This window comes from uncultured Mailhella sp., assembly GCF_944324615.1.
Lineage (GTDB): Bacteria > Desulfobacterota > Desulfovibrionia > Desulfovibrionales > Desulfovibrionaceae > Mailhella.
Map to the genome: position 1 here is coordinate 1 of NZ_CALUWY010000002.1, position 56,821 is coordinate 56,821.

Sequence of the window (56,821 nt, forward strand, 5' to 3'; positions counted from 1 at the left end):
CACTGGAAGCACGGCGGCATCGTGGGCGTGTTCGGTTACGGCGGCGGCGTTATCGGCCGTTACTGCGACCAGCCCGAAAAGTTCCCCGGCGTGGCCCATTTCCATACCGTCCGCGTGGCTCAGCCTTCCGGTAAGTTCTACAGCACCGAATACCTGCGCGGCATCTGCGACATCTGGGATCTGCGCGGTTCCGGCCTGACCAACCTGCACGGTTCCACCGGCGACATGGTGCTCATCGGCACCCAGACTCCTCAGCTCGAAGAAATCTTCTACGAACTGACCCACAAGATGGACGTCGACCTCGGCGGTTCCGGCTCCAACCTGCGTACCCCCGCGGCCTGCATGGGCATGTCCCGCTGCGAATACGCCTGCTACAACACTCAGCTCGCCTGCTATCAGCTCACCCAGGACTACCAGGACGAACTGCATCGCCCCGCCTTCCCCTACAAGTTCAAGTTCAAGTTCGACGGCTGCCCCAACGGCTGCGTGGCTTCCATGGCCCGTTCCGACTTTGCCGTGATCGGTACCTGGAAGGACGACATCAAGATCGACCAGGAAGCCGTGAAGGCCTATGTGGCCGGTGAAGAAGGCTTCAAGCCCAATGCCGGCGCCCACTCCGGCCGCGACTGGGGCAAGTTCGACATCCAGAAGGAAGTCATCGACCTCTGCCCGACCCACTGCATGAGCTGGGACGGCTCCAAGCTGTCCATTGACACCGCGAACTGCGTCCGCTGCATGCACTGCATCAACACCATGCCCCGCGCTCTGCACGTCGGCGACGACCGTGGCGCCTCCATCCTTGTCGGCGCCAAGGCCCCCATCCTCGACGGCGCTCAGATGGGCTCCCTGCTCGTTCCCTTCATTCCTGCGGAAGAACCCTTCGATGAAATCAAGTCCGTCATCGAAAAGATCTGGGACTGGTGGATGGAAGAAGGCAAGAACCGCGAACGTGTTGGCGAAACCATCAAGCGTCTCTCCTTCCAGAAGCTGCTTGAAGTGACCGAAATCCCGGCCATTCCTCAGCACGTCATCTCGCCCCGCACGAACCCCTACATTCTCTTCAAGGAAGAGGAAGTGCCCGGCGGCTGGACCCGTGACATCGCTGCTTACCGTCAGCGTCACCTGCGCTAATCAGAGAGGAGAGCAAAAATGGCTTTTATTTCTTCCGGTTACAATCCTGCAAAACCCATGGAAGGTCGTATCTCCGATATCGGACCCCGCAAGTACGACTCCTTCTTCCCTGAGGTCATTGCCAAGAACTTCGGCAAGTGGCTCTACCACGAAATTCTGGAACCCGGCGTGCTCATGCACGTTGCCGAAAGCGGTGACAAGGTCTACACCGTCCGTTGCGGCGGCGCCCGTACCATGACCACCGTGCATATCCGTGAGATCTGCGAAATCGCCGACAAGTACTGCGAAGGTCACGTCCGTTTCACCACGCGTAACAACGTGGAATTCATGGTGACCGACCTTGAGACCCTCAAGGCCCTCAAGGAAGACCTCGCCTCCCGTAAGTTCGCCGGCGGCTCCTACAAGTTCCCCATCGGCGGCACCGGTGCCGGCGTGACCAACATCGTGCATACCCAGGGCTGGCTGCACTGCCACACCCCCGCCACCGACGCCTCCGGCCCGGTGAAGGCCCTGATGGACACCGTGTTCTCCGACTTCCAGAACCATCGTCTGCCCGCCCCCGTGCGCATCTCCCTGGCCTGCTGCCTTAACATGTGCGGCGCCGTGCACGTTTCCGACATCGGTGTCGTGGGTATCCACAGAAAGCCCCCGATGATCGACCAGGAATGGGTTGACCAGCTCTGCGAAATTCCTCTGGCCGTCGCCGCCTGCCCTGTGGCCGCCGTGCGTCCCGCCAAGGAAGAACTCGACGGCAAGAAGATCAACACCGTGGCCATCAAGAAAGAACGCTGCATGTACTGCGGTAACTGCTACACCATGTGCCCCGCCCTGCCCATCTCCGATGGCGAAGGCGACGGTGTGCTCGTGATGGTCGGCGGCAAGATCTCCAACCGTATCAGCCGTCCCAAGTTCTCCAAGGTCGTCGTGTCCTACATCGAAAACGAACCGCCCCGCTGGCCCACGCTGTGCGCCACCGTCAAGCGTATCCTTGACGTGTACGCCGCCAACGCCAACAAGTACGAACGCCTGGGCGACTGGGCCGAACGTATCGGCTGGGAAAAGTTCTTCGAACTGACCGATCTGGAATTCACCCCCCAGCTCATCGACGACTTCCGCGAACAGGCCTACTTCAGCTGGCGTCAGTCCACCCAGTTCAAGTTCTCTGAACTGGCCGCTGAAGCCTACAAGGGCGCTGAAGCCCATGCCGAAGCTGCCAATGCCGGCGTGACCGAAGAAGACAAGACTCTGGTGTACAACTGGCTGGTGGACAAGACCAGCAAGCCCGGCGCCAAGACCAAGTTCTACTTCAACCAGTTCCTCGAACTGTTCCCCGGCGCCAGCCCCCGCAAGGTCAAGAACGTCCTCACCGCTCTGGTGGACGACGAAAAGGTGGCTTACTGGTCCTCCGGTTCCACCACCATGTACGGCCTCAAGGGCGCCGGCAAGCAGGGCGCTACTGAAGAAGGCGAATAATATCGCCCGCTGAAGGGCAGGCCGCTTTAAGGCGGCCCGCGCAGATTCAGCAAGCCGAAACATGAAGGGGAAGATCTCTCGGGATCTTCCCCTTTTTGGCAGATGGGCTTTTCCGCCGCCATGCGCTGCAAGACGTGCGGAAGGCTCCTGTGCAGTCGCCCCTGCATGCAAAACCGCGCTCTCTTCTGCGCCGCAGGGCAGAAGCGGCATCCTGCGCTCTTCCGGGAGGAGGCGCTCATGCGGCCCCGAAAGGCTTTTCCCTGCCGCATGCCTTCTCCTCCGCTTTTCCGGGCCTGCTGCGGCCTTCAGGGCAGCGAGCCTTCGGCCGTGCAGCATGCGCCTTGAGTCCGTCTGCCCGGAAGACGCGTTTTTGGAAGCAGGCTTTCCCGGCATATATGCCGCCGTGCCGCGCCGGACGCTTCTTCTGCGGCGCACAACAACCTCTTCCCCCTCCTTTTTTCATGGAACAGGCACGACTTGTCATTTCCGGGCTTTCCGGCGGAAGCGGCAAAACGCTGGTTTCGCTGGGTCTCACGCGACTTCTCGCCAGGCGCGGCCTTGCCGTGCAGCCCTGCAAGAAGGGGCCGGATTACATTGACTACGCATGGCTCGCACTGGCTGCCGGAAGACCCGCCGCCTGCCTTGACCCGTATTTTCTGGAAGATGCTGCCCTGCTGCGGCAGTTTGCCCGCGTGTGCGCAAAGCGCCCCGCCGACATCGCCGTCATGGAAGGCAACCGGGGTCTGTTCGACGGGCGCGACGTGGAAGGCACCTGTTCCACCGCCCATGTGGCGCGCCTTTTAAAGGCTCCCGTGATCCTTACCATGAACTGCGCCAAAATGACGCGCACGGCGGCAGCCATTGTTTCCGGCATCGCCCGCTTCGAGCCGGACCTGAACCTTGCGGGCGTTCTTTTGAACAACGTGGCCGGAGAGCGGCACGGTTCCATGCTGCGCCGCGCCGTGGAGCAGTACACCGACATCCCCGTCATGGGCATTCTGCCCCGTCTGAGAAAAAATCCTCTGCCGGAACGGCACATGGGCCTCTCTCTTGATGAAGCCGACCCTGCCGCCCTTGCGGTTCTGGATTCCCTTGCCGACCTCATGGCCGAAAACAGCGATGCAGAACGCCTGCTTTCCCTTGCCCGCACCGCCCCGGCTCTGGACGTTGTTCCCGCCCCTCACGAGAAAAAGACGCCGCAGCACGGCCCCCTCATCGGCTATGTGCACGACAAGGCGCTGTGGTTCTATTATGACGAAAATCTGGAAGCCCTGCGCGAGACGGGGGCAGAGCTGGTGCGCCTGAGCCTTTTCGACGACAAGCCCTGGCCGGATATCGACGGACTGTATCTCGGCGGCGGCTACCCGGAACTTTTTGCCGACGAGATCAGCGCCTCGCCGCACCTTGCGCACATCCGCGCCCTTTCCCTGGCGGGCCGCCCCGTCTATGCCGAATGCGGCGGCTTCATGGTGCTGTGCGACGCGCTCCTTCTCGACGACGGGCCGCGCCCCATGGCGGGCCTTCTGCCGCCGCGGCCGCGCTTCTTCCGCCGTCCCCAGGGGCTCGGCTATGTGACGGCGCGCGTGACGGCACAAAACCCCTTCCATCCTCTGGGAAGCGTGTGGCGCGGACACGAATTCCACTACTCCCGCTGTGAATGGCCCGAAGGCCCCCTGCCCGCCTGCTGTCTGGAACTTGCGCCGGGTACGGGCATGTATGAAAAAGACGGCATTCACTACGACGGGCTGCTCGTGCGCCGCACCTTCGCCTGCTGGACGCACCTCTTCGCCCCGGCGGTGCCGCACTGGGCGGAAGCTTTTGTCCGCGCCTGCATGGACGCCCGCGCATCCCTTTAGGCATTCCTGCGGCAGGGCCGCCCTGCAACGGCAACGCTTCGTTTCTTCAGGCTCCGCCGAAAAAAGCCTCTGCGGTGATGCTTTTTCAGAGCACACAGCAAAGGCAGCCCCGGATACGGAATCCCGGCAGGATTCAAGCCTTTTCCACCTTGGGATTCGAGACTCAGCGCCCGCCGAAAACACAAAGAAAGGCCCGGAAGCCGAAGCCCCCGGGCCTTTAAACTTCTCCGGCCCCCTGCTTTAGTGCCGCCTCTCCATACGGCGGCCGAGCCATGCCCAGAAACAGGAAACAAGAAGGTACATGGCCGCCGTGACCAGCCACAGTTCAAAGGTCATGCGGGAAACGGCCATGACTTCCAGACTCTGAAAGGTAAGCTCCGGCAGGGAGATGGCCGACGCCAGCGCCGTTTCCTTGAAGACGGAAATGCACTGACCCGTAAGCGGCGGAGCCATGATGCGGAAGGCCTGCGGCGCAATGATCCAGCGCATCTGCTGCCATGAGCTCATGCCGAGAGAGGCCGAGGCGTCCCACTGGGTTCTGTCCACGGCTTCCAGCGCTCCACGCACGATTTCCGCCACATAGGCCCCGGAATACACGCCCAGCGTGAGCACGGCGGCGGCCATGCGGTCCATCTGCCCGGGCGGGGCGAAAAGCGCCGCACTCAGAGACTGCGCCCACGCAGGCAGAGCGGCCACCTTGTCTTCCAGCAGCAGAAACGGCTCGGAAAAAAAGGATCCGGCAAAGAAGTATACGAGAAACAGCAGTACCAGCGGCGGCGTGTTGCGCAGCACGGTGATGTACAGCACGGCGGGCAGGGCCGAAAGCCCCCTCTGCCTTGCGGACAGCGCCCCCACAAGCCCCCCGGTCAGAAGCGCCACAAGAAGCGACCAGAAGCCCAGGCGCAGGGTGCCGAACAGGCCCTTGAGCAGCATGCCGGCCTGCCATGCGCCCGAGGCATCGCGGGAAATGATGTACGGCCCGAGGGCGGCCCAGTCCCAGGCATGGCGCGTCACCGCCATGGAACGCCATACGAATGCGACGACCAGCACCACGGCGGCCGCCGCAAGAAGCGCATCCCAGCTGTTCAGCCGGTTCCAGGCCCGCGGCCTGGAATGACCGGGGATGAAGTTCAGTTGATTCTGCTCTGCCATGCGTCAGACTTGAACCAGTAGTTGCGGCGTTCCTGGAGCCAGCCTTCCTCTTCCACAAGGCGGATCCAGCCGTCGAACACGTTGAGGGTATCGAAATCCCCCTTGGGCACGGCAAAGGCCACAGGCTGCATGGCAAGGCCGGTTTCAAACTTCTGCACCAGCGTATCACCGTGCTTCAGGGTTTCCATGGCGGGGAGAGGCGCGCTGGAAACAAAGGCATGGGCGCGGCCGGAAAGCACTTCCTCCACGGCGGGAGCTTCGTCGTTGAACATCCTCAGATTCGCCTTAGGGAAAAGCTTCGCCGCAGCGGCCGCGGCAGTGGTGCCGGTACGCACGGCAATGGTCACGCCCTCCGCGTTCAGGTCCTCAAGCTTGTTGATGGCGGCGGACTTTTCGCGGTTCAGCGTCAGATCCACATAGGCGTGATCATAGGGGATGGTGAAGTTCACCGACAGCAGGCGCTGCGGCGTGATGCTCATGCTGCCGATGATGACGTCGAACTTGCCGGAAAGCAGCGCAGGAATGATGCCGTCCCAGTTGGTGGGCACCAGCTGGAGCTTCACGCCGAGATCCTGGGCCAGTCTTTCGGCCACGTCGATTTCAAAGCCGATATATCTGCCTTCCTTGTCCTGCATGGCCCAGGGCACGAAGGAGGAAAAGCCCACCCGGAGCGTACCGCGCCGCACCACCTTTTCCACCACGGATTCACGGTCGGCGGAATACCCCTGGGAGGGAAGGGAGAACACAAGCCCGAGAGCCAGAAGAAAAACGGCGAGACAATGTTTCATATATGCTCCTTTCGTTCCAGAAGCCGGGCAGGAATACTGACCAGCGAGGTAAGAACAAGGTACACGGCCGCAGCGAGCAGCCACATTTCAAAGCTGAGAAAGGTATCGGTAATGATGACGCGGGTGCGCATGGTCAGATCGGCCACGGCAATGGCGCTCACAAGCGAGGTATCCTTGACGAGGGAAACCAGCTGCCCGGCCAGCGCGGGCAGTACCTGCCGCATGGCCTGCGGAACGATGACATCCCTTGCGGCAAGGCGCACGGGCATGCCCAGACTCAGGGCAGCCTCCCACTGGCCTCTCGGCACCCCCATGACGCCCGCACGGAAGATTTCCGCCACATAAGCGCCCTCGAAGAGTCCGAGGGATATCACCGCCGCCCAGAACGGCCCCACGCCGATCACCGGCGCAACCACGAAATACACCATGAAAAGCTGCATGAGCAGAGGCGTATTGCGGAGCGCGCCCAGGGTGAAGAAGGAAAGGGTGCGCGCCACCGGAGAGGCGGAAAGCCGCATGCCTGCAAAGAGCGCCCCGGAAAAGAGCGAAAGGGCAAGGCTTGCCAGCGTGAGCTTCAGCGTGACGCCGAGGGCCTCAAGAAGCGGCCCGGGCTGGAACACGCCCTCTTCCCACACCCCCACGAAGCGCCAGACGCGGTACCATTGCCAGCGGTACTGTTCCGATGCGGTATCCATGAACCACAGGACAAGGGCAAGCATGAGCGCAAGCAGAAGCACGGGCCTCCACAGGGCCTTCAGGCGTTCCCTCCGGGCAAAGACGACACAGCGATCGGGCATGAGCTTTCCTCAGCGACTCAGCGAACTCTCTTTCAGCGAAGAGCCCTCTTCCAGTTTCTTTTTCATGGAACGGCTGTCCGGCGCCTGCGTCACCACGGCCTGCCCCTGCATGTATTCCACCGCGCTGCTTTCCACCAGCTCACCGGCGGAGGCGTCGTTCTGCACCGTAACCCTGTTGTAGACATGGTCCAGCACCATAAGCACATAGGGCTGAAGCACCGGAGTCTTCAGGTCGATGATGACGAGGTAATATTCCCGGAAACGGCGCGGCGTGTCGATGTAGCCGGAACGGCACAGCACCAGCCAGTCGTCCACACCGTCGTTGTTCCAGTCGGTCACGGCCACAAGTTCCAGCGTCACGCGGTTCATGCCGTCCTCTATGGTGGCGCGGGAATCCTCCAGGGTCACCTTCGCCTCAGGACTGAGCATGGCGCGGAAGGTGGGCGCCACGGCGACTCTGGCATGAGGGAAGCGGAACGCCGGGGACAGCCTGTCCACCAGTATCTTTCCGGCATCGGCCGGACGGGAGGAAAACATGGGGGAATACCAGTTTCCGTCCTTGTCCACCATGTTCTTTTTCAGCATCACCGGCCGCATGGCGCGGGACATGGCGACAAACTGCCCGCCGTTCAGAGCCTCCACCATACGGCAATCCTGCGGGGCGCAGGAAGTCAGCCCGAGGCCGGCACAGAGCGCAAGGCAGGCACAGAGTCTTTTCATCATCTTTCCTTCTTCCAACAGATATTCACATGATCGCGCGGGGCGTTGTGCCGCCGCATCTTCCACGGAGCGCATCCCGCCATGCCGCAAGAATGCCCCCGCTCCCTTTCCGTCGCAGGCGCCGCGGGAAAAGGCAGTCTCAGTCCCCGCCCTTTTTCACGCCGCAGCGCGGGCACAGGGAAAAAAGTTCACATTCCGTGCATGCGGGCTTCCGCGCGTCGCACACATCGCGCCCGAACCACACCAGACGATGATTCACATCCCCCCATTCCTCCCGGGGAAAAAGAAGCATGAGGTCTTTTTCTATCCGCACCGGATCGGTGTGCTCCGTAAGGCCCAGACGGAAGGAAAGCCGCTTGACGTGCGTGTCCACGGCCAGCCCCTGATTGATGCCGAAGCCTCCCCAGAGCACCACGTTGGCGGTTTTGCGCGCCACGCCGGGAATGGTGATGAGTTCCTCGATGGTACGCGGCACCTCGCCTCCGAAATGCTCCGTCACGCGCCTGGCCGCACCCAGAAGATTCCTTGCCTTGTTGTGGTAGAAACCGGTGGGCCGTATCACGGCCTCCAGCTCCTCCTGCGTGGCCCCGGCAAGTTCCGCAGGTCCGGGCCAGCGGCGGAAAAGTTCGGGCGTGATGGTGTTCACCCTGGCGTCGGTGCACTGGGCGGCAAGCACGGTGGCCACCAGAAGTTCCCACGGATTTTCATGCACGAGCATGGTTTCCGGTACGGGATAACGCTTTTTTAAAAGCTCAAGCACGGCCAGCGCACGGGCCGCCTTTTCCGTTTTCTTCATCAGGCAGTTCCTCTGGAAAGAATCCCCTTCCGGGGCACGCGGCCCCGCGCACCTCTCATGGGGAGCCACATCTTCGCACAAGAGGCAGAGGAACCGATACGTCTTTCTGACACATTATTGCCCGGCGGGCAAGAAAAGCCCCCTTCCCCGGCCGGACCGCACTTGTCAAAGCCCCCCCGCTGCCGTTAAAAAAAGAAGAAAACTGCCATGTCCAGCGGCATGGAAACCAACCTCACGGAGCCTTGCATGATCCATATTTCCGGTTCTCTCGCCTTCGACCGCATCATGACCTTTCCCGGCCATTTTGAAGAGCATATTCTCCCAGAAAAGCTGCATTTTCTGAACGTCTCCTTCCCCATCGACCGCCTTGAGGAAAAGATGGGCGGCACGGCGGGCAACATTGCCTATTCCCTCTCCCTTCTCAAGGAACGCTCCGCCATATACGGCACCGTGGGCAAGGACTTCACCGGTTACGGCAGAAGACTCGCCGCCATGGGCATAGACCTCGACGGCGTGAAGATCGACGATGAGGACTTCACCGCCTGCTGCTACATCATGACCGACAGAAGCAGCAACCAGATCAACGCCTTTTCTCCCTCGGCCATGAAGACCCCGGTCTTCCCGGAAAAGGCGCCCGTTGTTTCCGAAGGCGACTGGGGCCTCGTCGCACCCGGCAATGTGGACGACATGGTGAACTTCCCGGCCTTCTACCGGGAACAGGGCATTCCCTACATTTTCGATCCCGGGCAGCAGATCACCGTTCTCGGCGGCGAACAGCTCACCTCCGGACTCACCGGGGCCCATGTGCTCATCGGCAACGACTATGAAATCCAGCGTGTGGAAAACCTGACGGGCCTTTCCCGTGAAGAGCTGCTCGACCGCGTGGAATTTCTCATCATCACCTTCGGCGGCAAGGGTTCCACCATTCTGCACAAGGGCGTGAAGCCCTACGACATTCCCGCCGTGCCCGCCAGAACCGTTTCCGACCCCACCGGCGCGGGCGACGCCTACCGCGCAGGCCTGCTCAAGGGCCTGCACAGCGGCATGGGTCTGGCCTTTTCCGCCCGCCTCGGCGCGGTGCTCGCCAGCTTCTGCGTGGAACAGTACGGCACGCAGCTGCATCAGTTCTCCATGGAGGAATTCCAGGAACGCTACGAATCGACCTTCGGCCCCATGCCGGTGCTGAAATAACACGCCGCCTCCCGCCGACCGGGCGGGAATGCGGCGAAACGCCCGTCGCTGCGGCATGAGCCTCATGCCTGCCCGGAAAAGACGACGTGCGTGCCTTTTCCTGCAAAAAAACACCTTTCCGGCCCCGGCAGAAAACAGTTCCGGGTTTCAGAAAGGTGTTTTTTTCTTTTCAGGAAAAACAGGGGCGCCGGTCACCGCTGCGGAGCGTCTCCCTCCGCCGCATGCCCACGGACAGGAACATCCTGCGCCCCTTTCCGCCGCCCGCACTCGTGGAACAGTCCACGCGCCGCACCTTCTGCGCGGGGCGGCATGTCGTTTTCCGCCATGCTGCGCTAGAACGTCGACGGATACAGCCCGGTATCCAGCGCCTTGAAGCCCTTCTTCAGCACTTCCCTGGCCTTTTCCACGGAGTCGGGGCTTGCCGCAAGCACCAGAATGGCGCTCACCATCTTGCCGTTGGAGCACATGTAGGTCACACCGCTCATGGCCTGCTTCTGCAGCGTCACCATATAGGCGTTGCCGAGGGGCGAAGGTTCGGAAACCGTGAAGCCGCCGTCCTTCATGTTGGCGGCGGACTGCCCGGCGAAATCCTTTGCGGACATGGCAAGCGGCGTAATCGTAATGGTCATGATGGTATTGGAAGCCTTTTCCTGCATGACCACCATGTCCACTCCCTGCGTCTGCGCCGTCTTGTATTCCCAGCTGTCCGGAACATTGAACACGAAACTTTCCGTCTTGATTTCCTTTGCCAGAGCGGAAGAGGCAAGAAAAACGGAAACAAGTCCGCACACCAGAGCGGATGCGATTCTGTTCATGGCATTCTCCATAACTGAAAGTTGTCACCAAAGCCTGTTCACGGTGCGGAAAAACAGACTCATCCCTGTAACGTTCGGAGTATATTCCTTTTCTGCTGCATGACAAGAAATCGCCCCCCTGCCCGCAGGGCTTCCCGCCAGGCCTTGACAGAGACTCCGGCCCCTTCTATGCTTTTTTTATGAACATCATGAATGCGACGCACAGCTTTTTCTTCTGGTGGCCGACTCGCTGAAGCGGGCCGGGTTTATGGTGTTCCTTTTTCTGCATCACAATCACGGCGGATTCCCGGCGTGATTTTTTTATGGAGAAACGTCCCGCCGGGGCCCCTTCGGAGGCTCACATGCTGCACGCTCCCTTCCCGGCGCACTCCTCGTTTTTTGAGGAGCCTGTCGTTTCCCGATCCCTGCCAGTCTTCCCCCCGTCCCAGCTTCTGCCTGCACGGCAGTCCGCGCGAGCTCTCCTTTTTGCGCGCCATCGCACGGCCTGCTCTTCCGGCCTCCTTCTCCACGGAAGTGCCCTGTGAAGGCCGCCGGTCCCTTTACCGCAGGAAGCGGACGGCACAGGGTGGAGGCTTTCTGCCTCATGGCGGGGGAAGATCTCGTCGTTTCCGTAAGCGGCGGTGAAAAGCCCCATGTGGGAGCCGTTTCCCTTGCCGTTCCCCGGGGAAAGAACAGGGCCGACAATACCGGTCTGCTCTGCGCGCCCGGCCACAGGGACGATATGCCCGCACACGCTCTGGCAAAAAAGCTCTGCGCCCGGCTGGGGCGCACGGTATGCCTTACCGTGGGCCTTCATGTGGATGACGCCGGGGCGGACGACATCGCCCTTCTCATGAAAAACGCGGAAAAAGCCGTCGACGCCCTTGCCTGCGCGCTGCAGAACGGCATTTCCGCCTGAACTACGCCCTTTTCCACTTTTTACCTGTTTTTCGGAGGAACCATGAATCTGCAGGATTGCCTTCATACGCTGGAAAAATCCGGCCGCATCGCCCATATCCGAAGCGAAGTCGACGCCGTGCACGAGCTTTCGGGCATTGCCGCAAAACTTGAGGGCGGCAAGGTGGCCTTTTTCCACAAGGTACGCGGCTACGACTACCCCGTGGTCACCGGGCTGTGGTGGAACAGGGAAAACCTTGCCGAAATCTTCCACACCACGGAAGACGACCTCTCCTTCCTCTTTGCCCGTGCCGTATCCGAAATGCAGAGTGCGCCCGTGGCTCCGGTGCTGGTCGAGAACGCGCCCGCACAGGAAGTGGTGATGGACGAGCCCGATCTTTCGCGCATTCCCGTGCCCACCCATGCCCTTCTGGACGGAGGCCCCTATTTCTCCAACTGCATCATCATCGCCAAGGACCCGGAAACCGGGGTTCGCAACACCTCGGTGCACCGGCTGATGGTTTCAGGCAAAAACAGGCTCGGCCTGCTCATGGATGTGGGCAGGCACCTGCGCGACTACTACGAACGGGCGGAAGCCATGGGCAGAGCGCTGGAAATCACCATCAACAACGGCGCGCATCCGGCCTATTATGTGGCGGCCATCACGCCTTCCGCCGCCGCGCCCATCGACGTGGATGAACTGGCCGTGGCCTCCAGCCTGCTGGGGGAACCTGCGCGCCTTTGCCGGAGCAGAAGCGTGGATGTGGAAGGCATAGCCGACGCACAGCTCATCATGGAAGGGGAAATTCTGCCGTATGTGCGTGAACCGGAAGGCCCCTTCGGAGAAGTGAGCGGCTACTACGCCACCCGGGAAGACCGCTGGGTGGTTTCCATAAAGACCATCACCATGCGGAAGAATCCCGTCATCCACATGCTGCACCCGGGCAAGGAGGTGTGGAACTCCGTAGGGCTCGGGGTGGAGGCCAGCCTGTTCCGCACCATTTCCCGCCAGGTGCCCGGCCTGAAAAAAGTGTACATGACCCACGGGGGGAGCCACTATCACGTTGTGCTGCAGATGGATCCGCCCAGAAACGGCATGGCCAAGAACGCCATACTTGCGGCCTTTGCGGCCTTCCCTCCCCTGCAGATGGTCACGGTCGTGAACAGCGACGTGGACATCCGCAACCCCGAGGAAGTGGAACGCGCCATGGTCACGCGCTGCGACCCCGCCTCCGACATCATCATCGTGCCCGGAGCCTTCGGGCACGAACTCAACCCGGTGCTCAAGGACAACGTGGGGGCGAAAATGGGCTTCGACTGCACCTGTCCCCTGCCCCGTTCGCCGCGCTATGAAAAGGTGGCCTACAAGAACGTGTCCCTGAAGGATTACATCATCGAATAACGAAGGCCCCCTTCCCCTGCCCGGGGACGCCATGCCCCGGGCGCCTTACATCCGAAAAAAAAACGCGCGGATGAAGCACCCCGCGCGTTTTCATCAGCAGGCAGGGCGGCCTTCCCGGCCGCCCGCCTTTCGACCATACTTTTTCCGCGCCCGTCGCGCTACTTTTCCGCGTCCACATCCACAAACGTGAACCTGTCCACGTCGAAAAGCCCCCGGGCCGTGATCTTCAGGCTGGGAATAACGGGAAGCGCCATGAAACTGAGCGTCATGAAGGCATCCGCCCCTTCCCAGATATGATAGTGCGAAGAGGCGACCTCCAGAAGTTCCTTCAGCTTTCCGGCCACTTCCTCGGCGGGGCTTTCGCTCATGAGCCCGCCCACGGGCAGAGGCAGAGAGGCCAGCACCCTGCCCCCGGCAACCATGACGATGCCGCCTTCCATGCGTTCCAGCTCACGCACGGCAAGGAGCATGTCGTTCTCGTCGTCACCGGCCACCACGATATTGTGGGAATCATGGGCAATGGTGGTGGCTATGGCCCCGCCGTGCAGCCCGTAGCGGCCCTCCAGCAGGCCCACGCCGATCTTGCCCGTGGCGTGATGACGTTCCAGCACGGCTATCTTCACAAGGCCGGGATTGAGGGAAAGTTCCACCTCGCCGTCCGGGCCGGTGTTCACGTCCCGCACCTGACACTCCGTAATCAGGGAATGGGGCAGAAGCCCTATGACTCTGGCCCTGCCCGAAGGCACGCGCACGGAAAACGGGCGCTCCGGCAGAGGAGCCAGCACCACGCTCCGGCAGAGTTCTCCGGGGTCCGCCTGCGGCAGGGAACGCAGCATGCGCCCCTCCTGCGCCACGAGCTCGCCGCCCGCCCAGCAGGAAAGTACCCGGAACGATTCCAGATCCTCCACAAGCACAAGGTCGGCGCGAAGGCCGGGCGCAATGCCGCCTCTGTCGCGCAGACCGTAGCATTCCGCCGCGTTCAGCGTGGCCATGCGCACGGCGTTCACCGGGGCGATGCCCGCGGCAACGGCCATGCGCACGTTGTTGATGATATGTCCGCGCCTCAGAATGTCGGCGGGCTGTCTGTCGTCGGTGCAGAAAAGGCAGCGGCGCTGATTTTCCGCCGTCAGGCCGGGCAGAAGCTTCTGAAGATCGCGCGCGGCGGTGCCTTCGCGCAGCAGCACATACATGCCGCGCTCAATGCGGGCCTGCATCTCCTCCACCGTGGTGCATTCATGATCGGTGCGCACGCCGAGCGCGGCATACACGTCAAGCCCGGCGCCCGAAAGCAGCGGCGCATGCCCGTCGATGACCTTGCCCGCAGCAAGGGTATCCTCCAGCTTCTGCAGCACGTCGTCGTCACCGGAAAGCAGCCCCGGCACGTTCATCATTTCCGCAAGTCCCCCCACCTTGTCATCGGCAAGAAGCGGGGCGATGTCGCCTGCGCAGAGCACGGCTCCGGCATCCTCCACCGGCAGGGCGGGCACGCAGGAAGAAAGCATGATGCGCACATCAAGCGGCAGATGACGCGAGGCCTCCAGCATGTAGCGAAGCCCTGCCATGCCCTTGACGTTGGCGATTTCGTGCGGGTCGGCCATCACGGTGGTGGTGCCGAAGGGCAGCACCATCTCGGCAAAACGCGCCGGGCAGAGCATGGAGGATTCGATATGCACATGGCCGTCGATGAGTCCGGGCAGAAGATAGTGCCCTCCTCCGTCCACCACCTCGCGCGCGTCGAGACGGCTGAAACCGAGAATACGGCCCTGCCCGAAGCATACGCTGCTCTCGCGCACCGTTCCGCTGAACACGTCCACCACGCGCACATTGTCCACGCGCACATCCGCAGGCATGCGCCCGGCGGCCATGGCCCAGAAATCCTTGTTCATCAGCCTCACCTTCTTCTCAGAACTTGCCCTGCCTTCACGGCGAAAGGCGTTAATATGCAGGTTGCCAGCATACCGACTCCCCGGCCGCGCGGCAATGCGAAAATCGCCCCCGTCAGGCCGCCGTCCGGGTATTCTTCATGCGTATTTCCCTGTCCACGAGCTGGGCCAGGGCAAGAGACATCACCGTCAGCACCGCGCCGAAGAAGAACACGGACTGATAGCCCAGATGCAGCCACATCCAGCCGCCCAGTGCGGGAATGGTCACGGCGGGAATATGGTTGATGGTCTGGGCTATGGCCATATTGGGCGCGGCATCCTCAGGAAAGGCTATCTTCTGGAAGAAGGTGCGCACGGCGATGGAAAAGTTGAAGGTGAGGCTGTCGAACACATACAGAAGCACGATGAGATATTCGTTTCTGGTCAGGGCATAGCCCATGAAAATGATGAAGGCCGAAATATACTCGATGGTCATGAGGCGGCGTTCGCCCAGCCTGTTGATGATCTTCCCCACCATGGGATTGAACAGCCAGTTCACCGTATAGTTGAACATGAACATGAGCGACACGCTGCGCACGGAAAAACCGAACTGCTCCACCATGAGAAACACGGCGAACACGGAAAACACGATGCGGCGGCCGCCCATGAGCAGGTTCAGCAGATAGAAAAGCCAGTAGCGCTTCTGAGGCAGCATGCGCTTGCGCTGCTTCGGCGCGTTGCTACCCATGAGCGGATGCACCAGGGCGAAGAAGCCGAGCACAAGCCCCACGGCACCGGGCACGAAGAAAAGCCACACGAAGCTCAGTTTTTCGGAGAAAAGGAACACGAAGACGGAAATCATGAGACTTCCGCCCGCCACCAGCCCGCGCAGACGCCCCATGACGATGGGCGTCTGCCTGAGGTCGAAATGCTGGATGGCCAGGGAATTATTCATGGCCTCAAAATAATGAAAGCCGAAGGACATGAGCATGCTGGTGAAGATGATGGGCACGAAGGAGGGGAAAAAGCCGGTGAGCATGGTGCCGAGCCCTGCGGCCATGACCGAAAGCGCGGCCAGCTTGTGTTCCTTCATGAAAAAAAGAAAGACAATGAGCGTGACGCCCAGAAGTCCGGGTATCTCGCGCAGGCCCTGTACCAGCCCGCTTTCGGCGGGAGAAAGCCCCGCACAGTTCACCACGAAGTTGTTGTACAGCATGGTCCAGCCCTGCATGGCCACGGTGGAACCGAAATTGAGCATGGCCATGAACAGCAGAACATGTTTCTTCGATGCGGGAAGCCCGGTAAAAAGCGCCATATCTCCACCTTTGAAGGTATGAAAATCCTGCCGGACGGCTGCCCGGAACAGGGCAGGACATCAGCCCTCCGCACAGGTCTTCTCATCACCCGGAATAAAAAGTTGACCGTTGTTTTCCTTGGAAGATTCAGGTGTATGCCTTATCAGGCGGCGCGTCAAAAGGCGGGAAAAAAACTTGCTCTGCCGAAAATCCGCCCTCTTCCCGCCCGGCGCAGGAAAAAAGCCGCTCCCTGCTCCCGCACCGGGAAAGGCTGCCGAAAAGCCTGTGCCCTGAAAAAAAGAGCGCTCCCCGGCCCGTGCAGCCCCCAGCCTGGTACGCAGGGGGAAAAAACAGCCCCCGGCCACGGCGCAGAAAAGGCCCCCTCCCGGATCCCCTGCGGCGCGTTTCCCGGAAGGGACGTATGCAGGGCAGAAAAAAAAGGGGAGGCCTGACCTCCCCTTTTCCTGTTCTTCCCTGTTTTTGCGGCAAAGGGCCGTGCAGGAAGCACCGCGGCCGCAGTGTGCGTACCATGCGGCATGCGGCGCCCCGGCAGCAAAAACCTGATTTACTGAAAAAGCGTTATCTCTCGCAGTATTCCAGCAATCCTTCCCCGCCTGCCACCATACGCAGAAACGCGTTGTTGTGCCCGTGGCCGGAACAGGACACCGTGAAGGAACCCAGCAGCGGTCTGCCCAGCATGGCCATGTCACCGATGAAGTCCAGAAGCTTGTGGCGCACGAATTCATCGGGGAAGCGCAGGCCTTCCTTGTTCACCACGCCCTCGTCGCCCACCACGACCACGTTGTCCAGCGAGCCGCCGCGCGCAAGGCCCTTGCTGTGCAGGTATTCCACTTCCTTCAGAAAACCGAAGGTGCGGGCAGGCGCGATCTGTTCGGCAAAGGATTCGGGCGTCACATCCAGCGCAAAGCGCTGTTCTCCGATGACGGGATGGGGGAAACGTATGGTGTAATCCACATGAAAGCCGTCGAAGGGGCGCGCAATGATGGATTTTCCGTCCTTTTCCAGGCGGCATTCCCGCGCGATGCGGGCCACGCGGCGCGGCGCATCCTGCCGCACAAAACCGGCGCTGCGCAGGGCCTCCACCACCTCTCTGGCCGAACCGTCGAGAATGGGCACTTCTCCGCCGAAGACATGCACTTCCACATTGTCCACGGCAAGGCCGCCGATGGCCGCAAGCACATGCTCGATGGTGGACACGCTGGCCCTGCCGTCGCTGATGGTGGTGGCAAGCTCCGTCGTACTCACCGCTTCAGGGCGCGGCGAAAGCAGATGCACGCCGTCCTCGGCGTGAATGTGGAACACAATGCCGGAATTCTCCGGCGCGGGCCGGAACTCCATGCCGACCTCACGGCCGGAATGGAGAGAAACACCCTTGCAGCTGACCGCCTTGCCAAGAGTGATCTGAGACATGAGCAACTCCTGTCGCTCCGGCGGAAGGCACTCCGCCGCAGCATCCCCGGATCTGCCGGGGGCTTATACGCCGGAGCGACGCACCGCGGAAAGGAAGCGATCCTTCCCGGCGAGGTCGCGCCCCGTGCGCACATCCGTCCAGTATGCGTCCGGGCACAACGCCCGGCACGCTTCGCCCTGAAGATGGCCGTGCTCCATGAGAAACAGGCCGCCTTCCTTCAGCAGGGCGCGTGCTGCCGCCTCCACCGCGCGGGGATGTTCCAGGCCCTGGGGCCCGGGAACCAGCGCGGAACGCGGTTCGAAATTCCTTACGCCCGCATCAAGCGCGGCGTATTCTTCTTCACTCACATACGGGGGATTGCTGACCACAAGATCAAAGCTCCCCTCTTCCAGAGGCAGAGGAAGAGTGAAGTCGGCATGCAGAAAGGTCAGCCGCTTTGCCGTTCCGTGACGGGCGGCATTGGCTTCCGCCTTCTCCAGCGCATCGGCGGAAACGTCCACGGCCGTGCCCTGCCACGAGGGCCTCTCCGCCGCAAGCGTCACGGCAATGCAGCCGCTGCCCGTGCCGAGATCGAGAAAGCGTACCTGCTCCTTCCCCTGAAAGAAAAAAAGCGCTTCCTCCACCAGATGTTCCGTCTCCGGCCGGGGGATCAGCGTATGGCGGTTCACCAGAAAATCCCGGCCGTAAAATTCCCTTTCCCCGAGAAGATAGGCCACTGGCTCCCCGGCAAGACGGCGGAGAAGCAGCGCTTCAAGCTCCTCTCCGGCCTGAGGGGAAACGGGTTCGTCGTCATGGGCCACAAGTGCCACCTTGTCTATGCCGAGGACATGACAAAGGAGCATCCCCGCCACAAGGGCAGGGGATTCCGTACCGGCAAGACGCGCCGTCGCCCGTATTTTCCACTCTCGTCTGGTCATCACGGCATCCGCCATGCACATTTTGCTCCCGCAGTCTGCTCCGGTGAAGTAAGGCCGGAACAAGGCTTCAAAAGCATGATCTGACACCTGCATCCGCTCCGTGCGCAACGTATGTACGGCAGAAAAACCGCTTCTCAGGCCGTAGTCTCCACCACCGCAGGAAGAAAAACGCCGTATATCCGCAGGCACAAAGCATGCATGCGCCGAATCTAGCACAAAACCACGCCCAGTACAAGAATATCCGTCCCCCGCTCTTCCCGGTCCTTCCGCCCCGCGGGCGCCTTCACGCCCCGAGCACCTTTCCGCAGTACTGCACAGAAGTTCAAAAAAAATCTCCCCCGGCAAAAGCCGGGGGAGAAATGCCGCAGAACGCCACAGGAAAAGCGCACCCGGCACCGGAAAAGCCCGTGCGGGAAGCTACAGCGTGAAGCCCGTATCTTCGGGCAGATTCTTTTTTACCGCCTCGCCCCGGGCAAGTTCGTCGCAGCGTTCGTTTTCCGCATGCCCGGCATGGCCCTTGAGCCAGTGAAAATGCACCTCATGCCTGGCCAGAAGGGCCGGCATGCGCTGCCACAGATCCTGATTCTTCACCGGCTTTCTGGCCGACGTGAGCCAGTTGTTGCGCTGCCAGTTGTCCAGCCAGTGATCCCGTATGGCTTTGGCCACATACTGCGAATCGGTATAAAGCTCCACCGTGCACGGTTCCTTCAGCGCGCCGAGCGCCTCCAGAACAGCCAGAATTTCCATGCGGTTGTTCGTGGTACGGGCAAAGCCGCCGCACATTTCCCGGCGTACTCTGCCCTGCGCGCCTTCGCAGGAAAGCACGGCCGCCCAGCCCCCGGGCCCGGGATTGCCGAGACAGGAGCCGTCGGTATGAATGGTCACCGTCTTCATGCTCACTTCTCCGCCGCGGCCTTTGCGGCAAGGCGTGCGGCCTCAATATGATCCTTGCCGTTGTTGTGCAGCAGGTACTGCGAGGTATAGTAGAAGTCCATGAGCTTCTGCCGCATGGCCGCCGCACGCTCCGGCTCTTCGCTTCTGAGGTCGCGGGGATTGTTGTCCGGCGTGCGCTCATCCAGAAGGTACAGGGCGTCGCCTTTGGGCCGTATGGCGTACACATAGCCCTGTTCCAGAAGATAACGGGTGTGGTCGTTGTCGCTGATGAAGACCACGGCGTCCTTGTCGTTGTCCGGGTCGAGCAGGTTCCGGCCCAGGGTGTTGGTGTAATAGTCCAGCCCGGCCAGAGACGCCATGGTGGGCAGAACGTCCGGCTGAATGTGCGGGGCCGGATTCACACCCGGGGCCACCTGTCCGCCGGGGGCGTAGATGAGCAGCGGAATATGCCAGGCCTGCAGGTTGCAGGCACGCACGGCGGGCGTGATGTTGGTGGAATTGTTGTTCAGCCCGTGATCGCCGAAAATGGCGAAGATGGTGTCGTTGAACCAGGGCTCTTTGGAGGCCTTCTCAAAGAAGCGGCGCAGGGCATGATCGGAAAGATGCAGGGAGCGGAACTCCTCCGCACTTTCGTACCCGTACCAGGCCAGCGCTTCCGGCGAAGGATCGGGAGGGGAAACATAGCCCTCGTTGTCGTCCGGTATGGTGTAGGGCCTGTGGAAGGAGGCGGACTGCATCACGGCGATGAAGGGCTTCGGGCTCTTGTCGAGCACGCCCACGGCCTCGCGGAACATGGCGATGTCGGAAACGCCCCACACGTCGGTATTGGGAGCCTCCCAGGCCGATTCCTCCAGAAGATGCAGATCATCCACATTGTGCTGGAGCATGCCGCGGATGTTGGCCCAGTTGGCGTTGCCGCCGATCATGTAATATTTTTCATAGCCCTGGAACTCGTTGAACACGGTGGACTGGTCCACAAGTCTGGGGTTGCGCGACGTGGTACCGCCGGAGTGGTTCACATCCGGCACGCCGCTTATGGTGGTGAACACGGCGCGGGCCGTGGTGCGCGTGGGCGCGTAGAAGTTGGGGTAATAGAGGCTCTTCGGCGCAAGTTCCCTGAGGAAGGGCGTGGGATCAATGTCCCTGCCCAGCGATGCGGGCATGGAAGGCGCAAGGGAGGTGCGTTCCCAGCAGAGCGACTCCATGATGATGATCACGATGTTGGGGCGCTTTTCCATCTCCCTGCCGGGGAAATGGCGCAGATACGTCAAAGGCGGCTGACCTTCCGGCACGCGCAGGTACGCGGCCATGCGCGGCCAGGCTTCCCGCGTGGCCGCCTCGTTGGGAGGAATGGCCTTGCCGAAATTGCGCGTGTCGAACAGGTTCTGAATGGGGTTCACGGCCAGAAGCGCGATGTTCTTGTCGGAACTGAAGTAGGCGTTGCTCCAGCGCAGGGGGAAGAAGTTCGAGCTTATCTGCCCGTAGCCCACCACAAAGAGCATGACGAGGGAAGAAACCGTGACAAAGGCGCGCCACTTGCGGCTGCAGCCTTCCCCGCCCTTTTTCGGACGGATGGGAAAGGGAACGTGCGTGCGCAGAAAGGCCGAAAAAAGCCATACATACAGCGCAACGCAGGCGGCGAAGGCCGCGGCGATGAGCAGCACGGGATAGCTCTGCCACACCATGCGCACGGATTCCGAAGGATCTTCCAGAAAGACCCTGGCGCCCATGTCGATGTGCTGATGCAGATAGAAGAAGAAGCCGAAATCAAAAATATGGATCAGCATGGCCCCTGCGGCCATGATGCCCGTGACAAGGCACAGCACGCGGCGCGCCGTGGACGCGCCCTCACGCGAGACTGCGCGCTCCAGCCTCGGCCAGAGCAGGCAGAAGGCGAGAGGCAGGGTCATGAACACGGCCATGCGGGCATCGAACTTGAGCCCTATGTACAGCGCGTGCGGGATATGCCCTCTTTCGGTGATGTCGGGCAGAAGAAAATACAAAAGCGCGAGCCTCGCGGCGAAAAACAGCGCCGTGTTCACGAGAATGAACAGGGCGATGTCCACCAGAGGCTGAAACGCCGCGAAAACTTGACGGCGGAAACTCATAATCGCTCCTTCTGGGGGAAAAGCCGCCCCGGAGGGGCGGCCTCCGGCAGGAAATCTACACGCGGTCCGCGTACAGCCGTTCGAGGAATTCTTCCATCACGTCATCCATACGGCTGATGAACTGATTGAGCTTGAAGGTGCGGCGGCAGGAGGAACACTGCATATACGCCTCATGGCAGGTGCGGCGTATATCCAGCGGGGCTCCGCATTCCGGGCACGAAAGGGTGGTTCTCGCCTCGCGGGGCGCAAAGTAAAAGGCCATGATGCCTCCGTGTGTTGTGGTATCAAGAAGCCGGAACCGGAGCCGTCCGATACGGGCCCGGGTGCGGCCGTATCCGCCGGCCTTCCTCCCGCCCTGTACGGCAGAGGGAAGGCAGAGCGCTCCCGGCTACAGGGCCTGACGGTAGCGCAGCGACTGGCGCAGAGTTTCCCTGTCCATGTACTTCACCTCCGCTCCCAGAGGAATGCCCTGGGCGAGACGGGTGACGCGCACTTCGGGAAAACGCGCGTTCACCTGGTCTTTGACGAAGGTGGCCGTCGCCTCGGCTTCCGCCGTGGCCCCCAGTGCGAGGATGAGCTCCTTCACCCTGCCTTCGGCAAGGCGGGAGCGCAGACGGTCCATTTCCAGCATTTCCGCGGGGCTGTGATCCAGCGGGGCGAGCAGACCGCCCAGAATCATGTAGTAGCCCCGGTAGAAGTTGCCTTCTTCCATGGTAAGCATGCTGTCCCACTCCGCCACAAGGCAGAGCTGACTCTCGTCGCGTTCCTTGTCCGCGCAGATGGGGCAGGGGTCGGAATCCGAAAGGCCGCCGCAACGGCTGCACAGATGCAGCGTGTCGCGCAGCTCATACACGCCCTTGCCCAGCCTGCGTACCTCGGCCTCGGGCCACTTGAGCAGCGTCATGGCGGCGCGCATGGCGGACTTGGGGCCGAATCCGGGAAGGCGGGCGAGCTGATCCACAAGATTTTTCAATGGTTCGGGAATACGCTGCACGGATATTTCCTTCTCTCAAAAAACTTCCCCGGAGGGAAAAAGCACCCCGCCACGGCGGCAGTACCGCCATGACGGGAAAAGAATGCGGGCCGGAAACCCGTTACTGAACAAGCTTGCCCAGACGGCTGAGGCGCGGGGTATGGGTATTGGCGTCCCACGACCAGTAGATGCGCCAGGCCTTGCCGTGAATGTAGGAACGCGGCACGCAGCCCCAGTCGCGGGAGTCGTCGGAATTGTCGCGGTTGTCGCCCATGACGAAGTAGCTGTCCTCAGGCACCGTGACGGGCCCCACATTGTCGAGCCTGCCGATGACGTTGGGGTAAAGCTGCTGGATGTAATCCTCCTTCACCGGTTCGCCGTTTCTGTAGAACTGCTTGTTGCGCATTTCCACCACGTCGCCGGGAAGCCCCACCACACGCTTGATGAAGTCGGTGTCGGGGTCCTTGGGATACTTGAACACGATGATGTCCCCGATCTCAGGATCACTTCCCCGGAAAAGATACTTGTCGGTAAAGGGAATCTTCACCCCGTACACGAACTTGTTGACAAGCACATAGTCGCCGATCTGCACGGTCTGGAGCATGGAGCCGGAGGGAATGGTGTAGGCCTGAAGAACGAAGGTGCGGATGATGACGGCCAGAATAACCGCCGTAAGCAGCGCCTGACCGTAGTCGCGGATCATGGAACCGCCTTTTTTGTTGGAATATTCGGACATGTGAGCAGGCAGGGCGCAAAGGCCTCGGTTGAGGGTTCGGAAAAAGACGGACCAGCGCAGAGTAGCACGGCCGGAAAGGACGCGCAAGGCGACATTTTCCGCTGTTTTTTCCAAGGGTAAAGCCCGCCCGCGCGCTCCCGCGCCCTTGCGCGGCACCGGCAACTGTGGCAGATTGAAGACGCATTCCAACCGGAACGGAGAACTTTCCATGATTCAGATACCTCAGGGTTTCCGCCTCGCCGCGGCCAATGCCGACTTCCGGGGCAAACATCTCGACCGCAACGACGTTTCCCTTGTCTTCAGCACCGTGCCCGCCACCGCCGCGGGCGTCTTCACCACCAACCTTTTCCGCGCAGCTCCCGTGCTCGTCTCCGAAGAGCACATTGCCGCTTCCGGTGCATCCGGCGTGCGCGGCGTACTGTTCAATTCCGGCCAGGCCAACGCCTGCACCGGCGAACAGGGCAGGGAAAACTGCCTGCGCACCCTCGACATGGTGAGCCGGGCGCTTTGCGAAGCCGGAGAAGAGGTCTCTGCCGAAAGCCTTCTCCCCGCCTCCACCGGCGTCATCGGCGCGCAGATGCCCATGGACAAGTGGGCCGCCGTCGTGCCCGCTCTGGCGGCCTCTCTGGGCAAGGTGGATCTGGAGGGCCTCGCCCGCGCCATGATGACCACCGACGCCTTCCCCAAGATGGCGGGGCGTGAACTGGCCCTCAAGGGCGGCACCGTGCTTCTTGCGGGCGTGGCCAAGGGCGCGGGCATGATCTGCCCCAACATGGCCACCATGCTTTCCCTCGTCATGTGCGACGCGAAGGTCGAACCCCCGGCCTGGCGCGACATGTTCCGCCGCGCGGCGGACGCCACCTTCAACCGCGTGAGCGTGGACGGCGACACCTCCACCAACGACTCTCTCTACGGCCTTGCCAACGGCGCTTCCGGCGTCACCGTTGCCGCAGAGGAAATTCCTCTTCTGGAAGCGGCGCTCACCGAGGTTCTGGGTGAACTCGCCTACATGCTGGTGAAGGACGGCGAAGGCGCGACCAAGGTCATGCACATCCATGTCACGGGCGCCGCCTGCAATGCCGACGCGGAAAAGGTGGCCCGCACCATCGGTCACTCCCAGCTCGTGAAGACGGCCATGTTCGGCCGCGACCCCAACTGGGGCCGCATCGTGGCCGCCGCAGGCCGCGCGGGTGTGAACTTCGATCCTCTGGCCCTTCGCGTGAGCCTCTGCGGCGTGGAGCTTTTCCGCGACGGACGCCCCACCGACCTCGACTTCGACGCGCTTCTTGAGGAACCGCTCAAGGAAGTGGATCTTCCTCTGGAAGTCTCCCTCGGCGACGGCCCGGGCGAATCGCGCCTGCTCGCTTCCGATCTGTCCCACGGCTACGTTTCCCTCAATTCCGACTATCGCTCCTGACAAGGCGGCCCGGCATGGTCATCGGCGTTCTCACCGTGGAATACGCGCTGCACGGCAACGATTCCCTCAAGGGAAAGCGCCGCGTGGCCAACAGCCTGAAGCAGAAGGTGCGCAACACCTTCAATGTGGCCATCGCCGAAGCCGGCACCGAGGAATCTCTGGTGCGGCTCCGCCTCCAGGTGGTTTCCGTGAGCAACAGCGAAAGGCACATGCAGTCGCGCATGGACAAATGCCTGCTCATGATGGAAGCCGTATGCGAAGAAGAAATGGTCTACAGCGACCTTGAGTTTTTCTATGACGACTGAACCTTCCGTTCCCGAAGAAGTGCTCTCCGCACTCCGACACCATCAGCGCGTGCTCATCGCCGCCCATACGAACCCCGACCCCGACGCCATGGGCTCCTGCCTTGCCCTGGCCTGGGCCCTGCGCTCCATAGGCGTGGATGCGCTGGTGTTCAATGAGGACGGCCTTCCCGAGCGCCTGCGCTTTCTCACGCTGCCCGGGCCCGTGCTTTCCAGCCTGGAAAGCCTGCCCTGCGAACCCGACCTTGTGGCCTGTCTCGACTGCGGAGACAGAGCGCGCCTCGGCGATGCCCTGCAGCCTCTGCTCGACCGCGTGCCCAGCGTGAACATCGACCATCACCTCGCCAATCCGCTCTTCGGCACCGAAGCCAACTGGGTGGATCCGGCCATGGCTGCCACGGGGGAAATGATAGCCATGGTGGCCAAGGCCCTGCGCGCCCCCCTGCACGGCGCCCTGGCCGAAGCCCTGTATGTGGCCATTTCCGCCGACACGGGCAACTTCAGCTACGGCAACACCACCGCAGGCGCCCTGCGCCTTGTGGCGGAAATGGCGGAAGAAGGCCTGAACATCGCCCGCCTTCGCGAGTGCATGGAAAACAACTGGAGCGAAACGCGCCTCCGCCTGTGGGGCCGCCTCATGCAGGAGGCGCTCCTTCTTGAGGAAGGCCGCCTTGCCGCCGCCCTCGTCACCCTCGATACCCTGCGCGAGTGCAACGCCACGCGCGATGACATCGAAGGCTTTGTGGAGCAGCTCCGCCGCCTCAGGGGCGTGCGCGTGGCCCTTGTGCTGCGCGAGGAGGAAAAAGACGGCAAGGTGAGAACCAAGGCCAGCCTGCGTTCCTCCGGCAAAGACAACGTGCGCGACGTGGCCGCCCAGTTCGGAGGCGGAGGACATCGCAACGCCGCCGGAGCCACGCTCCCCCTCGATGCGCAGAAGGCCCTCACCGTCATGCAACCCTATATCCGGTTCGTCTGGAACCGCCTTCAGTAAGAAAGGCCCGGGCGGCAGCCTCCGCCCGGGAACGACCATGAAAGAGATCCATTTTCACAAGATGCACGGCTGCGGCAACGACTTCATCTTCATCGACAACAGGGAAGCGAAGGTGAGCGTTTCCGAAATGGCCTCCTGGGCCCTCGTTCTGTGCCAGCGCAAAACGGGCATCGGGGCCGACGGCCTGCTCTTTCTCGACACCACGCCCGAAGGCCGGGAAGGAGACTTCATCTGGCATTTCTACAATGCCGACGGTTCCCGCGCGGAAATGTGCGGCAACGCCTCGCGCTGCGCCTCATGGCTTGCCGTCGACCTCGGCCTTGCGAGCAGAAAACAGTGTTTCGGCACCGATGCGGGCCTCATCCATGCCGATGTGGATGTGGAACACATGCGCTCCCGCGTGGAACTCACCCGCCCGGAAGGCATGGTGCTGCACACCCCTCTTGAAGCGGACGGAAAAACCTTCGACGTTCACTTCGTGAATACCGGCGTACCCCACGCCGTCATTCTCTGCGAAGACTGCGACAAGGTGGACGTGGAACATCTCGGCCGCCTCTTCCGCTACCATGAGCACTTCGCCCCCAGAGGCACCAACGTGAACTTCGTCACCGTCACCGGAAAAAACGCCCTTCATGTGCGCACCTACGAGCGCGGCGTGGAAGGTGAAACCCTGGCCTGCGGCACCGGTGCGGCGGCTTCCACTTGTATCGCTCATGCACTTGGCTTGACGGATCGCAGCGTCAATGTCACTACTTCAGGTAAGGAAATCTTGGGCATTGAACTTGTGGGCGACTCCGTATTCCTGTCCGGAGCCGTGGCCCGCGTCTTTACAGGCGTCATCGACCCTTCCCTGTTCAGCCTTTTGAAATTCTGACCGTCCGGGGCCCAGTCGTCTGGAAATTCTCTTCATCCATATTATCCCGCTCGGAGAAAAGCATGTTTCACGGAACGATAACTGCTCTGCTTACCCCGTTCAAGAACGGTACCATCGACGAAGAAGCCTACCGCGCCCACATCGAATGGCAGCTTGAACAGGGCGTGAACGGCGTGGTGCCCTGCGGCACCACCGGCGAATCCGCCACCATGACCCATGCGGAACACGAATCCGCCATCCGCATCTGCATCGACCAGGTGAAGGGCCGCGTGCCCGTCATCGCCGGGGCCGGTTCCAATAATACCGTCGAGGCCATCAGCCTCACCCGCTTCGCCAAGAAGGCCGGTGCCGACGCCGCTCTGCTCATCTCCCCCTACTACAACAAGCCCACGCAGGAAGGCATCTTCCAGCACTTCAAGGCCATCAACGACGAAGTGGCCCTGCCCATGTTCGTGTACAACGTGCCCGGCCGCACCGGCTCCAACGTGCTGCCCGCCACCCAGGCCCGCATGGCCCGCGAACTCGAACACGTCATCGGCTGCAAGGAAGCCACCGCCAATCTGGTGCAGGTTTCCAACATCCTTGAACAGTGCCCCGAAGACTACATCCTGCTTTCCGGCGACGACTTCACCGTTCTGCCCACCTATGCCGTGGGCGGCAAGGGCGTCATTTCCGTAACGGCCAACGTGCTGCCGGACATGATGAGCGCCCTCACCGCCGCGTGCGAACGCGGCGACTACGAAGAAGCCCGCCGCCTGCACTTCGCGCTGGAACCCATGAACAGGGCCATGTTTGCGGAAAGCAACCCCATCCCCTGCAAGACCGCCCTTTCCCTCATGGGCCGTATGAGCTCCGAAGTACGCCTGCCTCTCTGCCAGCCCTCCGAAAATACGGTGAAGCTGCTGCGTGAGGTTCTCGCCTCCTACGGCAGAATCTGAGCTTCTCCGGCCTGAGCCGGAAGACATCCGCAAAAAAAGCGCCTCCCTGCACAAGGGGGGCGTTTTTTTGTGCCCGGATTCCCCTTTGCAAAAAAAAAACGACGCGCCCTGCCCGTGCCGTTCCCCCTTCCGGCGCGAGGAAGCGCCCGCCCTCCTGCGAGAGGCCTGAGCACGCCGCTTCGCTTCCCTTTCTGCGTTCCGAGTGCCGCAGGCTTGAAAAAACAGCACGCCTTCTGATGGAGCAGCCTATTGATATCATGTAATTTATTGAAATTTCATGAAATATCATCTATCTGCCGAAAAATTCATTTTCTTATCAGGAATTATTCTTGACAAGCGGAACTTTCATGCCCATATTGGTCTCAACAGAGATGCTTCAGGAACGGCGAACCGCCGCCCTCATCCCGCACAAGGAGACCACCATGCAGTACAATACCTCCGAACAGCTCAAGGCCTTCAGCAGCCTTCCCATAGAATGGAACCTCGATCCCGCCGACGCCGTCACCCTTTACCTTGAATGGGGCAACAACGACTGGCACGCCGAACACGCCCCCGTGCGCTCCAAGGACGATTTCGCCCACTATTTCGTGCTCGACAACTGGACCGAGCAGCCCACCCTGCGCCTTGTGATGCGCAATTCCGAAGCCACGGAAGACCTGTGGGTCTCCCCTCTGCCCGAAGAACTGGAAGGTGACTTCCACAAGGAATTCGGCACGCTGAAGGGCGTGTTCATGCCTTCCGATCCCATGAAGGACTGGCTCAGGGAAAAACTTTACGCCGCGTAAAAAAACTCCTCTCTCCGCCGGGAGGGCCCGTCCGGTGCACGCACGCGCCGGGCGGGCCTTTCCATCGAGATCCGGCCGCAGAACGACGCAGGCAGGGCGCAAAAACACGGTGAACAGCGCCCGGGCGCAGTGCCGGAGGCGCAGTACGGCTCTTGCTTCCGGCGCAAAGCTGTGTTAAATTCTTCGCCTTGCAGTATATATGGCTCTTGCGTGCGAGAGTGGCGAAACTGGCATACGCACTGGATTTAGGATCCAGCGGAGTGATCCTTGAGAGTTCAAGCCTCTCCTCTCGCACCATTTTCTGCGCCATTTCTCTGCCTTCCGGCAAGGCCGGGCAGATCATTCATAAGGAGTTTTACCGATATGGCTCACAGCATCGAAGTCGTTTCCCCTGTCTCCCGCAAAATCAGCGTGACCGTCCCGGCCGAGGAGGTCAATGCCGCTCTCAACGCCGCCGCCCGTGAAGTGGGCGCTTCCGTCACGCTGCCCGGCTTCCGCAAGGGCAAGGCTCCCGTTTCCGTCATCGAAAAGCGCTTTGCCGGCGAAGTGCTTTCCCGCGCTTCCGAAACGCTGGTGGAACGTCGCGTGGCCGACATCCTGAAGGAAGAGGACATCAAGCCCCTCTCCCGTCTGGACTACAACGGCGACCAGATCACCCGCGGCAAGGACTTCAACTTCTCCTTCTCCTTTGAAACCCTGCCCGACGACATCAGGCTTCCCGAAGACCTGTCCGCCCTCAGCGTGGAAATGGATTCCTCCGAAGCCACCGAAGAAGAAGTGGAAGCCTTCACCAGGCGCCTGCTGAAGAGCACCGCCACCCTGGAAGAAGTGAAGGAAGCGCGTCTTCCCGAAAACGGCGACATCGTCACCATCGACGTGGACGGCGATGTGGAGGGCAAGAGCGTGCCCGGCATGAAGGTGGAAAACTACAGCATCCAGCTTTCCGAACCTGCCGAAGGCAAGGAACTCTCCGAACTCGACAACATCATCCGCGGCCTGCATGCGGGTGAGGAAGGCACCGGCACCATGGTCTGCCCCGAAGATCACATCGACGAAAGCCTGCGCGGCAAGACGGTGAACCTTCGCGTGAAGCTCAACAAGATCAGCCGTGAAATCCTGCCCGAACTCGACGAAGACTATGCCAAGAAGCTGGGCTTCCCGGATCTGGCCGCGCTGAAGAAGATGCTCGCCGACCAGGCCAGCCACAACAAGGTTGCTTCCGCCCGCAGCGCCGCCGAACAGAAGCTCATCGCCTCTGCTCTGGAAGGTCAGGATTTCCCCCTGCCCGAAGCCGTGGTCAAGAATCAGCAGGTTGAATACGAAAACGAGATACGCGAATATCTCAGCCAGCAGGGCCTGGACAAGGCCGCCATTGACGAAAGCGTCAAGAACATGGAAGGCGAAATCCGCACCCGCGGCGAAGAACGCGCCCGCGTGCAGGTGTTCCTCACCGCTCTCGCCCGCCGTGAAAAGCTTGAAGTTTCCGCTCAGGAAGTGGACATGCAGATCATGCAGATGGCCCGTGAATACAAGCAGGACTTCCGCAAGCTGCGCGAAGCTCTGTATCAGAACGGCGCCGTCAACGACATTCAGGACCGCATGCTGAACAGCAAGGCCATGAGCCTCATGTTCGACAAGGCCCAGAAGGTCGCTCCCGCCGAAGCCAAGGCCGAATAACGAATCAGGAAAGGATTCCCCGGCTTCACGGCCGGGGATTTCCTTTCTTAAGGAGCCCAGACGTGACTATCCCCTTTGTCATCGAATCCACCGGACGCGGAGAACGTTCCTACGACATCTACTCCCGTCTTCTCAAGGACCGCATCGTTCTTCTGTGCGACGAGGTCAACGACGCCACGGCCTCGCTTATCTGCGCCCAGCTGCTTTTTCTGGAATCGCAGGACCCTGAAAAGGAAATAAGCCTGTACATCAACAGCCCCGGCGGGTCGGTCACGGCGGGCATGGCCATTTATGACACCATGCAGTTCATCGCTCCTCCCGTGGCCACGCTGTGCATCGGTCAGGCCGCCAGCATGGGGGCCTTTCTCCTGGCCGGCGGCGCCAAGGGCATGCGCTACAGCCTGCCCAACAGCCGCATCATGATCCATCAGCCCTCCGCCGGCGTGCAGGGGCAGATCACGGACATGGATATCCATGTGCGCGAAGGTCTGCGCCTTAAAAAGAACCTGAACCGCATCCTTGCGGAAAACACCGGCAACAGCGCAGCGCGCATCGCCGCGGCCACCGAGCGCGACCATTTCATGTCCGCCGAGGAAGCCCTGAAGTTCGGTCTCATCGACCGCATTCTCAGCTCCCGCCGCGACGTGGCGAACAACACGGGAAGTCAGGCATGAACGACGATCAGAAAGAAATCCGCTGCTCCTTCTGCGGAAAGAGCGGCTCTGAAGTGCGCCACTTCGTCACGCAGGGCGAAGTGTGCATCTGCGACGCATGCGTGGCTGCCTGCGCCGACATCATGGCCGAACAGGACCGCAGGGAACATAACGGCGAGGAACCGGGCGAACTGCTCACTCCTCAGGAAATCAAGGCCCGGCTCGACGATTACGTCATCGGTCAGGAACGCGCCAAGAAGATCCTTTCCGTGGCCGTGCACAACCACTACAAGCGCGTGTTCCATGCCGGCGCCATCGAAGGCGTGGAGCTTGAGAAGAGCAACATTCTTCTGCTCGGCCCCTCGGGCAGCGGCAAGACGCTGCTTGCCCGCACTCTGGCCCGCGTGCTCAAGGTGCCTTTCGCCATTGCCGACGCCACCACCCTCACCGAAGCCGGTTATGTGGGCGAAGACGTGGAGAACATCCTCGTCCAGCTGCTTCAGAACGCCGACTACGACCTTGACGCCGCCTGCAAGGGCATTATCTATATCGATGAAATCGACAAGATTTCGCGCAAGGCCGACGGGCCGTCCATCACCCGCGACGTGTCGGGCGAAGGCGTGCAGCAGGCTCTTTTGAAAATCATTGAAGGCACGGTGGCCAACATCCCGCCCAAGGGCGGACGCAAGCACCCGCAGCAGGAGTTCATCCGCATGGATACCTCGAACATCCTGTTCATCATGGGCGGCGCGTTCATCGGGCTGGAAAAGCTGGTGGAATCGCGTTCCCGCGGCACCAGCATGGGCTTCGGCGCGCATATCGAGAAAAAGAGCGAACACCGCCTGGGTGAGCTTCTCGATCAGGTGGTTCCCACCGACCTCGTGCAGTTCGGGCTCATTCCCGAATTCATCGGGCGTATTCCGGTCATCACCCATGTGGAAGAGCTCAGTGTGGACGATCTTCTGCGCGTCATGACCGAACCGAAGAACGCGCTGGTCAAGCAGTATCAGAAGCTCTTCGAGCTCGACGGCGTGACGCTGCGCTTTGAAGATGACGCCCTGCGCGCCGTGGCCGAAAAGGCCCTGGAAAACAAGACGGGCGCCCGTGGCCTTCGCAATGTGCTGGAAAACGTGATGCTCGACATCATGTATGAACTTCCCACCCTCAAGGACGTGACCGAGTGCGTCATCACCCGCGGCGTCATCGAGGGTACGGACAAGCCCATCCTCACGCACGCCGCGTAAAGGGTGGAACCGTTTTTCCCGGGGTTCTTCCCCGGCCCCGGCAGTTGCGTTCCTGCTTCCCGGCCTTCCGGCCGGGCAGGGACGCAATTGCATACCGGGAATATTGAGGATCTCTATGGCTGAACAGACTCCGCTGGAATTGCCCATCATTACCCTGCGTGAAGTAGTGATGTTCCCTCATGCCGTGATGACGTTCCATGTCGGGCGTTCGGCTTCGGTGAGTGCCATCAACAGCGCCGTCACCGAATACGACAAGCAGATATTTCTGGTGGCGCAGACAAGCGCCGCCATCGAACGCCCCGGCCTTTCCGACCTGTTCCAGATGGGCGTGGTCAGCCGCGTGCTCCGCGCCGACCGCCTTCAGGACAATACCATAAAGCTGGTATGCGAAGGGCTGTACCGCGCCACATGGCTCCCCCTGAACGCAAGTTCCGCCTTCGGCGACCGCGCCTTCCCGCGGCTGCGCACCGTGCGTGTGGAAGAAACGCTGGAAGAGGATGCGGAACTGCCCGCCGTGGTGGAGGCCCTGCAGGATGCCCTTTCCGAGGCCTGCCGCCAGAACCGCCGCATCACCCCCGAACAGCTGGCCGCCTTTGCGCTGCTCGATGATCCGGGCACCCTGGCCGATGCCGTGGCTCCCTGCCTCAAGGTGGACTACCTGCACAAGCAGGCCATTCTGGAAACCCTCGATCAGGGCAAGCGTCTGCGCCAGGTATATGAATACCTGGGCGGCGAACTCATCGCCTCGGGCGTGGACAAGACCATCAAGAGCCGCGTCAAGGCTCAGATGGAACAGAACCAGAAGGAATATTACCTCACCGAGCAGCTCAAGGCCATCAACAAGGAACTCGGACACGACGACATACAGGCCGAGATCGTGGAGCTTGAGGAAAAGCTCAAGGCCAAGAACATGCCCGAAGACGCGCGGGAACGCGCTCTCCGCGAAGTGCGCAAGCTCCGCCAGATGCCCCCGGCCTCCTCGGAATATGTGGTGGCCAGAAACTATGTGGACTGGATCATCGACCTGCCCTGGAACAAGCTCAAGCCCGTGGACATCGACCTGGCAAAGGCCCGTTCCGTGCTCGACGGCGGACATTTCGGGCTGGAAAAGGCCAAGACGCGTATTCTGGAATACCTTGCGGTGCAGAAGCTTTCCGGCTCCCTCAAGGGCCCCATACTCTGCCTTGTGGGGCCTCCCGGCGTGGGCAAGACCTCTCTTGCCAAGTCCATAGCCGAGGCCACGGGCCGCGAATTCGTGCGCATTTCCCTGGGCGGCGTGCGCGACGAGGCGGAAATACGCGGTCACAGGCGCACCTATATCGGCGCCCTGCCCGGCAAGATCATCATGGCGCTCAAGCGCGCGAAGTACAACAACCCCCTCTTCTGCCTCGATGAAATCGACAAGATGACGGTGGACTTCCGCGGCGACCCGGCTTCCGCCCTCCTTGAGGTGCTGGACCCGGAACAGAACTGCGCCTTCAACGATCATTATCTCGACATGGACTACGACCTTTCGCAGGTCTTCTTCATCACCACGGCAAATTCCATGCAGAGCATTCCCGCTCCTCTTCTCGACCGCATGGAAGTGCTGGAGCTTTCCAGCTATCTGGAAGGCGAAAAGGTGCATATCGCACGGGATTTCCTGCTGCCGCGTCAGTGGAAGCTGCACGGGCTCAAGGCGGAGAACATGGAGCTTTCCGACGAGGCGCTTCTTGAGATCATCCGCTCCTACACCCGGGAATCGGGCGTGCGCAACCTGGAGCGGCAGATCGCCGCATTGTGCCGCAAGACGGCCATCCGTCTTGTGGACGCCGCGGACACCTCCCTCTGCGTGTCCATCGGGGAAAAGGATCTGGAAGACTTCCTCGGTGTGAAGAAGTACCGGTATGACGAGAAGGAGAATCATCCGCAGCCCGGCGTGGCCGCAGGCCTTGCCTACACCGGCGCCGGGGGCGACATTCTGTACATCGAAACCGTGGTCATGCCCGGCAACGGCAAGATTCAGGTCACGGGCAAGCTCGGCGACGTGATGAAGGAATCCGCCCATGCGGCCTTTTCCTACATCCGTTCCCGTTCCAGCCTGCTCGGCCTGAAGCCCGACTTCTACAAGGACATCGACATCCATGTGCATGTTCCCGAAGGCGCCGTGCCCAAGGACGGCCCCTCCGCAGGCATCACCCTGGCCACGGCCCTTTCCTCCGCCCTGCTCGGCATTCCCGTGCGCGACGACGTGTGCATGACCGGCGAAATCACCCTTCGCGGCCGCGTGCTCGCCATCGGCGGACTCAGGGAAAAACTGCTTGCCGCGAGCCGCTCCGGCATGAAGACCGTGCTCGTGCCCGCCGACAACGAAAAGGACCTCAAGGAAGTGCCCGAGGAAATACTGCACACTCTGGACATCCGCTTTGTGCGCGATGCGGATGAGGTGCTGCCCCTCGCGCTTCTCGCCTCGAAGGAGGAAATCTTCTCCGGCGAGGATACCCACGCCCTCATCCATTCCCTGCGCGCTTCCCGCGCTCTCGGTCAGGATCTCGGCGGAGCCGTGCTGTAACGCGCTCTTTTCTTCTGCAGAACGGACCTGAACACTGCATGCCCCCGAAGTAATATCGCTCCGGGGGCATTTTTTGTCCTCTCCCCGGTGTCTTCACGGGCATGACGATGCCCTGAACCCCATGAAAATTCACGCAAATGCATTCCACAGCTTCGAAGATCAGGCTTGCCTCATCAAAAACGTCGGAGCTTCTCTCCCGTCAGAATTTTTCTGTTTTCGAAAAGGGCCTGTCCTGCATGTCTTTTACTTACGGCTTCATCAGCACCGGCAGCACAGCCCTTCTCCCGGAAGAGATCTCCTCTCTCACAGTCGGGCTGTTTCGGTAATTCTCTCAGCATAAAACCTCTGTCTCTTTCTGTGATGCCAAGGCGGGACATATACTTTGATGATAATTAAAGAAATTTTTCCCAAATTTATTTCATACAAAAATACTTCCTGCTTAGTCCGGCATATTTTCCAGACAAAACGCAAGATGCCAATAATCATCTGTTTTTTTATCAAAAAATATTATTTCCGAGCAAGACTTTTCCATGGTTTTCACTGCCCTGTCCCTCACCGGATTCTCTCACAGCGAAGCACCGACACTTCCGGACCTTCTTTTGAGAAAAACAACACAAAAAATTAGCTGGGACTACAATGCCGTTTTTTACTGAAGGTTACTTTATTCACGAGCCTGAAGAATCAGTCGCCGAAGGCTGAATCCATTTTTATGAGGAGGTCTTATGTTACGTTCCATCGACCAGGAAAAATGCATCGGATGCGGATCCTGCTTTAAAACGTGTTCATTTGATGTATACCGTCTGAATACACATCAAGAAAAAGTATCGCCCTGTGCAGCGGCCTGTCCCGCCGGTGTCGATGTCCGCAGCTATATGCATCTGCTTCAGCAGGGCCGTCATGCCGACGCTGCAAATGAACTGTTGCAGTACAACCCCTTCCCTCTGTTCACCAGCCTGATCTGTCCGCATTTCTGCGAAAAAACCTGCACCCGTAAAAAGATTGATGCTTCCGTCAACATTGCGGCCATGGAAGATTACCTCGGCCACTGGATTCTTGAACATGATCCCATTCTGCCGGACATCAGCCGCGCAGGCACGATAGCAGTCATCGGCTCTGGAGCATCCGGTCTCGCAGCAGCCTATTTCATGCGCAGGCACGGATATTCCGTCGTCGTCTACGAAAAAGAACAGAGTCTGGGCGGACAATTCCGCGAAAACATTCCTGCCGACCTGTTCGAAGCACAGATTGCCTGGTTCAAAAGCTGCGGCATAGAATTCAAGACCGGCACTCCCGTCGGTGATGATGAAGCCATCACCGTACGCGGCCTGCGCAGGGAACACACCAAAGCCGTCATCATAGCCACTGGTAGAAACAGCGCGACGCAGTTCGCTTCCGTCGTAGACGTCATCGACGGCAACATCGTCGCCGATCCCATCACGCGAGCCACAAGAACCAACGGCGTATTCGCAGCCGGCCCCGTGCGGGGAGCCTCCCATGACCCTGCTCATGAAATCGCCGAAGGTCGTGAATCCGCCTATTCCGCCAACTGCTTCGTGGACGGCTGGGACATGCTGGAATCCCGTCCCGGGAAAAAACATGGCATCGCGACGATGCCCACGGAAAAAATGTTCCAGTACTCGCAGGAACTGCCCATCGGCAACCTGCCCGCCACCCCCCGCAATGAAGTCTCTCCCGGCCGGATCTTCGACTATGAGACCATGATTCTTGAGGCCAACCGCTGCGTCACCTGCGGTGCAAAGGCGGAAGCAGCATACAAGAACGACTGCATGACCTGCTACTTCTGCGAAATAGCCTGTCCTGTCGGCGCCATCCTCATCGACCCCTTCAAGGAACGGCTGCCCCGTACCATCGAATTCGAACGTGAAGGAGTGTAGAGATGAAACAGACGAATATCGACCATCATATCAAAGCGGACGTACTCATCATCGGCGGCGGTTTCTCCGGTCTCTGGGCAGCCATCAGCGCACGTGAACATGTGGAAAACGTTGTCCTTGTCGACAAGGGACCCGCCGACTGGGGCGGTCTCGGTACCGCTTCCGGCGGCGACTTCCAGTGCGTGCAGGACACGACAGTGGAAGCCGCACTGGATGACGTCGTTTATTACTATGACGGACTCTGCGACCAGCCGCTGGTCAAGCATATACTCGAACAATCCTATGAGCGCTTCCAGCACTATGAACGTCTGGGAGTACAGTTCGCCCGAGACGAAAATGGCACGCTGCTTGCCATTCCGCAGCGCAACCTCAAGCACATGAAAATGCTGCTCATCCGTCCGTACGGTACCGGCGGCCCCAGCATGCGTGACGCGCTGGTCCGTGAAGCCGACCGTCTCGGAGTACGCCGCATCTGCCGCGTAGCCATCACCGATATTCTCAAGGATGACGCTGGCGAGGCTGCCGGAGCTGCCGGATTCCATACTCAGAGCGGCGAAACCTTCGTTTTCGAGGCTCCCTCTATTGTGCTCGCCACAGGTGGCGGCGGCTGGCGCCCTTCGTACATCACCATGTCCAACTCCACGGGTGAAGGCGGCTACCTGGCCTACAAGGCAGGTGCGGAACTGTCTCATAACGAATTCATGAACATATGGATTCAACCCGTCGTGTTCTCCTGGGAAGGACAGACAGGTCTGCTGCCTCTGGGGGCCCGCCTGGTCAACAAGGACGGCGAGGACTTCATGAAGAAGTACTACTCCGAAAAACTCGGTCCCAACACCGACACCACCTACAATTCCCGGGGCATGGCTTTCGAAGCCAGGGCCGGCAGAGCCCCCATCTTCTTCGACACTACCCCCATGACCAAAGAAAATGCCAAGCTGATGGAGCCAGTCCGTGGCTGGGCCAAGATCAATTATGATCGTCTCGTCAAGGAACACGGCATGAAGTTCTTCGACGGCAAAACGCGCTGGATGCCCCAGATCATGTGGCACAGCGGAGGTCCCGTCACCGGACTCGACTATGAAACCACCATTCCCGGCATGTTCGCCGCCTGCCGATGCAAAGGCTTTGACCCCGGCGTCTATATGGGAGGCTGGGCACTCTGCACCACCGCCGTTACAGGATATATCGCCGGAGCCAATGCGGCCCGCAGAAGCCGGGACAAAAAGAATGCCGTGAATATGACTCAGGCCTGCGAAGCCCTCAGGGAAGCCATGGCCCCCATAGGCAGGAAGGGGATCGACACCAAGGATATCATCCGTGAATCTCAGGAAATCGTCTATCCGGCCGACGTCTGCCTCATCAAGAGTGAAACAAGCCTGAACAACGCCCTCAAACGCGTGGACTATGCCAACGAACTGGCCGCTCGTATGATGGCCAAAGACCCCCGCGATCTTTGCAAGTACTATGAAGCAAAGACCATGCTCATGCGCTCCGAACTATTTGTCCGCTCCTCTCTGCTGCGTAAGGAATCCCGTGCCGGTCACTACCGCGAAGACTACCCTGAGCGCAACAATGACGAATGGCTCGCCTGGCTGCATGTGCGTCGGGGCGAAGACAATCAGCCTGTCTTCTCCAAGGTCCGTGTACCCGTAGAAGAATACCCCGTGCAGCCTTACCGCTACTACATGGACAACTTCACCTTCCCCAAGAAGTAACCTCAGGTACCACGAAGGGCGGAGTACCGCTCCGCCCTTTCATCTTGGAGAACAAAATGCAGAAAAAGCTTGTCAGTTTCATCGGTATCGTTCTGCTCTCCCTTGCCCTGTATCTGCTGCCCACACCTGAAGGCCTGACGCCCAACGGACAGTACTCCATCATCTTCATGCTGGCCGCAGTGCTTTTCTGGGTGACGGAAGCCCTGCCCATCGCTTTCGCTGCCATTCTCTTCACGGTACTTCCGGCCATTTTCCACATTGCCCCCTGCCCAAAATGATGGGTAACTTCGCAACGCCCACGGTGTTCTTCGTTTTTGCCATGTTCATCGTGTCCATTGCCTTCCAAAACTCAGGATTCAGCCGCCGCATCGTGCTCTGGGCCAGTGTAAAGTCCAGGGGAAAGCCCGGCAAGCTTCTGCTTTATCTGATGATGGCAGGTGGCATTCTTTCCTCCATTCTTGCAGACATTCCCGTTATGGCCATGCTGCTGCCCGTAGCTCTGGTCATTCTTCAGAAAAACGACTGTATGCAGGGAGCCAGCTCCTTCGGCCGCGCCATGATGATAGGCCTGCCTTTTGCCTGCCTCATCGGCGGCGTCGGAACGCCGGCAGGTTCCTCCATGAACGCCATGACCATAGGCATGCTCAAGGATACCGCCGGAGTCAACATCTCCTTCCTTGAATGGGCCTGTGTAGGCATGCCCATGGTGCTCATACTCACGCCCCTCGCATGGTTCTTCACCATCAAGATCTATCCCCCTGAAATGGACAATCTCGTCGGCATGGAAACCGTGGAGGAAGAATACCGGCGTCTTGGAAAACTTCAGTCCAAGGAATGGAAATTTCTTATCATCCTGCTCATCAACATGACTCTCTGGATGACCGACAAAATCCACGGCATCCCGCTTCCCATAGCGTGCGTGCTCGGTGCAACCGTATTTCTGCTGCCCGGCGTCGGTCTGATCGACTGGGGGGGAAGACAGCCACAAGATCGGCTGGGAAGTACTCATGGTCGTCGGCTCAGCAAACTCTCTCGGCGTATTGCTGTGGGATCAGGGCGCCGCTTCCTGGATAGCCGCCAACTGTCTCGGCGGCATTGCCGGCCTGCCGTTGTGGCTGATGATTGCCGTCATCTCAGCCTTCACCGTAGCCGTACACCTGATCATCCCCGTAAACACCGCCATTGTGGCCGTCATGCTGCCTGCTCTTGTGGCCCTTGCCGGAACCATAGGCACCAATGCCGCCATTCTGGCCATTCCCATGGGATTCAGCGTATCCGCGGCACTGCTTCTGCCGCTCGATCCTGTGTCTCTGGTCTCCTACAACTCCGGCTACTATAAAATGGGAGACATGTTCAAGCCCGGCATTTTCATTTCCATAGCCTGGGTCATTATCATGCCTCTTATCATGCTTGCCATTGCCAGGCCCATTGGTCTCATGTAAGGTATCTCATCTCCAATTTTACAAATTTCCGACCTTTTCTTCCTTTTTGAAAAGGTCGGATTCCGTTCTTTCCCAACAGGAGCCTCCATGTTCATATCCGAATTACTCTCTAAGCAGACTCAAACGACGCCATACGTCGCAAGAGAGTTTCCCGGGTATGTTTCCGCATGCCCACCTTTACGTTCCGTGCCTGGAGTGATATCCAATACAAGCAATATATGGGAACAGGTACTCGATATTGCATATATGTTCACTCTTAAAAAAGGTGAAATCATATATCCTGACACTGGTGATATTGTACCATTTTTATATCTTAAAAAAGGAAAAGTTTGTATTAATCAAATTAATGAAGAAGGAAAAGTATTCAATCCTCATTTAATTTTCTCAGGATCACTTATTTATGAAGCATTCTTCATTACAGAAGGACAGTTTCATGTTATGCCGATCAAAGCCCTCGAAGATTCAGAACTCTATATTTTTCCTAAAAATCTTACTTTTGAACATATTCTTGCAATCAATCCACTACTTGTAAAAAATCTTACATATTCTCAAGCCGTTAAAGATTTATGTTATTCAAAACTTTCGTGCATCAATATGTATGTCAAGCCATTAAACAGAGTATGTCTTTTTATATATGAAATGTATATGCTTCACCAGAAAAAAACTATACATTCCTATATTACTCAGGCTGAACTGGCACTTCTACTTAATATGCACAAAGTAACAATGTCAAACATTATCACGCATCTTAAAGAAAAGCATATTTTAAAATGTTTTACTAAAACAGAGCTGACTATTCTCAATCTTGAGGAACTGCACGCTCTTGCCCTGCATGAATGATGTTCCCGGAACGGTCATTCCATACCACGGTGCCTTTTCTGTCCTTCTTCTCCCTGAAGGAACACACTCAATTTCTGTCGCCGACAGTGTCGTCCCGCACGGCACGCCCCTGTCGGCGACAATACTTTGTTCTGAAAAGGGATCTGTTTTTTCTACACAGACATCGGACGACCTTTCTCCGAAAGACAGAAAGACACCCCAGCTGTCTACGGCAAGGTTCTATTGGAAACGTCTCAGACGCAGGGCGTTGAGCACCACGGACACGGAGGAAAGGGACATGGCCGCCCCCGCCAGCATGGGCGACATGGCGGGGCCGCCGAAGAGAAGCAGCACCCCCGCGGCCACGGGCACGAGAAGCACGTTGTAGGCAAAGGCCCAGAACAGACTGAGGCGGATGTTGGCAAGGGTGGCCCGGCCCAGAGAAAGCGCCGTCTTCACGCCGGAAAGACCGCGCAGAAGCACCACGTCCCCCGCTTCCATGGCCACGTCGATACCGGAACCCATGGCCATGCCCACATGGGCGCGGGCAAGCGCGGGCGCATCGTTGATACCGTCGCCCACCATGCCCACGATGCGCCCTTCGGCCTGAAGCGCGGCAATGACCTTTTCCTTGCCGTCGGGCCGCACACCGGCCACCACCTCGTCGATACCGGCCTTTGCGGCCACGGCCCGGGCGGTGCGCTCGTTGTCGCCGCTCAGCATCATGACACGGCAGCCCATGGCCCGGAGGTCGGCAATGATGCCCGCCGTTTCCTCACGCAGAGGATCGGCGACGCCGAGCAGGGCGGCAGGCGTTCCGTCCACGGCAAGAAGAAGCGGCGTCTGCCCTTCGTCGGCCAGGGCAAGCAGGCGTTCCTTCCACCCGGAGGAAAGGCTGACGCCGTTTTCCTCTAGCAGGCCTTCATTACCGAGAAAAAGCGTGCGGCCGTTCACCGTGCCCGTAACGCCCTGTCCGCCCACGGCCCTGAAGCCTTCCACCGCGGAAAGGGCAAGCCCCTTCTCCTGCGCCCCTTCCAGAACGGCCCGCGCCAGCGGATGTTCGGAAACGGCCTCAAGGGAAGCGGCAAGGGCAAGCGCCTCATCTCCGGCCATGCCTTCGGCCTGAATGCCCATGAGGCGGGGACGACCTTCCGTGAGCGTGCCCGTCTTGTCGAACACCAGCGTGTCGAGACGGCCGGAATGTTCCAGCGCGGTGCCGTTTTTCATGAGCACGCCGAGCTGAGCGCCGCGACCCGTGGCCACCATGATGGACATGGGCGTGGCAAGGCCCAGCGCGCAGGGGCAGGCCACCACCATGACGGAGACAAAGACGCGGAGAGCCTCGCCGAAGGGCAGATGCCCGGCAAAGAGCCACAGAAGCCCGGCCAGCGTGGCCACGGCAATGACGGCGGGCACAAAATACAGGCTGATGCGGTCGGCAAGGCCGGCAATGGGGGCCTTGGACCCCTGCGCCTCGCGCACGAGATGAATGATGCGGGCAAGGGCCGTATCCGCGCCCACGCGCCGGGCCTCCATGACAAAGGAGCCGCTCACGTTCAGCGTGCCTGCGTTCACTTCATCTCCGGCCGTCACATCCACGGGCATGGATTCGCCCGTGAGGCTGGACATGTCGAGGCTGGATGCGCCTTCGGCCACCACGCCGTCCACGGGAATGCGGGAGCCGGGCTTGATGAGCAGCCGGTCGCCGGGCATGACGGCCCGCACCGGAATTTCCTTCGTGCTCCCGTCCTCAAGCATGCGCTCCACATGCTCGGGCGTCAGCTCCATGAGACCGCGTATGGCTTCGGAAGTGCGCGTGCGCGATACGGCCTCCATATATTTGCCCAGGGAAATGAGGGCGATGAGCATGGCCGCCGATTCGTAGTACAGGCCTGCAACGCCCGCATGCACGGCCTCCGGCGAAGAGGCGGAAGCGATCTCGAACGTGCTCCACAGACTGTAGAGCAGCGCCGCCCCCGTACCCATGGCCACCAGGGAATCCATGTTCGGCGCGCCGCGCAGAAGAAGCGGAATGCCGTGGCGGTAAAAATCGCGGCCCGACCAGATGACGGGCAGGGTCAGAAGAAGCTGGAACAGGGCAAAGCTCAGGGGGCTTTCGTGCATGTCCAGCCAGGAGGGCATGGGCAGGCCCCAGTGGCTTCCCATGGCCACGAACACCAGCGGCACGGCAAAAAGAAATTCCGTGATCAGGCGGCGGCGACGGAGGGCAAGATCCGCCCTGGTCTTTTCCTGCTCGCTTTCCCACAGGTCGTGCTCATCCACGTCGGGCGGCAGATAGGAAGCCTTGAAGCCCAGCCTGTTCACCCTTTCCGTCACTTCCTGAATGAAGGGTTCCAGTCCCTCATCCAGCGCGCCTTCCGCCGGGCGCACCTGCGCGGTGCCGTCGGCCAGACTCACGGTGGCGCTGTCCACATGCTCCATGCCGTTCAGCACTCTCTGCGAACGGGCGGAACAGGCCCCGCAGGCCATGCCTTCTATGCGGAACCTGAGAATTTCCGGGCGGGTTTCCATAGGTTTTCCTTTTTCGGCGCGCCCCTGAAGAGCGCGGATCTTGCGGCGCACCGCCCGTTCCCGGAAGGGAAAGAGCGAACGCCTCCGGATGAAACAGAAAAAATAAGCCCCGGAAAGGCACGGGCCATGCCCTCCCTGTCCGGGGCGACAAGAAACGAATCTGCCGGAGGAACGGCATCCGCCGCCTTTCCCCGGCCGGGGCAGAAAATCGCCTTCCGCCGCCCCGGCAGAGCCGGAAAGACGGCAGCCTTCACGCCGCAGAAAAAGGCATGAAGGCGGAAGGAGAGCTGCCGTTATGTCAGCGGATGTTGACGACCTGGAAGCCGAGATCGTCCACAGCCTTCCTGAGCGTTTCGTCGGTCACGTTTTCAGCCGCTTCCATGGTGGCCGTTTTGGCGGCAAGATCCACCGCCACGCCGCTGACGCCGGAAATTCCGCACAGAGCCTTTTCCACATTGGCCGTGCAGTGGCCGCAGCGCATTCCTTCAATGGTCATGACTTTCTTCATGGCTGTCTTCTCCTCGTGTCGGGACGGGCAGAGCCCGGGCCGCCGCGTTTTCGTTTGACTTACCTTTCTTTTATAGCTATGAATATGCTATTCGCAAGAATGTACTTTTTTGATATATAGTACCTGAAAGGATACTGTTATGAACGACGCGAAAGGCTGCTGTGGTCACGGCGGCGACCTTCCCTCCGGCGAAGAGCTTCACTGCCCCGTGGAAGCCACTCTCGGCATGATCGGCGGCAAGTACAAGACACTTATTTTATGGAAACTCATATCAGGGCCCATGCGCTTTTCGGAACTGCGGCGCACCGTGCCCGGCGCCACGCCCAAAATGCTCACGCAGCAGCTGCGCGAGCTGGAAAAGGACGGGCTTGTTCACAGGGAAATCTTCCCCGTGATTCCGCCGCGCGTGGAGTATTCGCTCACCGACTTCGGCCAGAGCATACGCCCCGTGCTGGAAGCCATGTATGCCTGGGGAAGCGCCTGCCTCGAACGAAAGGGCCTGCGCGCCAACTGCTCCATGGAACCTCTGCCCTGACCGCATCTTTCCCCGGACTCTTCCGCGGAAAGTTTTTTCCCGCCCATTGCCGTAACGGCCGTCTTCGGCTAGAATCGCTCGTTATCAACCTTTTAACCACCCGGCCCGCATCATGACCGCGCTCATCAGCACCATCGTTCTGGCCCTGTCCATCTCCGCCCTCTGCTCCACCATGGAAGCCATGCTCTATTCCATTCCGTGGACCACCCTTGAAAAAATGAAGGAATCCGGCTCCCGCGCAGGCAGACTTCTCTACCAGATGCGCTCCAACGTGGATCAGCCCATTTCCGCCATCCTCACCCTGAACACCATCGCCAACACGGCGGGCGCCTCTCTGGCGGGCGCACTGGCCGCAGGCGTTCTCGGCGCGGACAGCATGCCCTATTTCGCAGCCCTGTTCACGGTGCTGGTGCTTCTGTTCGGCGAAATCATTCCCAAGACGCTGGGCGTCTCCTACCCCGGCGGCCTGGGCCGTCTTCTGGCCTTCCCGCTTTTCATCATGACCGTCGTGCTGCGCCCGGCCACCTGGCTTTCCGGCCAGATCACAAAGCTCATCACGCCCAAGAAATCCGGCCCCGAAGCCACGGAAGACGACATCAACGCCATGGCACGCATCTCGCGGCAGGCGGGCGTCATCCAGAGCTATGAGGAAACCGCCATCCGCAATATCCTTGCGCTGGATCAGAAGCGCGTGCACGACGTCATGACGCCGCGCACCGTGGTCTTCTCCCTCCCCGAGGACTGCACCGTGGAACAGGCCTATGCCATCCCCTCCTTCTGGAACTTCAGCCGCATTCCCGTGTACGCCGAAGACAACGAAGACATCGTGGGTCTCGTGCTCAGGCGCGACGTGGTGCTGCACCGCGATGCCGACGACGGCGAAATGCGCCTCGGCGACATCATGCAGCCCGTGCACTTCGTGCTGGAATCGCTCACCCTCGACAAGGTGCTCACCGAATTTCTGGAACGCCGTCAGCACCTTTTTGCCGTGCTCGACGAATTCGGCGGCCTTGCGGGCGTCATTTCCCTCGAAGACGTGATGGAAGAGCTGCTCGGCCGGGAAATCGTGGATGAAAGCGACGTGGCCGCCGACCTGCGCGCCGTGGCCAGAAGCCGCCGCGCAAGGACGACGGCTTCCGCCAGAGCCGAAAATGCCGCCGAGAGTAAACAGGAATAATTCCTACTTGCAAGGTGGGCATAAATCTGTCAGAGTCCTTCCGGGGTGAAGAATGAAGCGGGGCGGACCCTGTTTTCCCCCCTGTGACTTTGGTCACTGAAAACAGCCGCCGGCTGAACGATGCTCATAGCCCAGGAGGCGACATGTCGACGAAAAAGAAAAATCTTTCCGTATATCTTACGGCGTTCGCCCTCTTTGCCGGAGGAGCGCTGTTCATGCTGTGGTCGGCCCTTTCGGAAGGGACCATGTATCATCTGAACGTATCCGAGGCCGTGGCCATGCCTTCGGAAAAGCTCAAGTCCGCCCGCCTGTTCGGCGTGGCTGCGGACGACATCGTCAGGCCCGAGAACGGCCTCGGCGCGAGCTTCACGCTTCTTGATCTGGAGCACCCCGAAAAGGGCATCCGCGTGCACTATCGCGGCGTTCTGCCCGACACCTTCGACAAGGGCGCGGAAGTCATCGTGGAGGGCCGCATGGAAGGCGCGGACTTCAACGCCAAGACCCTCATGACCAAGTGCCCTTCCAAGTACGAAAAAAGCAACAGGGAAAAGGCCTGAGATAAAAAACGCGCTCTGCATGCGCGTTTTTTATCTCTGTGCCCTTTTCCTCCGCGTTTCCCCGTTTCTCAGGAGCCGCCATGTACCTTGCCGCCTATATCTGTCTGCTCGCCACCCTGTTTTTCTCCCTGGCCGGAGGCGCCGTCGGCACGGCGCAGCTCTGGCAGGGCAAAACCTCCGAACTGCGCTGGCTGGAAATGGCGCAGGCCGCAGGTTCCCTCTGCCTTCTGGCAGCCTCCGGCGTACTCATGTATGCCCTGGTCGTCTGCGACTTTTCCGTGGACTATGTGGCGAACTATACCGACAGGGCCCTTTCCCTGTTCTACCGCTGCACCGCCTTCTGGGGCGGGCATGAAGGCTCCCTGCTCTTCTGGGCGCTCATGGTCTCGGTGTGCGGCACGGCCTTTCTCTTCACGCGCACCTACCGGACCCTTTCCGTGGAAACAAGAAGCTGGTTTCTCGTCTTCTTTCTTTCCGTCATGGCCTTCTTCGGGCTTCTGCTCTCCACATGGAGCAATCCCTTCCTGCGCAGCCTGCCCGCTCCGGCGGACGGCTACGGTCTGAACCCCCTGCTGCAGAACCCCGGCATGATCTTCCACCCCCCGCTGCTCTTCCTGGGCTACGGCGGATTCGTCATTCCCGGCTGTCTCGCTCTGGCGCAGGCCATGAGCCGCCAGCAGGATTCCATGCACTGGATTGATGTGGCCCGGCCCTTCACCCTCACCGGCTGGCTCTTCCTTACGGCGGGCATCGTGCTCGGCGGCTGGTGGGCCTATATGGAACTGGGCTGGGGCGGCTACTGGGCCTGGGACCCCGTGGAAAACGCCTCGCTCCTGCCCTGGCTCATCGGCACGGCGGCCCTGCATACCTGCCTTCTGGAAACAAGGCGCGGCAAGCTGCACCGCGTCAACATCTTCCTCATGAGCCTGACCACGGTTTCGGCCTTCTTCGCCACCTATCTGGTGCGCGGCGGGGTGGTCAATTCCGTGCACGCCTTCGGCGGCAACGGCACGGGGCCGTATCTGCTCTTCTTCGTGCTGGCCTTCCTCCTCGTCATCAGTGTGATTTCCCTGCTGGCCGGGGAAGGCAACGGGCGCGAACTCGGCGGACTGGAAACCCGCGAGGGCTTCGTGGTCATGACGGTATGGCTGCTCATGGCCATAGGGCTCATCATTCTTCTCGCCACGCTCTGGCCCGTTCTCAGCAAGCTCTGGTCCGCAAGCTCCATGGGCCTCGACCAGCACTTCTACAACAGCGTATGCCTGCCGCTCTTCACCGTGCTTCTCGCCCTGCTGCTCGCCTGCCCGTGGATACGCTGGCAGGGCGGAGTGCGCAGCTGGCGCAGGCTCGTCATCGTGGGCGCGGCCTTCTGCGGCGCTCTCGTGATCTTCTGGCGCACGGGCGTCACCCAGGCGCTGCCCCTCATGGCCGCCTCGCTGAGCACGGCGCTGCTTGTGAGCATGGCGCTGCTTCTCACGGAAAAATCCATCCGTTCCTGGCGCCCCTCGCTCATGGCCTGCATCGTGCACGCCAGCCTCGCCCTCGTGGCTCTCGGCATTTCCTTCTCCGGCCCCTACAAGCAGGAAGTGGAAATGGAACTTGCCCGGGGCGGAAAGGCGCAGGTGGGAGCCTATGAAGTGACGCTCGTGAATCTCTACGAAGGCAGAGGTTCCACCTTTGAATTCATCGAGGCGGAACTGCAGCTTTCCTCCAGCGGCAAGGTCGTGGGCACGGTGTCGCCGCAGCGCCGCCTGTACGACAAGTTCCCGAGTTCCGCCTTTTCCGAAGCCACCACCTACCCCTCGCTGGGCAGCGAGTTCTACGTCACCCTTCTCGGCATCAGCGGCGGACGGGCCGTGCTCCGCATGAGCACCAATCCGCTGGTGAACTGGCTGTGGATAGGCGGCGCGCTCATGAGTCTCGCCCCGCTCATCGCTCTGGGCCGCAGACGCCGCCCGGAAGATCAGCGCGCGGAAGGCTGACATGGAAGGCGCGCTTCTGGAACTCAAAGGCGTTGCCAAGGCCTTCGGGCCGAGGCTCCTTTTCCGCCATGTGAACGCCGTCCTCATGCCCGGCACCCTTTCACTTCTGGCAGGGGCCAACGGCGCGGGAAAATCCACGCTTCTGCGCATCATGGCCGGGCTCACCCGGCCGGACGCAGGTACGGTGACATGCCGTGTGCCGGAAGAGCGGCTGGGCTACATGGCCCATGCCACCTTTCTCTATCCGGGGCTGGACGCGGAGGAAAATCTGCGCTTCTGGGCCCGGGCCGCAGGCCTTGACCGCGTGGATGAGCGGGTGAAGAACGCCCTTGCGCGCGTGGGGCTTTCCCGCCACGCCCACGAACGGGCGGGCATCTTTTCCCGGGGCATGGCGCAGAGGCTCAACCTGGCGCGCCTTCTTCTTTCCGACCCCATGCTCATCCTGCTGGACGAACCCGCCACGGGGCTGGACGTCTCTTCCCGGGCCATGCTCATGGAACTCATGCTGGAGGCGCGCGGCCGGGGCGCCGCCGTGCTCTGGATCAGCCACGATCTCAAGGAAGACGCCCCCCATGCGGACGCCGTGTTCACGCTGGACAAGCGTGCCCTCATCCAAAGCGCGGGAGGCTCCTCATGCTGACGTGCGCCCTCGCCATCTGCGGGAAGGATCTCAGGCTCATCCTCGCCCGGGGGGCGGGCCTTCTTCAGGCCCTGCTTCTGGGACTGCTGCTCGTGTTTCTGTTCAGCCTGTCCCTGAATGCGGGCGACAGACTCAGCCCGCAGGCCGCAGCCGCCATGTTCTGGCTGGCTTCAGCCTTCTGTCAGGTACTTATCTTCAACATGCTCTATGCCGTGGAGGAAAGCGCGCAGGCGCGCCTCGGCCTGGTGCTGCTGCCCGCACCGGTACAGGCCGTATGGCTGGGCAAGGCCATGGCCGGATTTCTGCTTCTTTCCGCCGCCCAGTGCGTCTTCATACCCGCCGTGTTCGTCTTCCTCGGCCAGCACCTCGGGCAGGGCTGGCACTGGGCCCTTGCCGGCATCGTGCTCGGCAACGTGGGCATGGCCGCCTCGGGCTCGCTGCTCGGCGCGCTTTCCGTGGGCCGCTCCGGGAGGGAATCGCTGCTTTCCATCGTGCTTTTCCCCCTGCTCGTGCCCATGCTCCTTGCCGGCGTGCGCCTCGCCTCCATGGGGCTGGACCCGGAACCCATGCTGGAGGACGCCCTCCGCTGGCTGGGCCTTGCCGCCGCCTTCGACGCGCTGTTTCTGGCCGCCGGGCTTCTCCTCTTTCCCTTCGTCTACAGCGGAGATGACTGATGAAGCGTTCCCCCGTCGCTCTTTTCGCCGTTCTCGGCGGTCTTGCCCTGGCATGCTGCCAGTGGCTCGTCTTTGTCTATGCCCCGGAAGAACAAGTCATGGGGCTTGCCCAGAAAATCTTCTACATCCATCTTCCCCTTGCCTGGTGGGGGCTCATCAGCTTCGGCGTTTCCTGCGCGGCAAGCATCGCCTACCTGAAAAGCGGCAAGGCGAAGTACGACCTGCTTTCCGCCTCCTCGGTAGAAATCGGCATGCTCTTCTGCACCCTCACCCTGGTGACCGGCTCCATCTGGGGGCGGCATTCCTGGGGCGTGTGGTGGACGTGGGATCCGCGCCTGACCACGGCGCTCATCCTGTGGTTCATCTATGCCGGGTGCATGGCCCTGCGCTCCATGCCCATGCCGGAAGGCCGTCGCGCGTCTCTGTGCGCCGTGGTGTCCATTGCGGGCTTTCTCGATGTGCCTCTGGTCTTTTTCTCCGCCCGGCTGTGGCGTTCCATACACCCTTCCGTCTTCGCCTCCCAGGGCGGCGGGCTGGAAGCGGAAATGGCCGTGGCCGTGGCCTCCTGCGTCATAAGCTTTTTCTTCATCTGGCTTGCGCTGCTTCTTCTGCGCTACAGGCAGAAGCTGCTTTCCCGCAGGCTGGATGAGCTGTTCTTTGAACGGATGATGGAAGAATCGGAAAACGAACAACACTGATACCGCGCCCGAAGGCGGGAGATACCCTATGACTGCTGTTACCTGGCTCATGGCGGCCAATGCCGCACTCTGGATAGGACTGGGGCTTTACACGGCCTTCCTGGCCGCCGAACAGAAAAGGCTGGAACGCCGCATGGCACAGTGGGAGGCCGACCATGACTGATGCCTCCCGCCGTATCGTGCTCGGCGCGCTTTCCCTCGGACTCGGGGTCATGTTCGCCCTTTCCCTGGCCTGGCGCATGGGCGACCATCCGCTGGTACGTCAGAACACGCGCCCGGCCGCGCAGGCTGCACCGAAGGCGCAGCCCTCCGCCTCAGCCGACGCGGAAAACGCCCCCATCATGGCGCTCATGCAGAAACTGCAGAGCAATCCCAACGATGTGGAGGCGCTGCTGCAGCTGGCAGGTCTTTTTGCCGAACGGGGCGACAACGACGCCGCAAAGGAAATGGCCCAGCGCGCCGTGGTGGCCGCGCCTTCCGATCACCGTCCGCCCTACCTCATGGGCGTGGTGCTCGCCCGGCAGGGCCAGTGGGCCGAAGCCGCAGACAGTCTTGAGCGTTCCATCCATCTCAAGGACGACGCCGCCACCCGTTACAGTCTTGCCGTCATTTACCGCTATCACCTGAACGACGAGGCGAAGGCCCGCGAGAACTATGAAGTCGCGGCAAAGATCTGCGAAGATCCCGCCCTTTCCTCCATGATCCGTGCGGAGCTGGAAAAATGAGCGCCGTCGATTTCAGAACCGATACCGACACCATCGCGGCCATAGCCACCGCTCCCGGAGCGGGCGGGGTGGGCATCATCCGCATATCGGGGCCGAAGGCGCACGACATTCTTCTTTCCATGTTCCGCCCCTCCTCCCCCGCCTTCCGCGATTTCACGCCGCGCATGCTGCATCACGGCCGTATGCTGGATGCTGAGAACCGCGAAGCCGACGACGCCCTTGCCGTATTCTTCAAGGCCCCCCATTCCTTTACCGGAGAAGACTGCGCCGAAATACAGGGGCATGGCGGTGTGGCCGTGCTTTCCGCGCTGCTCGACTCCGTGCTTTCCCGGGGCGCGCGCATGGCCGAGAGGGGGGAATTCACCCGGCGCGCCTTTCTGAACGGCCGCATGGATCTCTCCCAGGCCGAAGCCGTGGCGGAACTCATCGCCGCGCCCTCGCGCGAGGGCGTATACTTGGCTTCCGCCAAGCTCGACGGGCTTCTCGGCCGCAAGGTGGAGGAGCTGCGCGGCAGGCTGGAATACCTGCGGCAGAGGGTATGCCTTGCCATCGACTTTCCCGATGAGGAGGGAGAATGCCTGCCCCCGCAGGAATTTTCCGCCATCACGCGGGAAGTGGCCGGAGGCATACGCGGCCTTCTGGCCGGTTACGAACGCGCCCGCTGCTGGCGGGAAGGTGCGCTCGTGGTGCTGGCCGGGCAGGTGAACGCAGGCAAATCCAGCCTCATGAACGCCTTTCTCGGCCGCCAGAGGGCCATTGTCACGGAAAAGCCGGGCACCACGCGCGACTATCTGGAAGAAATGACCACCCTTGCGGGCCTGCCCGTGCGTCTGGTGGACACCGCAGGCCTGCGGGAACACAGCGAAGACAGCATCGAACTGGAAGGCATGCGCCGCGGCAAAGAACTTGCCGCCAACGCGCGCTGCGTGCTCGTGGTGCTGGATGGAACACGCTCCGCCTCATCGGGCGATCCTCTCGCCCCGTATACTGCGGAAGAGGCGCTCATCCAGGAACTCGGGGAAAAACGCTGCATCGCCGTGTGGAACAAGGCCGATGTCACGCCCCCGCCCTCCGGCCTTGAAGATTTCCACGGCGCAAGGCTCATGCCCGTTTCCGCCCGCGAAGGCACGGGCATCGACGAGCTGTGCGCGGCCATCCGCGCCCTCTGCCTTGCCGACGACAGCCCGGAAGAAGGAGACATCGCCCCGAACCTCCGCCAGGCGGCCCAGCTTCAGAAGGCGCTCTCGGCCCTGGAAGAGCTGGACAAGGCCATCGCCCTTTCCGTTCCGCCCGATCTGTGCAGCATTCATCTCGAAGCCGCCTCCGCCCACCTTGCGGACATCACGGGTCTGAACAGCACGGAAGAAACGCTGAACGCCATCTTCTCATCCTTCTGCATCGGAAAATAGCCTTCCGCACAAGGCCCGGCCCCGCGCCGGGCCTTTGTGTGCCGATCCGTGCCGCGAAACTTTCCGGCGGCATGACGGAAAACACCAGGTATCTTTCCCTGAAAAACACCGTTTCCCCTGTTAAATACCGCAATATGCGCCTTTAAACGAAAAAAACGACCGTCCTTTTCCCCTTCGGCGCCTCAGGGGACATCTTGCCCCCCCGCTTTTTCCATGATAATGCTTGACTGCAAGGTTAAATTATGCCCGTCGATACCGTTTCCCCGCCCCATTCTTCCAGAAAACAGGCCTTTTCACCTGTTGTTCTTCAGCCGTGCCTGAGCAAGGAGGAGATCAACCTTCTGCCCATTCAGGCATGGGAAGGCCCCGTCGTCCTTGTGCGCGAAGAAGAGTCCCTTGCGGCCGCTCTGGAAAAACTCCGGCAGGAACCGGTACTCGGCTTCGATACCGAAACAAGGCCCACCTTCACCAAGGGCAAGACCTGCCGCCCCGCGCTCATACAGCTTGCCACGGCGGATACGGCCTACCTCATCCAGCTCACCCATCTGCCCTTCAGTGAAGGTATTGCCGAACTGCTCTCCTCTCCCCGCGTGCTGAAGGTGGGCGTGGCCATTCACGACGACATGAAGGCGCTGGCCCGCATCCATCCCTTCCAGGCCGACGGCGTGGTGGATCTGGCCGTCATGGCCCGCGCACGGGGCATTCAGGCCCAGGGCCTGCGCACCCTTGCCGCCAATCTTCTGGGCTTCCGCATCAGCAAAAGCGCCCAGTGCTCCAACTGGGAAAACCATGAGCTCACCCCCCAGCAGATCAAGTACGCCGCCACCGACGCATGGGTGGGCCGTGAACTGTACTTCCACATGCTGCGCATGGGCGTTCAGGCGCAGAAGAACAGACGGCAGAATCAGGCCTGAACGGCTCTCTCCCCTCCCGCGCACGGCGTTTTTCCCAGGCTCTCTCCTCTGTGCCGGAACATCCGGAACGTCATGCCGGAGTCTTTTTCTTCCCTGAACCAGGCAGAACACCATGACCACCTTTTCCAGCAACAGATACGCCTCCGTATCGGAGGCCGCACGATACGCCCATATCTCTCCCTATCTGGACAAGGGCTATCCCTGCGTCATTTCAGGGATCAGCACCGTATGGAAGGAAGCAAGGGCCTGGGGAGTGGAAAAGCACCTCATGAAGGGGCAGGTCTTTTCCTTCGACGACGAAAACACCACCAACTTCGTCTACGTCAAATCCGGTACCGTGCACTGCATCTTCTACGAAGGAAACGGAGCTTCCCGCACCAACCTCATCTGCAAGGCAGGCGCGCTCATCAATGAAACCTGCACGGTAACCCAGTCCATATCCTCGAAAGTGCTCTTTGAGTGCCGTACTCCGGTCACACTTTACTATTTCAGCGGTGAGCTCCCCTTCAACAACAGCTTCATCGCCGACTTTCCCCACCTCATCAAAAACATGTTTCTCTCCAGCGCTACGAAGCTCCTGCACATTCAGGCCCTGCTCAACGCCGTGTGCACGCGGAACAAGCTGCACCTCGTCTGCTGGTACATCTATTCCATGGTCATGCATCACCAGGGAAAGACCTGCTTTTTTCCCGATATTTCCCAGACCGACATCTGTGCCCTTCTCGGGCTGAGCAAGAGCAGCATGAAGCGGAGCATGGGATACTTGAAGGAAGAAGGTATCGTGACACAGTTCACAAAACATCATCTCGTCGTGGAAGACCTGCCTCGTCTTGCCGAACTCGCCATGCCCGGAAGCTGACACCTCCCCCTTCCGTCGCCTTCCTTTTCCTCCCTTTTTTTCATAAGAACGCTACTGCTTCCCAAAAAGGGTCATTTGGACTATTTTAAGCTCTTTTTTGGGGTAAAGTCGGAATCAAGCTTGCAAGCATACTTTTTCACAATGGGAGTATGTCATGATCTTCGATTTCCGCCTTCGTCCCCCGTACAAGGGCTTTGCCGAACTTTCGATCTTCAACCCTGTCTGCAATGCCGTCGCCCCTCATGACGTGAATGCATGGCGCTCCGAATCGGCCCACCGGAAATCCTTCCCCCTCTTTCTGGAGGAAATGAAGGAAGCCGGCGTGGATAAAGGCGTGGTCATGGCCCGCGCCACCAGTTCCTTTGCCGCCTCCGTGCCCAATGACGACGTTCTTGCCCTGGCGCAGGAATATCCCGGTACCTTCTTTCCCTTCGGGGCCGTGGATGTAAGCGCGGGCATTCTTCCTGCACTTGCCGAAGTACGCCGCTGCAAGGACATGGGCTTCTACGGCGTCGCCGTGGAACCCGGCTTCTGCGATCCTGCGCGCAAGGCCGACGATCCCACGCTCTACCCCGTCTACGCGCTCTGCGCGGAACTCGGGCTCATTGCCGTCATCACCTCAAGCTTCATGGTCGGGCCCGACATCGACTATTCCAACCCCGTGTACATCCAGCACGTCGCCTCCGATTTTCCCACGCTGCAGATCGTGGTTTCCCACGCCTGCTATCCCTGGCTCATGCAGATGGTGAACATCATGCTCATGTGCCCCAATATCTGGATCGTGCCCGACATGTACATGCACAACCCCTCCGCTCCCGGGCACGAGATGTACGGCAACGCCATACGCTGGCTCAAGGGGGAACGCGTCCTCTACGGTTCCGCCTACCCCTGCTACGACATCCGTCAGGCCGTGCATGACTTCCATCTCTTCGAGCTTGGTGAAGAGCTCACGCAGAAGGTCATGTGGGACAACGCCCACAAGCTGCTCGCACTCTGATACCCGGAGGGCCTCCGCTCCGGCGGAGGCCCCGGAGCTACGCCATGAAAACATTCTTCGACTTCCTCGACCGTCTGGTGGAAACACTCGGCATTCTCGTGACATGCGCGCTCATCGTCATCGCCTTCATTCAGGTGTTCTGGCGCTATGCTCTCGGCAACGCCCTTTCCTGGCCTGAAGAAACAAGCCTCATGCTCTTTCTCTGGATGAGCTATCTCGGTGTTGCCATGGCCATGAAGGAGGAGGCGCATCTCCGGGTGGACGCCTTCGTCATGGCCCTGCCGCAAAAAGGGCAGCACATCATGCGCGTCATCTGCCTCGCCGGCGCCGTGCTGCTCTGCGCGGCCATCACCTGCATGAGCTTCAACACCACCATGAAAATCATGTCCCGCGGTCAGACGGCCATATCCATTCCCCTGCCCATCTGGTACGTCTGGCTCGGCATTCCCTTCTGCTTTGCGCTGACCACGCTGCAGGCGGTCCGCCGCCTCTGGCTCGCGCTCACGACTTCGGAGAACTGACATGGATCCCGCCGTCATCGCCGTTTTCCTTTCCCTCATCGTTCTGCTCTTTCTGGGCTTCCATATAGGCGTCGCCATGAGCGCGGCCGTGCTCATCGGCCTGTATGTGGGTGACCTTCCCTACCTGCTCTTCACCCAGCGCCTCTACAACACCTTCGACTCCTTCCCGCTGCTGGCCGTGCCCTTCTTCATACTCGCAGGCGAAATCATGCAGCGCGGAAGCATGTCGGGTTCGCTCATCAGCTTCTCCCGCACTCTGGTCGGACACATGCGCGGTTCCCTTGCGCAGATCTCCGTGCTCACCTGCATGTTCTACGGCGCGCTCTGCGGTTCCGCCCCCGCCACCACCGCCGCCGTGGGCGGCATGATGATCCCGGCCATGGAAAAGGAAGGCTGCCCCAAGGCTTTCTCCACCGCGGTCAACGCCTGCTCCGGATGCCTCGGCCTGCTCATTCCGCCGAGCACCACGCTCATCATCTACGGTTCCACCGCGGGCGTTTCCGTAAGCGACCTCTTCCTTGCCACCATCGTTCCCGGCATCATCACCGGCCTTGCTCTCATGATGGTCTGCCACGTCATCGCCACAAGGCACGACTACGGACAGCCCTTCCCGAAATGCAACGCCGCGCAGCGCCTGCGCGCCCTGTGGGAGGCCAAGTGGTCGCTCATGGTGCCCGTCATCGTGCTCGGCGGCATCTACGGCGGCATCACCACGCCCACGGAAGCCGGCGCCGCAGCCGTCATCTTCGCCCTGTTCGTGGAATGCTTCATCACCCGAACCATGTCCCTGCAGAAATTCCGGGAAATCTGCCGCTCCTCCCTCGTCACCATCGGCGCCATCTTCTTCGTGGTGGCGGCGGCCAACGCCCTCGGCACCCTGCTCATCTACTACAACACCCAGGACATCATCGCCCAGTTCATGCAGAAGACCATGATCAACCCCTGCGTCATGATGGTGGCCCTCATCGTGCTTCTGCTCATCCTCGGCACCTTCATGGAAACCGTGGCCTGCGTGCTCATCCTCACCCCCATGCTGCTGCCCAGCTTCGTGCAGATGGGCATAGACCCCATACACTTCGGCGTGGTGCTTACCCTCGGTCTCACTCTCGGCCTCATCACGCCGCCCGTGGGCGTCAACCTCTTCGTGGGCTGCGGCATCAGCGGCGTGTCCTTCAGCGTGCTCAGCCGCGCGGTCATGCCCTTCCTCGGCGCCTGCATCGTGGTGCTTTTCCTCGTCGGCCTCGTCCCCGCCCTTTCCCTCTGCCTCTTATAACTTCCCAAGGAGGATACATGAACAAGCTCATTTCCCTCATGGCCTGCGCCGCAGCAGCCTTCGGCCTTGCCCTCACCGCCGCTCCCGCCTTCGCCGCGCCCAGAAACATCAAGGTGGCCCATGCAAACTTCCCCGGGACTCCCCATTACCGCGCCTGGCTCGACGCCAAGGCCTTTCTCGACTCCCATTCCGGCGGGAAATATATTCTCGACGTCAACGACTCCTACCGCCTCGGCACCACCGCCACGGTCTTCCAGGGCGTGCAGTTCGGCACCATTCACATCTGCGAGGACGGCTCCC

General features: G+C 60.6%; 53 protein-coding genes, 1 tRNA gene and 3 pseudogenes (1 of these 57 cut by a window edge). 40 read left to right on the forward strand and 17 right to left on the reverse strand.

The annotated features are described in order from the left end of the window. The 4 genes and pseudogenes from dsrA to Q0K07_RS00625 form a co-directional block, all read left to right on the forward strand. On the forward strand, positions 1–1,131 hold a 1,131-nt coding region (dsrA, locus tag Q0K07_RS00610; protein ID WP_294554996.1), incomplete at its 5' end, for a dissimilatory-type sulfite reductase subunit alpha. Between the two features lie 18 nt (positions 1,132–1,149). Beyond that, positions 1,150–2,292 (forward strand): annotated as a pseudogene (dsrB, locus tag Q0K07_RS00615) (dissimilatory-type sulfite reductase subunit beta); the annotation flags it as partial. An 84-nt stretch (positions 2,293–2,376) separates the two neighbouring features. After that, positions 2,377–2,604: a dissimilatory sulfite reductase D family protein gene (locus tag Q0K07_RS00620; RefSeq protein ID WP_294555329.1), complete on the forward strand. Its 228-nt coding sequence runs from the start codon at positions 2,377–2,379 to the stop codon at positions 2,602–2,604. Between the two features lie 461 nt (positions 2,605–3,065). Continuing rightward, the gene (locus tag Q0K07_RS00625; protein ID WP_294554999.1) at positions 3,066–4,460 is read left to right on the forward strand and encodes a cobyrinate a,c-diamide synthase; all 1,395 of its coding nucleotides are present in this window, start codon (positions 3,066–3,068) and stop codon (positions 4,458–4,460) included. A gap of 240 nt (positions 4,461–4,700) precedes the next feature. Here Q0K07_RS00625 and Q0K07_RS00630 read toward each other — a convergent pair whose 3' ends face one another. The 5 genes from Q0K07_RS00630 to nth all read right to left on the reverse strand — a co-directional run bounded on the left by Q0K07_RS00630 (position 4,701) and on the right by nth (position 8,713). Continuing rightward, positions 4,701–5,612 (reverse strand): amino acid ABC transporter permease, encoded by a 912-nt coding sequence (locus Q0K07_RS00630; RefSeq protein ID WP_294555004.1) that lies wholly within the window; start codon positions 5,610–5,612, stop codon positions 4,701–4,703. After that, the gene (locus tag Q0K07_RS00635) at positions 5,591–6,400 is read right to left on the reverse strand and encodes a transporter substrate-binding domain-containing protein (RefSeq protein WP_294555007.1); all 810 of its coding nucleotides are present in this window, start codon (positions 6,398–6,400) and stop codon (positions 5,591–5,593) included. The genes Q0K07_RS00630 and Q0K07_RS00635 overlap by 22 nt, the downstream gene beginning before the upstream one ends. Then, positions 6,397–7,197, reverse strand: coding sequence for an amino acid ABC transporter permease (locus Q0K07_RS00640; protein ID WP_294555010.1), 801 nt, complete (start codon positions 7,195–7,197; stop codon positions 6,397–6,399). The genes Q0K07_RS00635 and Q0K07_RS00640 overlap by 4 nt, the downstream gene beginning before the upstream one ends. 9 nt (positions 7,198–7,206) lie before the next feature. Then, positions 7,207–7,920, reverse strand: a complete 714-nt coding sequence (locus Q0K07_RS00645) for a hypothetical protein (RefSeq protein WP_294555012.1) — start codon at positions 7,918–7,920, stop codon at positions 7,207–7,209. Between the two features lie 136 nt (positions 7,921–8,056). Continuing rightward, complete coding sequence (gene nth, locus Q0K07_RS00650; protein WP_294555015.1) at positions 8,057–8,713, reverse strand: endonuclease III; 657 nt, start codon at positions 8,711–8,713, stop codon at positions 8,057–8,059. Positions 8,714–8,920: 207 nt separating this feature from the next. Here nth and Q0K07_RS00655 point away from each other — a divergent pair, with 207 nt between their 5' ends. Further along, the gene (locus tag Q0K07_RS00655) at positions 8,921–9,904 is read left to right on the forward strand and encodes a carbohydrate kinase family protein (protein WP_294555018.1); all 984 of its coding nucleotides are present in this window, start codon (positions 8,921–8,923) and stop codon (positions 9,902–9,904) included. A 332-nt stretch (positions 9,905–10,236) separates the two neighbouring features. Here the strand turns inward: Q0K07_RS00655 and Q0K07_RS00660 are convergent, their stop codons facing one another. Then, positions 10,237–10,719, reverse strand: coding sequence for a hypothetical protein (locus Q0K07_RS00660; protein WP_294555022.1), 483 nt, complete (start codon positions 10,717–10,719; stop codon positions 10,237–10,239). A gap of 520 nt (positions 10,720–11,239) precedes the next feature. Here Q0K07_RS00660 and Q0K07_RS00665 point away from each other — a divergent pair. Beyond that, positions 11,240–11,617 (forward strand): hypothetical protein, encoded by a 378-nt coding sequence (locus tag Q0K07_RS00665; protein ID WP_294555025.1) that lies wholly within the window; start codon positions 11,240–11,242, stop codon positions 11,615–11,617. 42 nt (positions 11,618–11,659) lie between these two features. Then, positions 11,660–12,997, forward strand: coding sequence for a UbiD family decarboxylase (locus Q0K07_RS00670; RefSeq protein WP_294555028.1), 1,338 nt, complete (start codon positions 11,660–11,662; stop codon positions 12,995–12,997). A 158-nt stretch (positions 12,998–13,155) separates the two neighbouring features. Here Q0K07_RS00670 and ade read toward each other — a convergent pair whose 3' ends face one another. The 9 genes and pseudogenes from ade to lepB all read right to left on the reverse strand — a co-directional run bounded on the left by ade (position 13,156) and on the right by lepB (position 23,181). Next, positions 13,156–14,883, reverse strand: coding sequence for an adenine deaminase (gene ade, locus Q0K07_RS00675; protein WP_294555031.1), 1,728 nt, complete (start codon positions 14,881–14,883; stop codon positions 13,156–13,158). 112 nt (positions 14,884–14,995) lie between these two features. Then, positions 14,996–16,174, reverse strand: a complete 1,179-nt coding sequence (locus tag Q0K07_RS00680) for an MFS transporter (protein WP_294555033.1) — start codon at positions 16,172–16,174, stop codon at positions 14,996–14,998. Between the two features lie 598 nt (positions 16,175–16,772). Then, positions 16,773–17,585, reverse strand: a pseudogene (lpxC, locus tag Q0K07_RS00685) (UDP-3-O-acyl-N-acetylglucosamine deacetylase); the annotation flags it as partial. A 63-nt stretch (positions 17,586–17,648) separates the two neighbouring features. After that, on the reverse strand, positions 17,649–18,503 hold the full coding sequence (gene prmC / locus Q0K07_RS00690; RefSeq protein WP_294555036.1) for a peptide chain release factor N(5)-glutamine methyltransferase: 855 nt from the start codon (positions 18,501–18,503) through the stop codon (positions 17,649–17,651). Between the two features lie 417 nt (positions 18,504–18,920). Then, positions 18,921–19,403: a ribonuclease HI gene (gene rnhA, locus Q0K07_RS00695; RefSeq protein ID WP_294555039.1), complete on the reverse strand. Its 483-nt coding sequence runs from the start codon at positions 19,401–19,403 to the stop codon at positions 18,921–18,923. Further along, entirely contained in the window at positions 19,400–21,505 is a 2,106-nt protein-coding gene (locus Q0K07_RS00700) for an LTA synthase family protein (protein ID WP_294555042.1), read from the reverse strand. Before Q0K07_RS00700 ends, rnhA begins: the two co-directional genes overlap by 4 nt. A 55-nt stretch (positions 21,506–21,560) precedes the next feature. Further along, positions 21,561–21,767 carry a dual CXXC motif small (seleno)protein gene (locus tag Q0K07_RS00705; RefSeq protein WP_294555044.1) on the reverse strand — a complete coding sequence of 69 codons (207 nt, stop codon included), beginning with the start codon at positions 21,765–21,767 and terminating at the stop codon, positions 21,561–21,563. 126 nt (positions 21,768–21,893) lie between these two features. After that, complete coding sequence (gene recR, locus Q0K07_RS00710; RefSeq protein WP_294555047.1) at positions 21,894–22,499, reverse strand: recombination mediator RecR; 606 nt, start codon at positions 22,497–22,499, stop codon at positions 21,894–21,896. A 100-nt stretch (positions 22,500–22,599) separates the two neighbouring features. Continuing rightward, the gene (lepB, locus tag Q0K07_RS00715) at positions 22,600–23,181 is read right to left on the reverse strand and encodes a signal peptidase I (RefSeq protein ID WP_294555050.1); all 582 of its coding nucleotides are present in this window, start codon (positions 23,179–23,181) and stop codon (positions 22,600–22,602) included. Between the two features lie 241 nt (positions 23,182–23,422). Here lepB and argJ point away from each other — a divergent pair, with 241 nt between their 5' ends. The 17 genes and pseudogenes from argJ to Q0K07_RS00800 all read left to right on the forward strand — a co-directional run bounded on the left by argJ (position 23,423) and on the right by Q0K07_RS00800 (position 40,541). Next, positions 23,423–24,631 carry a bifunctional glutamate N-acetyltransferase/amino-acid acetyltransferase ArgJ gene (gene argJ / locus Q0K07_RS00720; RefSeq protein ID WP_294555053.1) on the forward strand — a complete coding sequence of 403 codons (1,209 nt, stop codon included), beginning with the start codon at positions 23,423–23,425 and terminating at the stop codon, positions 24,629–24,631. Between the two features lie 14 nt (positions 24,632–24,645). Further along, on the forward strand, positions 24,646–24,936 hold the full coding sequence (locus Q0K07_RS00725) for a DUF503 domain-containing protein (RefSeq protein ID WP_294445729.1): 291 nt from the start codon (positions 24,646–24,648) through the stop codon (positions 24,934–24,936). Then, positions 24,926–25,924 (forward strand): bifunctional oligoribonuclease/PAP phosphatase NrnA, encoded by a 999-nt coding sequence (locus tag Q0K07_RS00730; protein WP_294555056.1) that lies wholly within the window; start codon positions 24,926–24,928, stop codon positions 25,922–25,924. Before Q0K07_RS00725 ends, Q0K07_RS00730 begins: the two co-directional genes overlap by 11 nt. Positions 25,925–25,961: 37 nt before the next feature. Continuing rightward, a complete protein-coding gene (dapF, locus tag Q0K07_RS00735) occupies positions 25,962–26,798 on the forward strand; it encodes a diaminopimelate epimerase (protein WP_294555059.1) in 837 nt (278 codons plus the stop codon). Positions 26,799–26,860: 62 nt separating this feature from the next. Next, the gene (dapA, locus tag Q0K07_RS00740) at positions 26,861–27,736 is read left to right on the forward strand and encodes a 4-hydroxy-tetrahydrodipicolinate synthase (RefSeq protein WP_294555062.1); all 876 of its coding nucleotides are present in this window, start codon (positions 26,861–26,863) and stop codon (positions 27,734–27,736) included. A 422-nt stretch (positions 27,737–28,158) separates the two neighbouring features. Further along, complete coding sequence (locus Q0K07_RS00745) at positions 28,159–28,521, forward strand: DVU0772 family protein (protein WP_294555065.1); 363 nt, start codon at positions 28,159–28,161, stop codon at positions 28,519–28,521. A 212-nt stretch (positions 28,522–28,733) separates the two neighbouring features. Then, positions 28,734–28,818, forward strand: a tRNA-Leu gene (locus Q0K07_RS00750). Positions 28,819–28,884: 66 nt separating this feature from the next. Next, positions 28,885–30,198, forward strand: a complete 1,314-nt coding sequence (gene tig, locus Q0K07_RS00755) for a trigger factor (protein ID WP_294555068.1) — start codon at positions 28,885–28,887, stop codon at positions 30,196–30,198. 62 nt (positions 30,199–30,260) lie between these two features. After that, entirely contained in the window at positions 30,261–30,872 is a 612-nt protein-coding gene (clpP, locus tag Q0K07_RS00760; RefSeq protein WP_294555072.1) for an ATP-dependent Clp endopeptidase proteolytic subunit ClpP, read from the forward strand. Further along, the gene (gene clpX / locus Q0K07_RS00765) at positions 30,869–32,095 is read left to right on the forward strand and encodes an ATP-dependent Clp protease ATP-binding subunit ClpX (protein WP_294555073.1); all 1,227 of its coding nucleotides are present in this window, start codon (positions 30,869–30,871) and stop codon (positions 32,093–32,095) included. The genes clpP and clpX overlap by 4 nt, the downstream gene beginning before the upstream one ends. A 115-nt stretch (positions 32,096–32,210) precedes the next feature. Further along, positions 32,211–34,646 carry an endopeptidase La gene (lon, locus tag Q0K07_RS00770; RefSeq protein WP_294555076.1) on the forward strand — a complete coding sequence of 812 codons (2,436 nt, stop codon included), beginning with the start codon at positions 32,211–32,213 and terminating at the stop codon, positions 34,644–34,646. A 722-nt stretch (positions 34,647–35,368) separates the two neighbouring features. Continuing rightward, positions 35,369–36,541: an FAD-dependent oxidoreductase gene (locus Q0K07_RS00775; protein WP_294555078.1), complete on the forward strand. Its 1,173-nt coding sequence runs from the start codon at positions 35,369–35,371 to the stop codon at positions 36,539–36,541. A 2-nt stretch (positions 36,542–36,543) separates the two neighbouring features. Next, positions 36,544–38,259, forward strand: coding sequence for an FAD-binding protein (locus tag Q0K07_RS00780; protein WP_294555080.1), 1,716 nt, complete (start codon positions 36,544–36,546; stop codon positions 38,257–38,259). Positions 38,260–38,315: 56 nt separating this feature from the next. Continuing rightward, on the forward strand, positions 38,316–38,537 hold the full coding sequence (locus tag Q0K07_RS00785) for an anion permease (RefSeq protein WP_294555083.1): 222 nt from the start codon (positions 38,316–38,318) through the stop codon (positions 38,535–38,537). 41 nt (positions 38,538–38,578) lie between these two features. After that, positions 38,579–39,169, forward strand: a pseudogene (locus tag Q0K07_RS00790) (SLC13 family permease); the annotation flags it as partial. Between the two features lie 97 nt (positions 39,170–39,266). Continuing rightward, positions 39,267–39,701: an anion permease gene (locus Q0K07_RS00795; protein ID WP_294555086.1), complete on the forward strand. Its 435-nt coding sequence runs from the start codon at positions 39,267–39,269 to the stop codon at positions 39,699–39,701. Positions 39,702–39,788: 87 nt separating this feature from the next. After that, complete coding sequence (locus Q0K07_RS00800) at positions 39,789–40,541, forward strand: Crp/Fnr family transcriptional regulator (RefSeq protein ID WP_294555089.1); 753 nt, start codon at positions 39,789–39,791, stop codon at positions 40,539–40,541. Between the two features lie 219 nt (positions 40,542–40,760). Here Q0K07_RS00800 and Q0K07_RS00805 read toward each other — a convergent pair whose 3' ends face one another. Beyond that, positions 40,761–43,052, reverse strand: a complete 2,292-nt coding sequence (locus Q0K07_RS00805) for a heavy metal translocating P-type ATPase (protein ID WP_294555091.1) — start codon at positions 43,050–43,052, stop codon at positions 40,761–40,763. Between the two features lie 298 nt (positions 43,053–43,350). Continuing rightward, entirely contained in the window at positions 43,351–43,560 is a 210-nt protein-coding gene (locus Q0K07_RS00810) for a heavy metal-associated domain-containing protein (protein WP_294555094.1), read from the reverse strand. Between the two features lie 139 nt (positions 43,561–43,699). On the opposite strand from Q0K07_RS00810, the gene Q0K07_RS00815 reads away from it, so the two are divergent. The 16 genes from Q0K07_RS00815 to Q0K07_RS00890 all read left to right on the forward strand — a co-directional run. Further along, positions 43,700–44,095, forward strand: a complete 396-nt coding sequence (locus tag Q0K07_RS00815) for a helix-turn-helix domain-containing protein (RefSeq protein WP_294555098.1) — start codon at positions 43,700–43,702, stop codon at positions 44,093–44,095. A 112-nt stretch (positions 44,096–44,207) separates the two neighbouring features. Continuing rightward, positions 44,208–45,272: a hemolysin family protein gene (locus tag Q0K07_RS00820; RefSeq protein WP_294555101.1), complete on the forward strand. Its 1,065-nt coding sequence runs from the start codon at positions 44,208–44,210 to the stop codon at positions 45,270–45,272. A gap of 143 nt (positions 45,273–45,415) precedes the next feature. Continuing rightward, positions 45,416–45,829, forward strand: a complete 414-nt coding sequence (locus tag Q0K07_RS00825; protein WP_294555104.1) for a cytochrome c maturation protein CcmE — start codon at positions 45,416–45,418, stop codon at positions 45,827–45,829. An 80-nt stretch (positions 45,830–45,909) separates the two neighbouring features. Beyond that, a complete protein-coding gene (locus tag Q0K07_RS00830) occupies positions 45,910–47,811 on the forward strand; it encodes a heme lyase CcmF/NrfE family subunit (protein WP_294555106.1) in 1,902 nt (633 codons plus the stop codon). Position 47,812: 1 nt separating this feature from the next. After that, the gene (locus tag Q0K07_RS00835; protein WP_294555109.1) at positions 47,813–48,451 is read left to right on the forward strand and encodes an ABC transporter ATP-binding protein; all 639 of its coding nucleotides are present in this window, start codon (positions 47,813–47,815) and stop codon (positions 48,449–48,451) included. Next, the gene (locus Q0K07_RS00840) at positions 48,445–49,125 is read left to right on the forward strand and encodes a heme exporter protein CcmB (protein WP_294555112.1); all 681 of its coding nucleotides are present in this window, start codon (positions 48,445–48,447) and stop codon (positions 49,123–49,125) included. Before Q0K07_RS00835 ends, Q0K07_RS00840 begins: the two co-directional genes overlap by 7 nt. Next, positions 49,125–49,823 (forward strand): cytochrome c biogenesis protein, encoded by a 699-nt coding sequence (locus tag Q0K07_RS00845; protein ID WP_294555115.1) that lies wholly within the window; start codon positions 49,125–49,127, stop codon positions 49,821–49,823. The genes Q0K07_RS00840 and Q0K07_RS00845 overlap by 1 nt, the downstream gene beginning before the upstream one ends. 28 nt (positions 49,824–49,851) lie before the next feature. Further along, entirely contained in the window at positions 49,852–49,986 is a 135-nt protein-coding gene (locus Q0K07_RS00850; RefSeq protein ID WP_077071864.1) for a CcmD family protein, read from the forward strand. Further along, positions 49,979–50,548, forward strand: coding sequence for a tetratricopeptide repeat protein (locus Q0K07_RS00855; protein ID WP_294555122.1), 570 nt, complete (start codon positions 49,979–49,981; stop codon positions 50,546–50,548). Before Q0K07_RS00850 ends, Q0K07_RS00855 begins: the two co-directional genes overlap by 8 nt. Next, positions 50,545–51,957, forward strand: a complete 1,413-nt coding sequence (gene mnmE / locus Q0K07_RS00860; RefSeq protein WP_294555125.1) for a tRNA uridine-5-carboxymethylaminomethyl(34) synthesis GTPase MnmE — start codon at positions 50,545–50,547, stop codon at positions 51,955–51,957. Before Q0K07_RS00855 ends, mnmE begins: the two co-directional genes overlap by 4 nt. Before the next feature lie 242 nt (positions 51,958–52,199). Further along, on the forward strand, positions 52,200–52,871 hold the full coding sequence (locus Q0K07_RS00865) for a 3'-5' exonuclease (protein ID WP_294555126.1): 672 nt from the start codon (positions 52,200–52,202) through the stop codon (positions 52,869–52,871). Positions 52,872–52,983: 112 nt separating this feature from the next. Further along, positions 52,984–53,730: a Crp/Fnr family transcriptional regulator gene (locus Q0K07_RS00870; RefSeq protein ID WP_294555129.1), complete on the forward strand. Its 747-nt coding sequence runs from the start codon at positions 52,984–52,986 to the stop codon at positions 53,728–53,730. Positions 53,731–53,884: 154 nt separating this feature from the next. Continuing rightward, positions 53,885–54,727: an amidohydrolase family protein gene (locus tag Q0K07_RS00875; RefSeq protein ID WP_294555132.1), complete on the forward strand. Its 843-nt coding sequence runs from the start codon at positions 53,885–53,887 to the stop codon at positions 54,725–54,727. Positions 54,728–54,771: 44 nt separating this feature from the next. After that, a complete protein-coding gene (locus Q0K07_RS00880) occupies positions 54,772–55,248 on the forward strand; it encodes a TRAP transporter small permease (RefSeq protein WP_294555135.1) in 477 nt (158 codons plus the stop codon). A 1-nt stretch (position 55,249) separates the two neighbouring features. Continuing rightward, on the forward strand, positions 55,250–56,521 hold the full coding sequence (locus Q0K07_RS00885) for a TRAP transporter large permease (protein ID WP_294555138.1): 1,272 nt from the start codon (positions 55,250–55,252) through the stop codon (positions 56,519–56,521). A 17-nt stretch (positions 56,522–56,538) separates the two neighbouring features. Beyond that, positions 56,539–56,821, forward strand: partial view of a TRAP transporter substrate-binding protein gene (locus tag Q0K07_RS00890; RefSeq protein ID WP_294555141.1) — the start only. Its footprint extends 725 nt past the window's final position; the window shows 283 of its 1,008 coding nt (coding positions 1–283); it begins with the start codon at positions 56,539–56,541; the stop codon falls past the right edge of the window.

Bases quoted from the DNA above. Each gene is read 5' to 3' on its own strand.
- Q0K07_RS00625 (WP_294554999.1), top strand. From the start codon at position 3,066: ATGGAACAGGCACGACTTGTCATTTCCGGGCTTTCCGGCGGAAGCGGC.
- Q0K07_RS00630 (WP_294555004.1), bottom strand. From the start codon at position 5,612: ATGGCAGAGCAGAATCAACTGAACTTCATCCCCGGTCATTCCAGGCCG.
- Q0K07_RS00635 (WP_294555007.1), bottom strand. From the start codon at position 6,400: ATGAAACATTGTCTCGCCGTTTTTCTTCTGGCTCTCGGGCTTGTGTTC.
- Q0K07_RS00640 (WP_294555010.1), bottom strand. From the start codon at position 7,197: ATGCCCGATCGCTGTGTCGTCTTTGCCCGGAGGGAACGCCTGAAGGCC.
- Q0K07_RS00645 (WP_294555012.1), bottom strand. From the start codon at position 7,920: ATGATGAAAAGACTCTGTGCCTGCCTTGCGCTCTGTGCCGGCCTCGGG.
- nth (WP_294555015.1), bottom strand. From the start codon at position 8,713: ATGAAGAAAACGGAAAAGGCGGCCCGTGCGCTGGCCGTGCTTGAGCTT.
- Q0K07_RS00655 (WP_294555018.1), top strand. From the start codon at position 8,921: ATGTCCAGCGGCATGGAAACCAACCTCACGGAGCCTTGCATGATCCAT.
- Q0K07_RS00660 (WP_294555022.1), bottom strand. From the start codon at position 10,719: ATGAACAGAATCGCATCCGCTCTGGTGTGCGGACTTGTTTCCGTTTTT.
- Q0K07_RS00670 (WP_294555028.1), top strand. From the start codon at position 11,660: ATGAATCTGCAGGATTGCCTTCATACGCTGGAAAAATCCGGCCGCATC.
- ade (WP_294555031.1), bottom strand. From the start codon at position 14,883: ATGAACAAGGATTTCTGGGCCATGGCCGCCGGGCGCATGCCTGCGGAT.
- Q0K07_RS00680 (WP_294555033.1), bottom strand. From the start codon at position 16,174: ATGGCGCTTTTTACCGGGCTTCCCGCATCGAAGAAACATGTTCTGCTG.
- prmC (WP_294555036.1), bottom strand. From the start codon at position 18,503: ATGACCAGACGAGAGTGGAAAATACGGGCGACGGCGCGTCTTGCCGGT.
- Q0K07_RS00700 (WP_294555042.1), bottom strand. From the start codon at position 21,505: ATGAGTTTCCGCCGTCAAGTTTTCGCGGCGTTTCAGCCTCTGGTGGAC.
- Q0K07_RS00705 (WP_294555044.1), bottom strand. From the start codon at position 21,767: ATGGCCTTTTACTTTGCGCCCCGCGAGGCGAGAACCACCCTTTCGTGC.
- lepB (WP_294555050.1), bottom strand. From the start codon at position 23,181: ATGATCCGCGACTACGGTCAGGCGCTGCTTACGGCGGTTATTCTGGCC.
- argJ (WP_294555053.1), top strand. From the start codon at position 23,423: ATGATTCAGATACCTCAGGGTTTCCGCCTCGCCGCGGCCAATGCCGAC.
- Q0K07_RS00725 (WP_294445729.1), top strand. From the start codon at position 24,646: ATGGTCATCGGCGTTCTCACCGTGGAATACGCGCTGCACGGCAACGAT.
- Q0K07_RS00730 (WP_294555056.1), top strand. From the start codon at position 24,926: ATGACGACTGAACCTTCCGTTCCCGAAGAAGTGCTCTCCGCACTCCGA.
- dapF (WP_294555059.1), top strand. From the start codon at position 25,962: ATGAAAGAGATCCATTTTCACAAGATGCACGGCTGCGGCAACGACTTC.
- dapA (WP_294555062.1), top strand. From the start codon at position 26,861: ATGTTTCACGGAACGATAACTGCTCTGCTTACCCCGTTCAAGAACGGT.
- Q0K07_RS00745 (WP_294555065.1), top strand. From the start codon at position 28,159: ATGCAGTACAATACCTCCGAACAGCTCAAGGCCTTCAGCAGCCTTCCC.
- tig (WP_294555068.1), top strand. From the start codon at position 28,885: ATGGCTCACAGCATCGAAGTCGTTTCCCCTGTCTCCCGCAAAATCAGC.
- clpX (WP_294555073.1), top strand. From the start codon at position 30,869: ATGAACGACGATCAGAAAGAAATCCGCTGCTCCTTCTGCGGAAAGAGC.
- lon (WP_294555076.1), top strand. From the start codon at position 32,211: ATGGCTGAACAGACTCCGCTGGAATTGCCCATCATTACCCTGCGTGAA.
- Q0K07_RS00775 (WP_294555078.1), top strand. From the start codon at position 35,369: ATGTTACGTTCCATCGACCAGGAAAAATGCATCGGATGCGGATCCTGC.
- Q0K07_RS00780 (WP_294555080.1), top strand. From the start codon at position 36,544: ATGAAACAGACGAATATCGACCATCATATCAAAGCGGACGTACTCATC.
- Q0K07_RS00785 (WP_294555083.1), top strand. From the start codon at position 38,316: ATGCAGAAAAAGCTTGTCAGTTTCATCGGTATCGTTCTGCTCTCCCTT.
- Q0K07_RS00795 (WP_294555086.1), top strand. From the start codon at position 39,267: ATGGTCGTCGGCTCAGCAAACTCTCTCGGCGTATTGCTGTGGGATCAG.
- Q0K07_RS00800 (WP_294555089.1), top strand. From the start codon at position 39,789: ATGTTCATATCCGAATTACTCTCTAAGCAGACTCAAACGACGCCATAC.
- Q0K07_RS00805 (WP_294555091.1), bottom strand. From the start codon at position 43,052: ATGGAAACCCGCCCGGAAATTCTCAGGTTCCGCATAGAAGGCATGGCC.
- Q0K07_RS00810 (WP_294555094.1), bottom strand. From the start codon at position 43,560: ATGAAGAAAGTCATGACCATTGAAGGAATGCGCTGCGGCCACTGCACG.
- Q0K07_RS00815 (WP_294555098.1), top strand. From the start codon at position 43,700: ATGAACGACGCGAAAGGCTGCTGTGGTCACGGCGGCGACCTTCCCTCC.
- Q0K07_RS00820 (WP_294555101.1), top strand. From the start codon at position 44,208: ATGACCGCGCTCATCAGCACCATCGTTCTGGCCCTGTCCATCTCCGCC.
- Q0K07_RS00825 (WP_294555104.1), top strand. From the start codon at position 45,416: ATGTCGACGAAAAAGAAAAATCTTTCCGTATATCTTACGGCGTTCGCC.
- Q0K07_RS00830 (WP_294555106.1), top strand. From the start codon at position 45,910: ATGTACCTTGCCGCCTATATCTGTCTGCTCGCCACCCTGTTTTTCTCC.
- Q0K07_RS00835 (WP_294555109.1), top strand. From the start codon at position 47,813: ATGGAAGGCGCGCTTCTGGAACTCAAAGGCGTTGCCAAGGCCTTCGGG.
- Q0K07_RS00840 (WP_294555112.1), top strand. From the start codon at position 48,445: ATGCTGACGTGCGCCCTCGCCATCTGCGGGAAGGATCTCAGGCTCATC.
- Q0K07_RS00845 (WP_294555115.1), top strand. From the start codon at position 49,125: ATGAAGCGTTCCCCCGTCGCTCTTTTCGCCGTTCTCGGCGGTCTTGCC.
- Q0K07_RS00850 (WP_077071864.1), top strand. From the start codon at position 49,852: ATGACTGCTGTTACCTGGCTCATGGCGGCCAATGCCGCACTCTGGATA.
- Q0K07_RS00855 (WP_294555122.1), top strand. From the start codon at position 49,979: ATGACTGATGCCTCCCGCCGTATCGTGCTCGGCGCGCTTTCCCTCGGA.
- mnmE (WP_294555125.1), top strand. From the start codon at position 50,545: ATGAGCGCCGTCGATTTCAGAACCGATACCGACACCATCGCGGCCATA.
- Q0K07_RS00865 (WP_294555126.1), top strand. From the start codon at position 52,200: ATGCCCGTCGATACCGTTTCCCCGCCCCATTCTTCCAGAAAACAGGCC.
- Q0K07_RS00870 (WP_294555129.1), top strand. From the start codon at position 52,984: ATGACCACCTTTTCCAGCAACAGATACGCCTCCGTATCGGAGGCCGCA.
- Q0K07_RS00875 (WP_294555132.1), top strand. From the start codon at position 53,885: ATGATCTTCGATTTCCGCCTTCGTCCCCCGTACAAGGGCTTTGCCGAA.
- Q0K07_RS00880 (WP_294555135.1), top strand. From the start codon at position 54,772: ATGAAAACATTCTTCGACTTCCTCGACCGTCTGGTGGAAACACTCGGC.
- Q0K07_RS00885 (WP_294555138.1), top strand. From the start codon at position 55,250: ATGGATCCCGCCGTCATCGCCGTTTTCCTTTCCCTCATCGTTCTGCTC.